The 43,478-nt window shown below is 58.1% G+C and carries 35 protein-coding genes, 2 tRNA genes and 1 pseudogene; 29 read left to right on the plus strand and 9 right to left on the minus strand.

Going from position 1 to position 43,478, the window contains the following annotated elements; all coding sequences use genetic code 11:
• Window positions 1–4: 4 nt before the first annotated feature.
• The 4 genes from H8S59_RS10220 (at window position 5) to H8S59_RS10235 (ending at window position 4,714) form a co-directional block, all read left to right on the plus strand.
• Complete coding sequence (locus H8S59_RS10220; RefSeq protein WP_187521354.1) at window positions 5–1,045, plus strand: esterase-like activity of phytase family protein; 1,041 nt, start codon at window positions 5–7, stop codon at window positions 1,043–1,045.
• A 38-nt stretch (window positions 1,046–1,083) separates the two neighbouring features.
• Window positions 1,084–1,563 carry a retropepsin-like aspartic protease family protein gene (locus H8S59_RS10225; RefSeq protein ID WP_214658275.1) on the plus strand — a complete coding sequence of 160 codons (480 nt, stop codon included), beginning with the start codon at window positions 1,084–1,086 and terminating at the stop codon, window positions 1,561–1,563.
• Between the two features lie 10 nt (window positions 1,564–1,573).
• Entirely contained in the window at window positions 1,574–3,838 is a 2,265-nt protein-coding gene (gene parC / locus H8S59_RS10230; protein ID WP_187521338.1) for a DNA topoisomerase IV subunit A, read from the plus strand.
• 180 nt (window positions 3,839–4,018) lie between these two features.
• Window positions 4,019–4,714: a PqiC family protein gene (locus H8S59_RS10235; protein ID WP_187521339.1), complete on the plus strand. Its 696-nt coding sequence runs from the start codon at window positions 4,019–4,021 to the stop codon at window positions 4,712–4,714.
• 246 nt (window positions 4,715–4,960) lie between these two features.
• Here H8S59_RS10235 and H8S59_RS10240 read toward each other — a convergent pair whose 3' ends face one another.
• Window positions 4,961–6,508, minus strand: coding sequence for an AhpA/YtjB family protein (locus H8S59_RS10240; protein WP_187521340.1), 1,548 nt, complete (start codon window positions 6,506–6,508; stop codon window positions 4,961–4,963).
• A 130-nt stretch (window positions 6,509–6,638) separates the two neighbouring features.
• Between H8S59_RS10240 and serB the strand changes: the two genes are divergently transcribed.
• On the plus strand, window positions 6,639–7,853 hold the full coding sequence (gene serB, locus H8S59_RS10245) for a phosphoserine phosphatase SerB (RefSeq protein ID WP_214658271.1): 1,215 nt from the start codon (window positions 6,639–6,641) through the stop codon (window positions 7,851–7,853).
• Between the two features lie 110 nt (window positions 7,854–7,963).
• Here serB and H8S59_RS10250 read toward each other — a convergent pair whose 3' ends face one another.
• The 4 genes from H8S59_RS10250 to H8S59_RS10260 all read right to left on the minus strand — a co-directional run bounded on the left by H8S59_RS10250 (window position 7,964) and on the right by H8S59_RS10260 (window position 13,306).
• On the minus strand, window positions 7,964–9,748 hold the full coding sequence (locus tag H8S59_RS10250; protein WP_187521342.1) for a molecular chaperone: 1,785 nt from the start codon (window positions 9,746–9,748) through the stop codon (window positions 7,964–7,966).
• Between the two features lie 259 nt (window positions 9,749–10,007).
• Window positions 10,008–10,877, minus strand: coding sequence for an archaetidylserine decarboxylase (asd, locus tag H8S59_RS26785; RefSeq protein WP_176469764.1), 870 nt, complete (start codon window positions 10,875–10,877; stop codon window positions 10,008–10,010).
• A gap of 33 nt (window positions 10,878–10,910) precedes the next feature.
• Window positions 10,911–11,726, minus strand: a complete 816-nt coding sequence (gene rhdA / locus H8S59_RS26790) for a rhodanese-like domain-containing protein (protein ID WP_214658272.1) — start codon at window positions 11,724–11,726, stop codon at window positions 10,911–10,913.
• Window positions 11,727–11,770: 44 nt separating this feature from the next.
• A complete protein-coding gene (locus H8S59_RS10260; protein WP_187521343.1) occupies window positions 11,771–13,306 on the minus strand; it encodes an HDOD domain-containing protein in 1,536 nt (511 codons plus the stop codon).
• A 209-nt stretch (window positions 13,307–13,515) separates the two neighbouring features.
• Between H8S59_RS10260 and motA the strand changes: the two genes are divergently transcribed.
• Window positions 13,516–14,367, plus strand: a complete 852-nt coding sequence (gene motA / locus H8S59_RS10265; protein ID WP_027898819.1) for a flagellar motor stator protein MotA — start codon at window positions 13,516–13,518, stop codon at window positions 14,365–14,367.
• Between the two features lie 3 nt (window positions 14,368–14,370).
• Window positions 14,371–15,393 (plus strand): flagellar motor protein MotB, encoded by a 1,023-nt coding sequence (motB, locus tag H8S59_RS10270; RefSeq protein WP_095092352.1) that lies wholly within the window; start codon window positions 14,371–14,373, stop codon window positions 15,391–15,393.
• A gap of 167 nt (window positions 15,394–15,560) precedes the next feature.
• Here motB and rsgA read toward each other — a convergent pair whose 3' ends face one another.
• On the minus strand, window positions 15,561–16,592 hold the full coding sequence (gene rsgA, locus H8S59_RS10275; protein ID WP_027898821.1) for a small ribosomal subunit biogenesis GTPase RsgA: 1,032 nt from the start codon (window positions 16,590–16,592) through the stop codon (window positions 15,561–15,563).
• Window positions 16,593–16,688: 96 nt separating this feature from the next.
• Here rsgA and orn point away from each other — a divergent pair, with 96 nt between their 5' ends.
• From orn to H8S59_RS26955, 3 genes and pseudogenes are all read left to right on the plus strand, one after another.
• Window positions 16,689–17,225 carry an oligoribonuclease gene (orn, locus tag H8S59_RS10280; RefSeq protein WP_187521344.1) on the plus strand — a complete coding sequence of 179 codons (537 nt, stop codon included), beginning with the start codon at window positions 16,689–16,691 and terminating at the stop codon, window positions 17,223–17,225.
• 175 nt (window positions 17,226–17,400) lie between these two features.
• Entirely contained in the window at window positions 17,401–18,015 is a 615-nt protein-coding gene (locus tag H8S59_RS10285; protein ID WP_095092350.1) for a trimeric intracellular cation channel family protein, read from the plus strand.
• A 285-nt stretch (window positions 18,016–18,300) separates the two neighbouring features.
• Window positions 18,301–18,447 (plus strand): annotated as a pseudogene (locus H8S59_RS26955) (trimeric intracellular cation channel family protein); the annotation flags it as partial.
• Between the two features lie 328 nt (window positions 18,448–18,775).
• Here H8S59_RS26955 and queG read toward each other — a convergent pair.
• Entirely contained in the window at window positions 18,776–19,861 is a 1,086-nt protein-coding gene (gene queG, locus H8S59_RS10290; protein WP_187521345.1) for a tRNA epoxyqueuosine(34) reductase QueG, read from the minus strand.
• Between the two features lie 62 nt (window positions 19,862–19,923).
• Here queG and H8S59_RS10295 point away from each other — a divergent pair, with 62 nt between their 5' ends.
• The 12 genes from H8S59_RS10295 (at window position 19,924) to H8S59_RS10350 (ending at window position 35,074) form a co-directional block, all read left to right on the plus strand.
• The gene (locus tag H8S59_RS10295; RefSeq protein ID WP_187521355.1) at window positions 19,924–21,420 is read left to right on the plus strand and encodes an NAD(P)H-hydrate dehydratase; all 1,497 of its coding nucleotides are present in this window, start codon (window positions 19,924–19,926) and stop codon (window positions 21,418–21,420) included.
• Window positions 21,408–21,878: a tRNA (adenosine(37)-N6)-threonylcarbamoyltransferase complex ATPase subunit type 1 TsaE gene (tsaE, locus tag H8S59_RS10300; RefSeq protein WP_187521346.1), complete on the plus strand. Its 471-nt coding sequence runs from the start codon at window positions 21,408–21,410 to the stop codon at window positions 21,876–21,878. Before H8S59_RS10295 ends, tsaE begins: the two co-directional genes overlap by 13 nt.
• Window positions 21,879–21,880: 2 nt before the next feature.
• Entirely contained in the window at window positions 21,881–23,311 is a 1,431-nt protein-coding gene (locus tag H8S59_RS10305; protein WP_214658273.1) for an N-acetylmuramoyl-L-alanine amidase, read from the plus strand.
• Window positions 23,308–25,263: a DNA mismatch repair endonuclease MutL gene (gene mutL / locus H8S59_RS10310; protein ID WP_246475202.1), complete on the plus strand. Its 1,956-nt coding sequence runs from the start codon at window positions 23,308–23,310 to the stop codon at window positions 25,261–25,263. Before H8S59_RS10305 ends, mutL begins: the two co-directional genes overlap by 4 nt.
• On the plus strand, window positions 25,264–26,235 hold the full coding sequence (gene miaA / locus H8S59_RS10315; RefSeq protein WP_187521348.1) for a tRNA (adenosine(37)-N6)-dimethylallyltransferase MiaA: 972 nt from the start codon (window positions 25,264–25,266) through the stop codon (window positions 26,233–26,235).
• 88 nt (window positions 26,236–26,323) lie between these two features.
• Complete coding sequence (hfq, locus tag H8S59_RS10320; protein WP_027900444.1) at window positions 26,324–26,584, plus strand: RNA chaperone Hfq; 261 nt, start codon at window positions 26,324–26,326, stop codon at window positions 26,582–26,584.
• 12 nt (window positions 26,585–26,596) lie between these two features.
• On the plus strand, window positions 26,597–27,898 hold the full coding sequence (gene hflX / locus H8S59_RS10325; RefSeq protein ID WP_027900443.1) for a ribosome rescue GTPase HflX: 1,302 nt from the start codon (window positions 26,597–26,599) through the stop codon (window positions 27,896–27,898).
• Window positions 27,899–27,994: 96 nt separating this feature from the next.
• On the plus strand, window positions 27,995–29,167 hold the full coding sequence (gene hflK, locus H8S59_RS10330) for an FtsH protease activity modulator HflK (protein WP_095092345.1): 1,173 nt from the start codon (window positions 27,995–27,997) through the stop codon (window positions 29,165–29,167).
• The gene (gene hflC / locus H8S59_RS10335) at window positions 29,167–30,036 is read left to right on the plus strand and encodes a protease modulator HflC (protein WP_027900441.1); all 870 of its coding nucleotides are present in this window, start codon (window positions 29,167–29,169) and stop codon (window positions 30,034–30,036) included. The genes hflK and hflC overlap by 1 nt, the downstream gene beginning before the upstream one ends.
• A 281-nt stretch (window positions 30,037–30,317) precedes the next feature.
• Complete coding sequence (locus H8S59_RS10340) at window positions 30,318–31,505, plus strand: ATP phosphoribosyltransferase regulatory subunit (protein WP_095092344.1); 1,188 nt, start codon at window positions 30,318–30,320, stop codon at window positions 31,503–31,505.
• A gap of 54 nt (window positions 31,506–31,559) precedes the next feature.
• Window positions 31,560–32,852, plus strand: coding sequence for an adenylosuccinate synthase (locus H8S59_RS10345; protein WP_187521349.1), 1,293 nt, complete (start codon window positions 31,560–31,562; stop codon window positions 32,850–32,852).
• A 287-nt stretch (window positions 32,853–33,139) separates the two neighbouring features.
• Window positions 33,140–35,074: a methyl-accepting chemotaxis protein gene (locus tag H8S59_RS10350; RefSeq protein WP_187521350.1), complete on the plus strand. Its 1,935-nt coding sequence runs from the start codon at window positions 33,140–33,142 to the stop codon at window positions 35,072–35,074.
• A gap of 502 nt (window positions 35,075–35,576) precedes the next feature.
• On the opposite strand, the gene H8S59_RS10355 is transcribed toward H8S59_RS10350, so the two are convergent.
• Window positions 35,577–35,663, minus strand: a tRNA-Leu gene (locus tag H8S59_RS10355).
• Window positions 35,664–35,889: 226 nt separating this feature from the next.
• Window positions 35,890–35,976: transfer RNA gene (locus tag H8S59_RS10360), tRNA-Leu, on the minus strand.
• 225 nt (window positions 35,977–36,201) lie between these two features.
• On the opposite strand from H8S59_RS10360, the gene rnr reads away from it, so the two are divergent.
• The 7 genes from rnr to dnaB form a co-directional block, all read left to right on the plus strand.
• A complete protein-coding gene (gene rnr, locus H8S59_RS10365; RefSeq protein ID WP_187521351.1) occupies window positions 36,202–38,832 on the plus strand; it encodes a ribonuclease R in 2,631 nt (876 codons plus the stop codon).
• Complete coding sequence (gene rlmB / locus H8S59_RS10370; protein WP_187521352.1) at window positions 38,829–39,593, plus strand: 23S rRNA (guanosine(2251)-2'-O)-methyltransferase RlmB; 765 nt, start codon at window positions 38,829–38,831, stop codon at window positions 39,591–39,593. The genes rnr and rlmB overlap by 4 nt, the downstream gene beginning before the upstream one ends.
• A 288-nt stretch (window positions 39,594–39,881) precedes the next feature.
• On the plus strand, window positions 39,882–40,307 hold the full coding sequence (rpsF, locus tag H8S59_RS10375; protein WP_027900435.1) for a 30S ribosomal protein S6: 426 nt from the start codon (window positions 39,882–39,884) through the stop codon (window positions 40,305–40,307).
• Window positions 40,308–40,335: 28 nt separating this feature from the next.
• Window positions 40,336–40,566 carry a 30S ribosomal protein S18 gene (gene rpsR / locus H8S59_RS10380; RefSeq protein ID WP_002551829.1) on the plus strand — a complete coding sequence of 77 codons (231 nt, stop codon included), beginning with the start codon at window positions 40,336–40,338 and terminating at the stop codon, window positions 40,564–40,566.
• Between the two features lie 37 nt (window positions 40,567–40,603).
• Window positions 40,604–41,494, plus strand: a complete 891-nt coding sequence (locus H8S59_RS10385; protein WP_187521353.1) for a hypothetical protein — start codon at window positions 40,604–40,606, stop codon at window positions 41,492–41,494.
• A 19-nt stretch (window positions 41,495–41,513) separates the two neighbouring features.
• Window positions 41,514–41,960: a 50S ribosomal protein L9 gene (gene rplI / locus H8S59_RS10390; protein ID WP_020293665.1), complete on the plus strand. Its 447-nt coding sequence runs from the start codon at window positions 41,514–41,516 to the stop codon at window positions 41,958–41,960.
• 126 nt (window positions 41,961–42,086) lie between these two features.
• On the plus strand, window positions 42,087–43,478 hold a 1,392-nt coding region (gene dnaB, locus H8S59_RS10395), incomplete at its 3' end, for a replicative DNA helicase (protein WP_095092340.1).

Genomic DNA, 43,478 nt, shown 5'->3' on the forward strand with positions numbered 1-43,478 from the left:
CCACATGAAACCGAGTCTGCTGCGCGAAAGTGCGGGGCCTAAAGGGCCGGCTCACGTCTACAGGGGGCTTGTGTGGGCTGGGCTGCTTGCAACTCTGCTGGCCACTCCGGCATTCGCAGCCCCTCTGCCAGAGCTGGTGCTGGTTTCAGAGCATCCCGTAGACAGTATGGTCGGCGGCAACCTGTCAGGACTGGCGATGTGCGGCGGTCAACTGTGGGCCATTTCGGATCGAGACGACGACCTGCTCTACCGCATGGACATGACGAAAACCGTCTGGCAGTCCCGGTCGGAGAAGATTGATATACCGCCTGCGCTGGAGAGTGACTTACCGGCCAACTTGCGTTCGCTGGCCAAGCTATCGTCATTAGTACGCGGCGGCAGCCTGGATTTCGAGGGCATCAGTTGCGATGCAGCTGGCAATAAATACGTCGTCAGCGAAGCATATGCCGAGGTGCTCAAGGTACCTGTGGAAGGACCGCCGGCCTGGCTGAAATTGCCCACCGAGCTGGTCGCACAGGCCCGGGCCAAGGGCATGTTGCAACACTTCAACGCTATTTTCGAAGGCTTGGCTGTCAGCCCGCAGGGAGATCGCTTGTGGCTGGCTGCCGAGCGTGAGCAACGCGGTTTACTGGTAGTCAATCGCGAGGCGAATGCCTGGCGCTGCAAAGGCAGTTGCGTATTGCGGACTGAACCCGGCAAGGACGTGTTACCGCCTCAGGTGGGTGGCAAATCGGTATCCCGTGATTTCGCGGATCTGTCACTGTTCAACGGCAAGCTGTTTACGTTGGAGCGTTCGGCTTACCGCATCTGTCGGCGCGAACTGGAAACCGGCAAGACCGAGCAGTGCTGGTCGTTCGCTAAAGAAGCACTGATGCCGCATCGACTTTACGATCAGGCGTTCGGTCTGACTGAAGCACTGGTCGTCGATGAGACGGGAGCCTGGATCGGCGTCGACAACAATTTTGGCAAGCGCGCCGATGGCGAGGAACGCCCGATCGTCTGGCGCTTCGCGGCTCCGGCGGGTGGCTGGAGTGCTGAACCGTGAGTCAGCAGCCTCCCGGCAAACGGGCGGGAAAGGTCCTGATGATCGTCGCCTGGGCGGCGGGGCTGTTTCTGGCGACGCGCTTTTTTGGCGAGTGGGAAGACAAACAGGAAAATCCCAACACCGTGGTCACTTCGCAGCACGGTGATGGTTACGTCGAAGTGCAATTGGTGGGCAATCGTCAGGGGCACTTTGTCAGCACTGGAAAGATCAACGATCATCTCGTGCAGTTTTTGCTGGATACCGGGGCCACTGATGTGGCTGTTCCGGGCGAGGTGGCCGACACCTTGCAGTTGCAGCGCGGTGCGCCGGTTTGGGTCAACACTGCCAATGGTCGCAGCGAAGGCTTTCGGACTTCCATCGAGCGCCTGCAATTGGGCGATATCGTCCTGCACAACGTGCGCGCTCTGGTGGTGCCCGGTCTGGACGGAGAACAAGTGCTGCTGGGTATGAGCGCAATGAAACAACTCGAATTCACTCAGCGCGGCGGCACCATGCTGCTGCGTCAGACCACGAAATAATGAGGCACGCATGAGCGACTCCCTTGACCTCAGCCTGGATGGTGTAGAACGCCGGTCACTGGCTGACTTCACCGAACAGGCCTACCTCAACTACTCCATGTACGTGATCATGGACCGTGCCTTGCCGCATATCGGCGACGGCCTCAAGCCCGTGCAGCGACGCATTGTCTACGCGATGAGCGAGCTGGGCCTTGACGCTGACTCCAAGCACAAGAAGTCGGCGCGTACCGTCGGTGACGTACTCGGCAAGTTTCACCCCCATGGTGATTCGGCCTGTTATGAAGCCATGGTGCTCATGGCCCAGCCGTTCAGCTACCGCTACACGCTGGTAGACGGGCAGGGCAACTGGGGGGCGCCGGATGATCCGAAATCCTTCGCGGCCATGCGTTACACCGAAGCGCGCCTGTCGCGTTACTCCGAAGTACTGCTTAGCGAACTGGGGCAGGGCACCGCGGACTGGGTACCGAACTTCGATGGCACTCTCGACGAACCGGCGGTCTTGCCTGCACGTTTGCCGAATATCCTGCTCAATGGCACCACCGGTATTGCCGTGGGTATGGCCACTGACGTGCCGCCGCACAACCTGCGTGAAGTCGCAACGGCGTGTGTTCGTCTGCTGGATGAGCCGAAAGCCACTGTCGAGCAGTTGGTTGAACACATTCAGGGCCCGGATTACCCCACCGAAGCAGAGATCATCACCCCGCGTGCCGACCTGCTGAAAATGTACGAAACCGGCAAGGGTTCGGTGCGGATGCGAGCTGTGTACCACGTGGAAGATGGCGACATCATTGTCACGTCTTTGCCGCATCAGGTTTCCGGTGCCAAGGTGATGGAGCAGATCGCTGCGCTGATGCAGGCCAAGCCTTCCAAGGCACCGCAGGTTGCCGATCTGCGGGATGAGTCGGACCACGAAAATCCTTGCCGCATCGTGATCATCCCGGTGAACAGCCGGGTCGATCACGAAGCGCTGATGCAGCATTTGTTCGCCAGCACCGATCTGGAGTCCAGCTACCGGGTCAACATCAACATCATCGGTCTGGACGGCAAGCCGCAGTTGAAGAACCTGCGGGCGTTGCTGGTGGAATGGCTGGAGTTCCGTGTCCGCACGGTGCGCCGTCGTTTGCAATTCCGCCTCGACAAGGTTGAGCGTCGTCTGCACCTGTTGGACGGTTTGTTGATCGCCTACCTCAATCTGGATGAAGTGATCCACATCATCCGCACCGAGGAGCACCCACGGGCCAGGCTGATCGAACGCTTCGAGCTGAGCGAAATCCAGGCTGACTACATTCTGGACACCCGCCTGCGGCAGTTGGCGCGTCTCGAAGAGATGAAGCTGCGTAACGAGCAGGATGAGCTGAACAAAGAGCGGACTAAATTACTGGCACTGCTGGGCAGCGAAGCCAAGCTGAAGAAACTGGTCCGCACCGAGCTGCTTAAAGACGCCGAAACCTATGGCGACGACCGCCGCTCGCCTATCGTGGAGCGTGCTGAAGCCAAGGCCATGACCGAGCATGACCTGCTGCCGAATGAGAAAGTGACCGTCGTACTGTCGGAAAAAGGCTGGGTACGCTCTGCCAAAGGCCATGACATTGATGCGACCGGCCTTTCCTACAAGGCGGGGGATGGCTTCCAGACGGCTGCAATGGGCCGCTCCAATCAATACGCGGTGTTTATCGACTCTACGGGGCGCAGCTATTCATTGGCGGCGCACACCTTGCCATCGGCGCGAGGGCAGGGCGAACCGTTGACCGGCAAGCTCCAGCCGCCGCCAGGCGCAACGTTTGAATGTGTGCTGCTGCCTGAAGATGACGCGCTTTATGTGATTGCTTCGGACGCGGGCTATGGCTTTGTGGTCAAGGGCGAGGATCTGCAGGCCAAGAACAAGGCTGGCAAAGCGCTGTTGAGCCTGCCGAAAGGGGCCAAGGTGATGCAGCCGCGACCAGTGGCCGACCGGGAGCAGAACTGGCTCGCTGCTGTTACCACTGAAGGACGTCTGCTGATCTTCAAAATCAGTGACCTTCCGCAGTTGAGCAAAGGCAAGGGCAACAAGATCATCGGAATTCCGGGTGATCGGGTGGCCAGTCGTGAAGAATATGTGACTGATGTCGCCGTCATCCCGCAAGGAGCGACGCTGGTCTTGCAGGCAGGCAAACGCAACCTGTCACTCAAACCTGATGATCTGGAACATTACAAGGGGGAGCGTGGGCGTCGGGGCAATAAGCTGCCGCGGGGCTTTCAGAGGGTTGATGCGCTTTTGGTAGAAAACGCCTCTTAATCCTGTTTTAGAGCTATCGGTCTTCGTTTTGCCACGAAGATCGACGCATAATCGCTGGAGTCATGACGCATATTCACGGATGATATGACGTCTCGAGGCGCAAGCGTGGCTGAATGCCTGCACGATTTCTGTTGAGTTATACACTGTGGCTTGCTTGACGGCGGCCACCTGGATGGGACGATGAATCTTCTACGCCTTCCCTTTGTTTTGTTGATGACCGGTATTTTGGGTCTGGCTGGTTGCAGTGTGAACCAACCGACCTCGCTTTATCAGCTCGACAGCGGTACACCGGGGCAACCTACGCATAATAAGGGCCTGGCTGTTTTACTTGGGCCAGTCTCAGTGGCGGATTACCTGCAGCGCGAGACTCTGTTGCAGCGTCAGCCTGACGGTAGCCTGACCGCTTCGACCGACGGTCGTTGGGCAGGTAGCCTGTCTTCGGATATCGATCAACTGCTGCTGCGCCAATTGGCGTGGAAGCTGGACAGCCAGCGGGTCGTGCTGGCTCCTGCTGCGGCGAACTTCACCCCTGATGTGCAGGTGGTGTTGTCTATCAGCCGTCTGGACTCGGGCGCGAAGCAGCCAGCGATTCTCGATGCCCAATGGCGTCTGGTGGACCGCAAAGGCAATGTTCGTGACAGCCGGATTGTGCACCTTGAAGAACTCCATGCGGGGACTTCTGCCGATCAGGTGCGTGCTCAGGGTTTGCTGCTTCAGCGACTGGCGGATCAGGTGAGTTCTGCGGTCAAGCCGATTTCCTGGCAGCCTGTGGAGGAGCCGAAGAAAGCCCCGGTAGCTCGCGCCAAAGAGCCTGATAAACCAAAGATTCCAATGGCTTCCCCCATACGCACTGATCTGGAAGTGTTCCGCTTCTAGGATTGGCGCAAAAAAAAAGCCCGCAGCGATGCGGGCTTTTTCGTGGGCTGCTATCTGGAATTTCCTGTAGGAGCTGCCGAAGGCTGCGAATGGCGGTATTTCAGCCAAATCGCTTTCGCAGCCTTCGGCAGCTCCTACAGGTTTTACAGTTTTTCAGAACCATCCGTGATTTGGTCAAAGTTGCCCAAGGCCATCAATCGCGGTGCTCTTGCGCGCCTACAGGTCAGGGTAGGAGCGTATACGGGATCACCCCTTGCGTGCCGTCTCATGCATGCGCGCCAGCTGGCGTTCAAGCATCGAAGGGTAGGGCTCCATCAGACGCTCTACGCAGCAAGCGCCTTCAGGGCTTGCAATCGGACGGATGCGCGCGCGTTGGCGGATCAGTGCGTCGTCGTTGATCTTGCGCTCTACCAGCAACAGGTTGCGGCTGTGTTGCGACAAGGCCAAGGCATCCTGTGCGGTTTCAGTCAGCAGCAGGTCGATCTGACTCAGGCCTGCCAGACCTTCACCCAGCGTCAGGCCCAGCTGCAATTGCAGGGTGATGCCGCTGTCTGCGACCTCGATCTGCAATGCATGGCTCAAGGCACGTAACAGCTCGCCGCAACAAATAGCATTGGTGAGGTAATCGTCACCGCTTTCCTGGCTGTGGAACAGCATCAATGTGCTGCCATCGTTCAGGGTGTGCAGCTCGCCTTCGTACAGCGACGAAGCCTGATCCAGACAATCGCGATAACGTTGCAGCAACTCCGTCAGGCGGGCTCTGGGCAAGCGACGCAGTTGATCCTGCGAGCCGAGCTGCACGGCCAGCACGGCGCTGGGTTGCGGGGTGCCTGGAGCCACCGCTCTGCTGACCTGAGGCGCAGCGCTGGAATTGTCGCGCAGGTCGGCAAACGGGTCTTCCTCGTCTTCTTCATCCTCCTCGGCCACCAGACGGCGCTGTACGGGCGGCGCAGGCAAGCGTGGTTTGGGCGCCTCGTCAAAACCTGGCTCACGGGCGGAGCGGCCTTTGGCGGCGGGCTCTACGACGTCGTCTTCAGCATAATGATCGTCCGACTCGTCCTCGACATATTCGGGCTCTGGTTCGGGCTCCGGTTCCGGCATCGGCGGCGCGAAGGACGTGCGCAGCTGGCGGGCCAGATCACCGATTTCATCCTGGCGTTCGACGGCCGGGGTGTACGGATCGATATCACGCAGCCAGATCCGCAATTGCAGCAGCGGCGTGGAAATGTGTCGCCCCAGACGCAGACTCAGTGCCAAAGCGAGCGCCAGCAGGATTCCCGCGAGGATGCCCATGCTTTGCAGGCTGATGGTCATCGGCTGCTGGAATTGGGACATGTCCAGGCTGATACGCAGATGCCCGGCCATTGTGTCCTGGAAGGTGATCTTGATTTCGTAAAGCCCTTCGGCCTCGCCAAGCAGACCGTTTTTCGGGCGCTGACCGGCTTCCGCAAGGATACGATTGTCCACGCTGTAAATCGCGGCATGCGCCACCAGCGGGTTCTTCACCAGATTACCCAGCAGCACGTTGAGGCTGAGGATGTCGTTGGACACCAGCAGCTCCGTGGCGGAGGTCGCAGTTTGCGTGGTGAGTGCCTGCCCCAGTGCGTCGGCCTGCTCATGCATGGCCTGCTTGAACTGCAAACCCATCACGCCGGCGTAGATCATCAGCGCCAGGGAGACGAGGATCACGTTGTGGCTGGCGATGCGCAATGCAATCGGTACACGGCGATGACGCAGTGCACGGAAGATCAGCAGGAAGAAATTATCAGTTTTAACAGGCGTGGGCCGGTTCACAGAGCACGGCTCTTTCGAAGAAGTTGCCGCGCAGTATAACGACCGACCCAGTGGCGGCAAAGCGCTGCCTTCGCCCGATGGTCACTGAATGTGGTTAGAATGCGGTTTTTTTCCACTGCTGGGGTGTCCCTTGCGCGAAATCGTCCTGATTAACATCACCGGTGAAGATCGTCCCGGTCTCACTGCGACCATCACTGGCGTGCTTGCCAAAGGTGGCGTGAGCATCCTTGATATTGGCCAGGCGGTGATTCACGACGTCATGTCGTTCGGCATTCTTGTCGAAATGCCCGACCCTGAACAGGGGGCTTCGGTCCTTGCGGACATTCACTCGGCCGCGCATTCGCTGGATCAGCAGGTGCGCATTACGCCGGTGTCTGAAGCGGACTATCAGAAGTGGGTCAACGATCAGGGCAGCGCACGACATATCGTGACATTGCTGACCCGCAAAATCACTGCCGAGCAATTGCAGCGTGTCAGCGCCATCACGGCGCAACATGGCCTGAACATTGACAAGATTGATCGTTTGTCCAGACGCATGCCGCTGGATGCTCCAACTGACCAGGGCAAGGGTTGCGTAGAGTTTTCCGTGCGTGGTGAGCCCGATGATGCCAAGGCCTTGCAGGCTGAATTCCTGCAGGTTGCTCAAGAATTGAATGTGGACATTGCTTTCCAGCAGGACTCGCTGTTCCGCCGTAACCGCCGTCTGGCGGTGTTCGACATGGACTCGACCCTGATCGAAGCCGAAGTGATCGATGAGTTGGCCAAGGCTCACGGGGTGGGCGATCGGGTTTCGGAAATCACCGAGCGCGCCATGCGTGGCGAACTGGACTTCAGTGCCAGCTTCAAAGAGCGTCTTGCATTGCTCAAAGGTCTGGATGTCAGCGTGCTGGACGAGATTGGTGCTTCGTTGCGATTGACCGAAGGGACTGAAGTTCTTTTTGCCGAACTCAAACGTCTGGGCTACAAAACGGCGATTCTGTCCGGCGGCTTTACTTATTTTGCCAAGCAGTTGCAGGCCAGACTCGGTATCGACTATGTCTTCGCCAATGAGCTGGAAGTCGTTGATGGCAAGTGCACAGGCGTGGCCGTCGAACCTATCGTCAATGCCCAGCGCAAGGCCGATTTGTTGCGTGAGCTGGCGGCGAAGGAAGGTTTGAGCCTTGAGCAGACCATCGCGGTGGGCGACGGCGCCAATGATTTGCCGATGCTGGCCATCGCGGGCCTGGGCGTCGCGTTTCGCGCCAAGCCGCTGGTAAAACAGTCAGCCCGGCAGGCGATTTCGACCCTGGGTCTGGATGGCGTGCTGTATCTGTTGGGGGTAAGGGAGCGAGAAGGTCGCGGCTGAATAAGCGCTTTTCCAAAGCTAACCATGATCCTGTATGGACTGCCGAAGCGCTGCGATAGCGGTGTCTCAGATGACCCTGCCTTCGAAGCCTTCGGCGGCTCTTACAGAAATTACAGCGACGACCACAACGAATCGAATTCCTGCTCTGCTTTCGGCGTGTCACCGCCCGTTTGCCCCGGCAGTTCGAAGGTTTCGTACTCGAACTGGTTGTAGCTGCCGCTGCTGGTGCGTTGATTGCCCAGCAGGCCGCTGTGTTCTTCTCCGGAAATATTGATCATCACGTTATTGCCTTCTTTAAAGGGCAAGCGTGGTGCCAGTATGGTGGCTGGTTGTTCAATCGCGCGAATTTCCGGTAGCAGCAAAGAGCGCATGTAAGGGCTGTTCAGTTCAGGCCGGACGACCTGCAAGCCGCAAGGCTGGGCAAACGGCGCGATCAGCTCGATACCCATTTGTGTGCCGCCGCTGCGCACCTGGCGTACCCAGCGCACGACAGCAACACTCCAGCCCTGACCGGCATCATCCTGAATCCCGACCAACTCTCCGGCCTGCAATTGCTGCGGCACTTCTTTTGGCCATGCGAGGCAATAGCCGCCAGGGCTGTGGTTGACGATGTTCAGGTCAAAGGTCGGGAACGTCTGCTGAGCGTTCGACGCCGCGTCGCCGCCGTCCGCGTCAGGCTGTTCATACTGGATTTCTTCATAAGGCAGCATCAGCGCCGAGGTGTTGCCGCGCTGGGTATCAAAAGCACTGGCCCAAGGGTCGTCAGCTTTGTCGTCTACCATTTGCAGGCTGAACTCGGCGGCTTTGGTGGCCGGGACTTGCAACATGTCACTGAAAGAGCGTTTGCCGCCGAGGTAGAAATGCAGTGCACTCATGCCTATGCACAGGCTCAGGGTGCCTTGGCCGGGCGTGCGCTGAAAGGTTCGCTCAGCGACATCGCCCCAGGCGGCTGCCAGATGCTCCAACAAGTCAGGGGGGAAGCCCTGGGGGACCAACAGTGGTGATTGCGCCCGCTGATCTACAGGGGTTTCCAGGTAGCGGGTGATCATCGCCGCTAACGCCTGAGTGTTAAGGCCCAGCAGAGTAGGGTGCTGGTCTTCCGGAAACAGTGACTTATAGAGAGGCGGTTTGTCCTGTCTGGCTGACAGCGCGTACAGGCTGCTGTCGTCTGTCGGTGACTGCAGCCGGACAAACGGGCTCCAGGCATCCAGCACGTCGGCAAGACGACCGATGTTGAGCTGACGCATCTGGTTGCAGCGCGAGCAGCCCATCAGTAACGCAATGGTGTAAGTCTGCTCCACCGTCAGCGAACGGGCGTGGACAGCCTGTTCATCGGCAACCGGCAGATTCTGCAATTGATGTTCGCAGGCAATTTTATAGATCGTGTGCAGCTCGAGCCACAGGCCTTCCTGCACAGGACAGTACAGTTGATTGGCGCGAATCAGCGGGCCGTTCAGGCACTGGAGCGCCCGTTGCAGTGCAGTGGTCAGTAGCGGGATGCGGTCCCGGCTGAGTCTTGAACTGACTCGCTCGATGATCAGCTTATAGCCAACCGCCAGGTGGTTTTGCAGCGCCTGGCAAAGATTGGCGACTTTGCGCGGACGCTCGTCGAGCACCACGGCCTGATTGAGAAAGTGGCGTTCCAGATGCTTACAGACGAAATGCACTTCGGGGCGCAGCAGTTCAAGCAGTTGCAGGCGATTGTCACTGGGCGTCAGCAGTTGATTGAGTTCAGTCAGGCCCTGATATAGCTGACGAGCCGTTTCACCCAGGTTTGCTTTAGGCAGCGTTGATATCCAACGCTTGAGATCCTTGGGCGTCGCTTCACAGAATGTCAGGCTCGACTGCGTTGGCGCGGGAACACGCAACAACACAGGAAGGCTCAAATTACTCATGTGAAAGGCTAACTCCAACTGCCCGCTCGGGACCGAGCGGCTGCTTTGAATCGATGCAGCGATAACAGTTCCCGGCGGGGGCCGAAATCTACATCAATAAAATGCAAAATTTCCGACAGGGCCGGTGTTGGGACTCTAGCAGCATCAGCCAATAGTCGCAGCACCTCAGACGAATCTATCGGTGTAGGCTCAAGCGAAAACAGCAATGGTACAGCCATCAAAGGATAAATAGTGGCACACGGTGCCACTATTTACTGTTTCAAACCTGTACGGGCAACGCCAGGGCCTGACCCATGCGAACTGGTGAGGTCGCAGTGAGTTGCTCGGCCCACTTCACTTGCTCAGGGCCAAACAGGACTATGGCGGTGGAGCCCAGCTTGAAGCGGCCCATTTCTGCACCTTTCTCCAGATGGATCGGCGCACGTGCTGCTTCGTCGTAGCGGAACGTCCTCAGTTCGCGTTTTGGCGGCGTCACCAATCCGGCCCAGACCGTTTCGACGGAAGCAACGATCATCGCGCCAACCAGTACCAGGGCCATCGGTCCGCGCTCTGTGTCGAAGATGCAGACTACGCGCTCGTTACGGGCGAACAACTCAGGCACGTTTTCGGCTGTGGTCTGATTGACCGAGAAGATTCGGCCAGGCACATACACCATTTCACGCAAGGTACCAGCCAGCGGCATGTGCACGCGATGGTAGTCCTTGGGCGACAGGTAAACAGTCGCGAATTCGCCCCCCATGAACGGCGCCGACAACGCCGGGTCACCGCCCAGCAACTCCAGCACGCTGAAGCTATGGCCCTTGGCCTGGAAGATACGGCCCTGTTCGATGCGGCCCAGTTGGCTGATTGCGCCATCTGCCGGGCTCAGGATTGCACCCGGCGTTTCATCGAGGGGGCGGGCACCGGGTTTCAGAGCACGGGTGAAGAAGGCGTTGAAGTGCTCATAGGCGCTCAAGTCCTCGACCTGCGCTTCGGACATGTTGACCTGATAGCGACGGGCGAACCACGCGGTGAAGGCATTCTTGAACCAGCGCACGCGGCACTCGGCAACACAGCCAGCCAGACGTGACAGCAAATGATGCGGTAACAGGTACTGGCTGAGGATAAACAGACGCTCTTTCATCAAAATTCCTGAATGTAATGCTTTAAAGTGGACAGGGCTTCAGCGTTCGACTGGCGTATCGGGGTGGTTGCCCCATTCGCCCCAGGAGCCGGCATAGCCTTTGACCCGAGGGTAACCCAGTGCCTTGGCCACCAGATACGTGAAGCCCGACCGGTGGTGTGTCTGGCAGTGGGTAATGATTTCTTTATCTGCAGTGATGCCCAGGCTGTCGAGGATTTCTGCGATGTCTTCACGGATGCGCAGATCGCGCGCCTTATCCATGCCAGCAGTCCACTCGAAGTTGATCGCGCCTGGGATGTGTCCACCTTTGGCGGCGACGACTTTTTCGCCGGAATATTCAAGCGGGCCACGAGCGTCCCAGATTGCCAGATCGGCAGCGCCCAGGCGACTTTGCAAATACTCGCGTGTGGCAGTGGGTTCGTCATGCAGCTGCAGGTCAACCGGCCCGCCAGCCGAGGGGGGAACCGCTGTAGACAAGGGCAAGCCATCAGCCTGCCAGGCCAGCAGGCCGCCGTCGATATAGTGGTATTTGCTGTGGCCGATTACATCCAGTAACCAAATAAAGCGTCCGGCCCAGCCGCCGCCTTCGTCGTCGTAGACCACATACACCGCATCGGCGTTGTGACCCAGTTCGCCGAACAGCGCTTGCAGGTCTGCGTGGGCAGGTAGCAAACCCGGTGCTGGAGGCTGGCCCAACTGAGTACGTTTCGGATCGACGAAACGCGCGCCGGGTATGTGTCCGGCGTCATATCGGGCGCTACTGGTCAGATCCACCAGGATCAGTTCCGGAGCATCCAGGCGATCCTTCAGGTCGCTTGGCTCGATAACCAGCGGCAAGCCAGAGAAGACGGACATGTGCAGCCTCCAATTTAAAAAAGAGGCGAATTGTAGCCCAGCTGTCAGGCTTTGCGACTACTAAAGCTTGTCAGCGCCCGCTCGATGCATTGGCAGGTTTTACCGAAAGCCTGCACCGAGGTTTCCGAAAACTGCCCGCCGCCCTGATCTGCCACCACCAGCATCAACACCTTGTTGTTGCTGCTCAGAGACCGGATCAGCCAGTGTTTGCCTGGGAACAAAGCCCGCAGATTACCCGGCAGCAGCGCCGAGAATTGATCGATATTGGCGGGCGTCATGCGGAGCTGGGTGGGCTGAGCCAACAGACGTTGCAATACGGTGCTTTCCTTTATAGAGAGCGCCAGCGACGTCGTTTCAGCTCTCAAACCGGCAATCTGATGGACACGCAGCTGGGTACCGGTCTTGTCTGCCATCAGCAACATCACACGTTCCATGCCGCAGGAAACCAGAGCGTCCCGCGCCGTGGTGGTCAAGTGCATGGCGTTACTGAAGGGGCTCGGGTTGGCGAGCAAGTCGGCGCACAGTTTGCGCCAGCTCTGCAAGGCATCGGGCGAGGGTGGCGGCGCTGCTTGCAGCTTGCTGTGAATCCGGCGGGTTGCCCACGGCCAGATCAGCGCTTCGGCCGGGTGCCACAGGCTTGGGTCATTATGGTTGCGAGCGCTGCTGACTGCGTTCTGATGGGCCTGCTGCTGCACGCTGTCCATGGATTGCTGCAAGTACAGGCTGCTCAGTAACTCCCAGCGCAGGCAGTGCGGGCTGTCCCATGCCTGTTGAGCGGCCAGCGCCAGGCCGTTGCCCAGCAGTACGGTATTGGCGGGTTGATTGAACCAGCGACGCAGGTTCGGATCGGCGTCCATCAATTGCTGCTGTTGCAATGGATCGTCATTAGCCCGCGCAATATGCAGCGCCTTGACCAATTGGCGTCGTTCGCTGATCAGCAGCTTGTAGCCTTGAGTCACCCATAAAGGCAGGCGCCACAAGGTGGCCAATTGCATGCAGAGCTCCAGCAGACTGACGCCAAACAGCTTTTTCTCCACTGCCCGGGAAGACTCACCTTTGTGGATAACCCGCAGTTCCCATTCTTCCAGCAATTTCGGGTGCGCCAGCGCTATTGGCCACAGCGGTGCCAGAAACAACAGGCTGCCCAGGTGGATATCCTGCCAGAGCCGCGCCAGGCGAGCCGCGAACAGTCCGTTGGCCTGCTGCGTAGCGTGCTGACTGATCAGTAGCAACTGGCGGAACGTGGCCGGAATCTTCTCGTTTTCCAGAGCGGGCAGGCGATTGAGCAGCACTTCGGTGCGCCCCAGGCCCAGACGAGTGATCGCCACTTCGAGGCTTTCAGCAGGTTCGGTCAAACCAGTGCTTTGATGATTGGCTTCGCGCATCACGCTCAGGACCAGCGCCGGGCTGTCCTGCATCATGTCGGCGATGTCACGCAGGGAGCGGCGGCTATCATTCAGTGCGCTACGAACCTTATTGTGGCTGGGCAGAGGGACCGGCAATGCAATGCTGTCCAATTGCTTGAGCCACGCATCGAGCGTGTTCGGGACGGGAAGCTGTGGCGACGTTTCTGGAGGCATGCATCATGGCCCGTGCGACTGAAAATGTAGGCAGTGGACACTGCGAAATCAATGGGTAAGACCCTAATTTACGGGCCCCCGTTCACCGGTCAACTGGCTTTTCGATTTTTCTGGCTACAGTCTGGCCCACATATGCCGATAAGTAGAACAAGAGTTTCAAGAACTTCCGCGCATGTCCCTGAACCCGACTCAGTAAGTACTTTCTACCTATGGCTAAAATTATCGGCATCATCGTCGTCTTCGCGAGTGTTCTCGCAGGCTACGTACTTTCTCACGGTAAGATTGGCGCGCTGATCCAGCCTTTCGAGGTGTTGATCATCGGTGGTGCCTGTCTGGGCGCATTTCTGCAAGCCAACCCAGGCTACATGACCATGCACGTCATGAAGAAGTCGCTGAAGATGTTCGGTACGCGCTTCACGCACGCCTTCTATCTTGAAGTGCTGGGTCTGGTGTACGAGATCCTCAACAAGAGCCGCCGTGAAGGCATGATGGCGATTGAAGGGGACATCGAAGACGCTTCGGCGAGCCCGATTTTCGCCAAGTATCCCGGCGTGCTGAAAGACGAGCGCATGACGGCTTATATCTGTGATTACCTGCGTATCATGTCATCCGGCAACATGGCTCCTCACGAGCTGGAAGGCCTGTTTGACATGGAGCTGCAGAGCATCAAGGAAGAGCTGGGTCATCCATCCCACGCCGTAACCGGTATCGCCGACGGCCTGCCCGGTTTCGGTATTGTGGCGGCAGTACTCGGCATCGTGATTACCATGGCTTCCCTGGGTGACGGCGACAAGGCTGCCATTGGTAACCACGTGGGTGCTGCGCTGGTGGGTACCTTCCTGGGTATTATTGCCGCTTACGGTTTCTTCGGTCCTCTGGCGAGCTGCCTTGCCCACGATGCCAAAGAAGAGCTCAATGTCTATGAGGCCATCAAGGCGTCGCTGGTGGCATCGGCCTCCGGTATGCCTCCTTCGCTGGCTGTCGAGTTTGGCCGCAAGGTTCTCTATCCGGCACACCGGCCCAGCTTCAGTGAGCTGGAACAAGCGGTTCGCGGTCGCTGAGTCATGGAAAATAATCAGCCGATAATCATCAAGCGCGTAAAGCGCTATGAAGCCGGTCACCACGGTGGCGCCTGGAAAATCGCCTTCGCGGACTTTGCAACCGCCATGATGGCGTTCTTTCTGGTGCTCTGGCTGCTGTCTGCGGCAACCCCGGAGCAGTTAGTCGCTATCGCCGGTTACTTTAAAGACCCGGTCGGGTTCTCGGACAGTGGTTCGCCCTACGTGATTGATCTGGGTGGATCGCCGGAAATGTCGCCTGATCAGACCTTGAACCCGGAAATCAAGAACACCCCGACACCAGACACTGTGCCAATCGAAGCCGAGACGGCGGAGGCCAAGGCGGAAGAGGTCGAGCAAGAGCGTCTGGAGTTGTTGCTCCAGGAGTTGCAGAACAAGATCGAAGAGAATCCTGAACTGCTGAAATTCAAGGACCAGATCCATTTCGAGATTACTCAGGATGGTCTGCGGATCCAGATTACAGACGCTGATAACCGGCCGATGTTCGACCTGGGCAGTGCGCGCCTCAAGCCCTATTTCGAAGACATTCTGCTGGCCATGGCCGATACCATCAAAGCAGTGCCGAACAAAATCAGCATCAGCGGGCACACAGATGGCAAGCCTTATGTGGGTAACGGCGAGTTCGGTAACTGGGAGCTTTCGGCTAATCGGGCCAACTCGGCACGTCGCGCTCTGGTTGCCGGCACCTACCCGGAAAACCAGGTGGCGCGGGTAGTCGGCTATGCGTCGTCGATGCTGTATGACGGCGAGCATCCGCAAAGCCCGGTCAACCGGCGCATCGATATCATGGTCCTGACCAAGAAGGCCATGCAGCGTATTGAAGGCAGTCAGGTTTACAGGGGCGGCCAGGGCAAAGCCACGGGCACTGAGCCTGCACCGGCTGCGCCAGTCAATCCTAGAATCCAGCCGCCGGATGATCCACAGGCCTACGCCCAGCCGCACGAGATTCGGCAAAAGCTGAACTTGTTCGAAGACGGCACGTTGAAGCTGGATGAGACGAAGAATTAAGGTCTAGCCACGAGCTACAAGCCTCAAGCTGCAAGTAAAAAGCCCGGACTCGTGAGAGTCCGGGCTTTTTTGTCGGCTGCAAATCTGTAGGAGCTGCCGAAGGCTGCGAAGGCATTCTTCCAGACAGTCCGCGATTCGCAGCCTGCGGCAGCTCCTGCAAGGCGCTGTTAGTAGCTGCTTTCCGGCAAGCTGGCGATGATCGAGCGATAGCTGTTCATACGCTGCTGTTGCACGCGGCCTTCTTCCAGCGCGATCAACAATGCACAGCCCGGTTCGCGGTCGTGTTTGCAATCGCGGAAGCGGCAGGTGCCGATCAGGTCGTTGAACTCGATGAAACCGGCTTCGACATCCGCACGGCTGACGTGGCCCAGACCGAATTCACGAATACCCGGGGAGTCGATCAAGTCGCCGCCACGGGGGAAGTGGAACAGGCGGGCAGTCGTCGTGGTGTGTGTACCTTGCCCGGACAACTCGGACAGCGGCCCGACACGGGTTTCGACTTCAGGCAGCAAGCTGTTGACCAGAGATGACTTGCCAACGCCAGACTGCCCGACAAACACGCTGATATGCCCGTCCAGTTGCGCTTGCAGTTGTTGCATGCCGTCGCCGTGGTGCGCGGAGACTTCCAGAACCGGATAACCCAGCGTCCGGTAAACCTCCAGCAACGCGTTGAGCGCCGGGGCGTTCTGCTCGTTGATCAGGTCGAACTTGTTCAACAGCAGCAACGGACGAATGCCCGCATGCTCGGCAGCCACCAGATAACGGTCGATCAGATTGGCATGAGGCTCCGGCATCGGCGCAAACACAATGACGATCAGATCGACGTTGGCGGCAACCGGCTTGAGTTGCCCGCGGCTGTCGGGACGGCACAGCTCAGTGGTGCGGGGCAATTGCGCGACGATAACGCCGATACCCTGATTGCCGGCGCGCCAGACGACGCGATCGCCGGTCACCAGTGCAGGCAGGTTTGCACGCAGGTGGCATCGGAAAACCTGACCCGCCTGGTCGCCTTCCTTCGCTTCTACTTCGACTTGTACGCCGAAGTGAGCGATCACGAGCCCGGTCTGCTCGGGGCCAAGATCGCCGCCCTCAAGTGTTTCCAGAGTTTGTGATTCGCGTTTGGCAGCACGCGCAGCGCGCTCGCCTTGAATTTTTTCGATGCGCCAGTTTTGACGACGATTGAGTTGGCGTTTGGCCATGGGTGTTCCGAGTGATAAAGCAGCTGATAAGTAAACGCGGGGGAGTCTAGCACGGCGGGGTGAGCTAAACTGCGTGCCTACGCTGAGGAGCCCAATATGCAGAACAAGCAGAACCTGATCTGGATCGATCTGGAAATGACCGGCCTGGACCCGGACATCGACGTCATCATTGAAATGGCGACGATCATCACTGACAGCGAACTCAACACCCTGGCTGAAGGCCCGGTCATCGCTGTGCACCAGAGCGATGAAACCCTGGCCGGAATGGACGAGTGGAACACCCGTCAGCACGGCGGTTCGGGCCTGACCCAGCGGGTACGCGAGAGTGTAATCAGCATGGCTGAAGCAGAAGCCCAGACGCTTGAATTCATCAAGCAATGGGTTCCGGAACGCAGTTCGCCGATCTGCGGCAACAGTATTTGCCAGGATCGTCGCTTCCTTTATCGGCACATGCCGACACTGGAGCACTACTTCCACTACCGCAATCTGGACGTTTCCACGCTCAAAGAGCTGGCCGCCCGCTGGTCGCCTGAGCTGAAGTTCCAGAAGGGCAGCACCCACCTGGCACTGGACGACATCCGCGAGTCGATCGCTGAGCTGCGGTTCTATCGCGAGCATTTCATTAAAGGCTAATGCTTACATCATTCCTGTAGGAGCTGCCGAAGGCTGCGATTGCGGCGTGTCAGATGCGACGGTTTCGCAGCCTTCGGCAGCTCCTACAGAAATTGGTTGTGATCGGTAATTTCGCTCTTTGCCCTCTTTTGGTGCTTGCCCTACACTGCGCGGCTTTGTCGCAGGGACCGCCGCCATGTTGTTGATGCTCTATCTGATTGCTATCACCGCTGAAGCCATGACCGGCGCGCTGTCTGCCGGGCGGCGGGGCATGGACTGGTTTGGCGTGGTATTGATCGCCTGCGTCACAGCCCTTGGCGGCGGTTCGGTGCGTGATGTGTTGCTTGGCCATTACCCGTTGACGTGGGTCAAACACCCCGAATACCTGATCCTGACCAGCGTCGCAGCCTTGCTGACCATCTTCATCGCGCCGTTGATGCGTCATCTGCGGTCGCTGTTTCTGGTGCTCGACGCGCTTGGTTTGGTGGCCTTTACTCTGATCGGTACGATGACCGCGCTGGAAGTCGGGACCGGCTTGCTGGTGGCCTCTGTCTGCGGCGTGATCACCGGCGTATTTGGCGGCATCCTGCGGGATATCTTCTGCAACGACATCCCCTTGGTATTCCGTCGCGAGCTGTACGCCAGCGTCTCATTCCTCGCAGCCTGGTGCTTTCTGCTTTGTCAGCACCTGCAATTGCCTGAAGAGCAGAGCATTCTGATTACACTGTTCGGCGGTCTGCTGCTGCGGCTAATGGCTATCCGGTTTAACTGGAACATGCCCAGGTTTGTCTACAAGGGTGATGAGCACTAACCGGTAGGAGCGAACTTGTTCGCGAGGATTTCTGTCAGGCGATACGAATTCATCGGTTGAGATAATTTCTCGCGAACAAGTTCGCTCCTACCCTTAAACCGTGTCGCCTCAAGCGCCTCCTGCACCGCGTAGAACTGGAATATGCCCTGTCTACAGGGGTGAGGAGCACTCACCGGTAGGAGCGAACTTGTTCGCGAGGATTTCTGTCAGGCGATACGAATTCATCGTTTGAAGTAATTTCTCGCGAACAAGTTCGCTCCTACCATTAATCGGTGCTGCCGCAACGCCCACTCCACATTCCTCGCAGCCTGGTGCTTTCTGATGTGTCAGCACCTGCAATTGCCTGAAGAGCAGAGCATTCTGCTGCGGTTAATGGCTATCCGGTTTAACTGGAACATGCCCAGGTTTGTCTACAAGGGTGATGAGCACTAACCGGTAGGAGCGAACTTGTTCGCGAGGATTTCTGTTAGGCGATACAAATTCATCGGTTGAGGTAATTTCTCGCGAACAAGTTCGCTCCTACCATTAATCGGTGCTGCCGCAACGCCCACTCCATATTCCTCGCAGCTTGGCGCTTTCTGCTGTGTCAGCACCTGCAATTGCCTGAAGAACAGAGCATTCTGCTGCGGCTAATGGCTATCCGCTTAACTGGAACATGCCCAGGTTTGTCTACAAGGGTGATGAACACTAACCGGTAGGAGCGAACTTGTTCGCGAGGATTTCTGTTAGGCGATACAAATTCATCGGTTGAGATAATTCATTAACCGCGGTGTCGGTGCTGCCGCAACGCCCACTCCACATGCTCCCTCACCAACTCCGACGGATACTCTCGTCTCGCCTCAAGCGCTTCAAGCACCGGAATCGTCGAAGGCGCATTGCCCAGCCCCACGGCCAGATTGCGCAACCAACGTTCGTAACCGGCGCGGCGTAGCGGTGACCCTTCGGTATTGCTGAGGAATTTATCCTCGTCCCACATGAACAACTCGGCCAGACCCGCGTTATCCAGATTGTGGCGTGGCTGGAAATCACTCTGGTCGGTGGGGCGGGCGAAACGGTTCCAGGGGCAAACGATCTGGCAGTCATCGCAACCGAACACCCGGTTGCCAATGAGCGGGCGTAGCTCCTCGGGGATGGCGGTTTTCAGTTCAATGGTCAGATAAGAAATGCAGCGCCTGGCATCCAGCACATAAGGCCCGACGAAGGCCGCGGTGGGGCAAATGTCCAGGCACGCAGTGCAGCGGCCGCAATGTTCGGTGGTGTGAGGCGGGTCTACGGGCAATGGCAGGTCGACAAACAGCTCACTCAGGAAAAAGAAACTTCCGGCTTTGCGATTGAGCACCAGCGTGTTCTTGCCAATCCAGCCAAGCCCGGCCTTTTCGGCAATGGCTTTTTCCAGCACCGGGGCGCTGTCAACAAAAGCGCGGTAGCCAAACGGGCCTATAGCTTGCTGGATGCGTTCGGCCAGTTGCTGCACACGCTTGCGGATCAACTTGTGATAGTCGCGACCCAGAGCGTAGCGGGATACGTAGGCTTTTTCCGGCTCAGTCAGACGCTGAGTCATCTCGGTGTCGCCGGGCAGGTAATCCATGCGCAACGAGACCACCCGCAAGGTGCCAGGCACCAGCTCTTCAGGGTGCGAACGTTTGCTGCCATGCGCTGCCATATAGTCCATCTCGCCGTGATAGCCCGCCTCTAGCCAGCGCTCAAGGTGTTGCTCATGTTCGGCGAGATCGAGCCCGGCAATCCCGACTTGCTGAAAACCCAGCTCGCGGCCCCACTCCTTGATCGATTGAACAAGGGTGACAAGGTCAACAGTATTGGGCGAATCAACAGTAATAACGGGCATGCGCAAGGAGAAACCGGGTGGAGGTGCGTATAATTCTGCCAGACATCGGAGCCAAGAAACGCATGGTCGACACGAATCCCCAATTACCCGACGCACTGTACAGCGCCGCGCAGGTCCGCGAACTGGACGCACAGCTCATTGCTGCGGGAACATGCGGCAGTGAATTGATGCAACGGGCCGCCCATGCGACGTGGCGCGCGCTGCGTCGACGCTGGCCCGAGGCGCGGGAATTGAGCGTACTGGCCGGGCGCGGCAACAACGCGGGCGACGGTTATCTGATCGCCGCTCTGGCGCGCAAAGCGGGCTGGGATGTTCAGGTGTTCAGCGTGGCCGATCCCGCTGCGCTGGTCGGCGATGCCGCTGACGCTTACAGCGCGGCTGTCGCTGCGGGTCTCAATGTTCAACCGTGGGCCGATCAACCTTTGCGCGGCATTGTGCTGGATGCGCTGCTGGGAACGGGCTTGAACGGTGACGTTCGCCAGCCCTACGCGGCGGCAATCGAATCGATTAATGCCAGTGGCTTGCCGGTCGTGGCGGTGGATATTCCCTCCGGGCTGAGCGCCGATACCGGACGTATTCTGGGTGTCGCGGTGCGAGCCGATCTGACGGTGACCTATATAGGCTTGAAGCTGGGTCTGTTGACCGGTGATGCGCCGGACCTGGTGGGCGAGTTGGTGTTTGACGACTTGCAGGCTGATCCGGCCGTCGTCTCCAGAGGCATTCGCAGCGCGACTCGCCTTGATACCTTTAATCTGCCGCGTCTGGCTGCGCGCCCTCGTACGGCTCATAAAGGCCTGTATGGCCGGGTGCTGGTCATTGGCGGCGATCATGGTTTCGGCGGGGCCTGCCTGCTGAGCGCTGAAAGTGCCTTGCGCAGTGGCGCGGGCATGGTCACGTTGGCGACCCGAGCCGAACACATTCCCGCTGCGTTGACTCGCATGCCCGAAGTGATGAGCGCGGCGATCCGTTCGGCTAACCAGTTGATGGCATTGATTGAGCCCGCCAGTGTTTTGGTGGTCGGCCCTGGCATGGGACAAGCCGCCTGGGGTCGCAGCTTGCTGTCAGCCGCCGCCAACGCTCAACGTCCCCAGGTGTGGGACGCCGATGCCCTTAACCAGTTGGCGCAAGGTTTTGTCTCGCTTCCCGAGGGCAGCGTCATTACCCCGCATCCCGGCGAAGCTGCACGCTTGCTGGGGATAACGACTAAACAAATCCAGGCTGACCGCCCTGCTGCCGCGCGAGCACTGGCCGATAAATACCAGGCGGTCTGCGTGTTGAAAGGCAGCGGTAGCCTGATCGCTGACGTCGACGGTCAGTTAATGCTCTGTGATCGCGGCCATCCGGCCATGGCGACTGCGGGTCTGGGCGACGTGCTCGCCGGGCTGGTCGGTGCGTTGATGGCGCAAAAAATGAAACCGTTCGATGCCGCGTGTCTGGCGGTCTGGTTGCATGCCAGCGCTGGACAGCAGGTCGGCGAAGCGGGCCGTGGGCTGGCGGCCAGTGATTTGATTCCAGCCATTCGTCAGTTATTGGAGGAGCAGCATCCGTGTCTGAGTTAACGCTGCATTTGGTCGGTGAAGAGGCCATGACCCAGTTTGGTGAGCGCATTGCCGAGGTCACTCGAGGGGTGGGCGTGATTTTTCTGGAAGGTGATCTGGGGGCAGGTAAAACCACGCTTTCCCGGGGCATCATCCGTGGCCTCGGGCATGAAGGCGCGGTCAAGAGCCCGACCTTCACCCTGGTCGAACCCTATGAAATTGGCTCGGTTCGCGTATTCCACTTCGACCTTTACCGGTTGGTTGACCCCGAGGAGCTGGAGTACCTCGGTATCCGCGATTACCTGGAAGGCGATGCACTTTGTTTGATCGAGTGGCCCCAGCTCGGTGCAGGCTTTTTGCCAAAGGCTGACCTGACCATTACCATTAGGCCGCATGCGCAAGGTCGAGCACTGACTTTGAGTCCAATTGGCTCGCGTGGCGAAACCTGGTGTGCCGCTTTGGCGTTGGAATTCAAATAGATATGGGGTTAGGTATGCGCATTCGCGCGCTGGTTACTGTAGTGGGTCTGCTTTTGACAGCCCTGGCTGTTGATGCGCTGGCTGCAACACAGGTAAAAAGTGTCCGCCTATGGCGCGCACCGGATAACACACGACTGGTTTTTGACCTCTCCGGACCCGTCCAGCACAGCGTTTTCACCCTGACTTCTCCTGATCGACTGGTTATCGATATCAACGGCGCGACCCTCGGCGGTCCGCTGAATGTGCCCATGGCCAATACGCCCATCACCAGCATGCGTTCCGCCCAGCGCACCGCTACGGATTTGCGCGTGGTCATCGACCTGAAAAAGGCCGTGACGCCCAAGAGCTTTACGCTGGCTCCGAACCAGCAATACGGTAACCGTCTGGTTGTCGACCTGTTCGATGAGCCGGGCGATGCCAATCCGAGCCCGACCATTCCCGATACGGCCGCGAACACAGCGCCTGCCGTGCCGGTCAGCCCGGCCAAGCCCGAAATCAAGCTGACGCCTGTGCCGAACGGCAAGCGCGACATTGTGATCGTGATTGACGCGGGGCACGGCGGCGAAGATCCGGGTGCGTCCGGCAGTAGCGGACAGAAAGAAAAGAACCTGGTACTGGCCATCGCCAAAGAGCTGCAACGTCAGATCAACGCTGAAAAAGGCTACCGCGCCGAGCTGACCCGCACTGGCGACTACTTCATCCCGCTGCGCAAACGTACGGAAATTGCACGAGCAAAAGGCGCGGACCTGTTTGTGTCTATTCACGCCGACGCTGCACCTTCACGCGCGGCATTTGGTGCCTCGGTGTTCGCCTTGTCCGAGCGCGGGGCTACGTCCGAGACTGCACGCTGGCTGGCTGACAGTGAAAACCGTTCCGACTTGATCGGTGGTGCTGGTGCCGTCAGTCTGGATGACAAGGACCGAATGTTGGCGGGGGTATTGCTGGACTTGTCCATGACAGCGTCGTTGTCGTCGAGCCTCAACGTCGGGCAGAAAGTCCTGACCAACATTGGTCGCGTGACGTCACTGCACAAATCTCGTGTTGAGCAAGCCGGCTTCATGGTACTCAAGTCGCCTGATATCCCGTCGATCCTGGTCGAGACGGGCTTTATCTCCAACAATGCCGAAGCGGCCAAGCTCAGCGCTGCCTCGCATCAGCAGGCACTGGCGCGTTCGATCAACTCTGGCGTGAAGCAGTTCTTCCAGCAGAATCCACCGCAAGGTACTTACATCGCCTGGCTGCGGGATAACGGCAAGCTCGCCCAAGGGCCGCGTAATCACGTGGTTCGCTCGGGTGAAACACTGGCCATGCTGGCGGCTCGCTACGACATGAGCCCTGCGGCTCTGCGCAGCGCCAATAACCTGAAAACGGATGAGCTGCGTATTGGGCAGGATCTGAAAATCCCTAGCTCCGAGGTGGCGGCTCAACCATGACCGATCTTCTTCTCGACAGTGTTGAGCCTGAGGTACAGACACCTGCCAGCGCTGCAGCCCTTAATGCTGCCCGGATCGAACTGCTCAGCCCACGGCTGGCCAACCAGATCGCAGCGGGTGAGGTGGTCGAGCGGCCAGCATCGGTCATCAAGGAGTTGCTGGAAAACAGTCTGGATTCCGGTGCCAAACGCATTGATGTCGACGTCGAGCAAGCAGGCATCAAGCTGCTGCGTGTCCGTGATGATGGCAGCGGCATTTCTTCCGATGACCTGCCTTTGGCTTTGGCTCGGCACGCCACCAGCAAGATCCGCGAGCTGGAAGACCTTGAGCGGGTCATGAGTCTTGGTTTTCGCGGCGAGGCGCTGGCGTCGATCAGCTCTGTGGCGCGATTGACCCTCACCTCCCGAACACACGATGCCGATCAAGCCTGGCAAGTGGAAACCGAAGGCCGCGACATGGCTTCCCGGGTTCAGCCTGCGGCGCATCCTGTGGGGACATCCGTTGAAGTCCGCGACCTGTTTTTCAATACCCCGGCGCGGCGCAAGTTTCTCAAGGCGGAAAAAACCGAATTCGATCACTTGCAGGAAGTGATCAAGCGCATGGCACTGGCGCGCTTCGACGTGGCGTTCCACTTGCGGCATAACGGCAAGACGATCCTCAGCCTGCATGAAGCCAACGACGACACGGCACGTGCCAGGCGTGTATCGGCTATTTGCGGCCCAGGTTTCCTGGAGCAGGCGCTGCCCATCGAGATTGAGCGCAATGGCTTGCATCTGTGGGGCTGGGTGGGGTTGCCGACCTTTTCTCGTAGCCAGGCAGACTTGCAGTATTTCTTTGTGAACGGCCGGGCAGTGCGCGACAAGCTGGTAGCGCATGCGGTGCGCCAGGCTTATCGCGACGTATTGTTCAATGGTCGTCATCCGACCTTCGTGTTGTTCTTCGAGGTCGATCCGGCGGTCGTCGACGTCAACGTGCACCCGACTAAACACGAAGTCCGCTTCCGTGACGGGCGCATGGTGCATGACTTCCTGTATGGCACGTTGCACCGGGCGCTGGGCGATGTGCGTCCCGAAGATCAACTGGCAGGCGCCGCGCCAGTGACTGCCGTCGAGCGACCCACTGGCCCGCAAGCCGGTGAGTTCGGGCCGCAGGGTGAAATGCGTCTGGCCAATAATCTGCTGGAGCAGCCTCAGGCTCAGCCTTATGCGCCGCCAGCCGGTTCAGGCGCGGGCGCTGGTTATCAATATCAGTACACGCCGCGCCCCACAGCGACCTTGCCTGCCGCCGAAGCGCAAAGCGCTTATCGTGAGTTTTATGCGCCGTTGCCCGGTACGCCTGCGGTGTCATTGCCAGAGACTCAAGGGGATATTCCTCCGTTGGGCTACGCCTTGGCGCAACTCAAGGGCATTTATATTCTGGCGGAGAACGCTCACGGCCTGGTGCTGGTAGACATGCATGCCGCACACGAGCGGATCATGTACGAGCGGTTGAAGATTGCGATGGCCAGTGAAGGCTTGAGCGGTCAGCCTTTATTAGTGCCCGAGTCCATCGCGGTCAGCCAGCGCGAAGCCGATTGCGCCGAAGAGCACATCGAGACATTTCAGCGTCTGGGCTTCGAGTTGCAGCGACTGGGTCCTGAAAGTCTGGCGATCCGGCAGATTCCGGCCTTGTTGAAACAGGCCGAGGCCAATCGTCTGGTCAGCGACGTGCTGGCCGATCTGATGGAGTACGGCACCAGTGACCGGGTTCAGGCTCACATGAACGAATTGCTGGGCACCATGGCTTGCCACGGTGCGATTCGGGCCAACCGCCGTCTGGCGATCCCGGAAATGAACGGTCTGCTGCGCGACATGGAAAACACCGAGCGCAGCGGTCAATGCAACCATGGCCGACCTACCTGGACCCAAATGGGTCTGGATGATCTGGACAAACTCTTCCTGCGCGGTCGTTGAATGAGCGCTCTACCTCCGGCCATCTTTCTGATGGGGCCGACGGCTTCGGGTAAGACCGATCTGGCCATGGAACTCTGCAAAGTCCTGCCATGCGAGCTGATCAGCGTCGATTCGGCACTGGTCTATCGCGGCATGGACATCGGCACCGCCAAGCCTTCCAAAGCACAACTGGCCGAGTTTCCTCATCGTCTGGTGGACATTCTCGACCCGGCCGAAAGCTATTCTGCCGCCGATTTTCGCAGTGATGCACTGGCTGCGATGGCAGAAATTACCGCTCGCGGCAAAATTCCGCTGCTGGTCGGCGGCACTATGTTGTATTTCAAGGCTCTATTGGACGGGTTGGCAGACATGCCCGCCGCTGATGCAGGGGTTCGAGCGGAACTGGAAGCACAGGCTGCAGCCCACGGCTGGCAGGCTTTGCATGACCAGTTGGCAGCAGTGGATCCGGTGTCTGCGGCGCGAATCCACCCCAATGACCCGCAGCGATTGATACGTGCGCTGGAGGTGTATCGGGTCAGTGGGTTGAGCATGACGGCACATAGAGAACAACAAACTGCGCAAACTACTGATGCTGCGGCTTCTGGTAGACCGCAATTGCCCTATACTGTCGCCAACCTGGCCATTGCTCCGGCAGATCGCAAGGTGTTGCACGGCCGTATCGCATCAAGATTTTCAACAATGCTGGACCAGGGATTCCTGGACGAAGTTCTGGCGTTACGCTCAAGAGGCGACCTGCATACGGGTCTGCCATCGATAAGAGCCGTTGGTTATCGCCAGGTCTGGGATCATCTGGATGGAAAGCTGACATCGGCTGAGATGCAGGAGCGGGGGATCATTGCCACGCGCCAACTGGCCAAACGACAGTTTACCTGGCTACGCAGCTGGGACGATTTACACTGGTTGGACAGCCTGGCCAGCGACAATTTGCCACGCGCCTTGAAATACCTGGGGTCGGTCTCCATATTGAGCTGAGTCCTTGCAATAGCCGTCTATCCTTGGGGGGTGGCGGTTCAAGCCAATTGAATTCGAATTATTATTGATCCTTAAAGGAGTGCGGCACATGTCAAAAGGGCATTCGCTACAAGACCCTTACCTGAACACCCTGCGTAAAGAGAAGGTTGGGGTTTCGATCTATCTCGTCAACGGCATCAAGCTGCAAGGCACCATCGAGTCTTTTGACCAGTTCGTTATTTTGCTGAAGAACACTGTCAGCCAAATGGTCTACAAGCACGCAATCTCTACCGTTGTTCCGGTTCGCCCGATTCGTCTGCCTAGCGCAACCGAAGGTGAGCAGGGCGACGCTGAGCCAGGTAACGCCTGATAGGAGTCTGCTTTGTTCTTTGAGCGCCACAGTGGTGGTGAACGCGCAATACTCGTTCACCTGGATGGTCAGGACCCTGAGGCGCGTGAAGATCCGCAGGAGTTTCGGGAACTGGCCATATCAGCTGGCGCCGATACCGTCGCGTTCGTCAACGTGCCGCGTCATCGGCCATCGGCCAAATATCTGATTGGCAGTGGCAAGGTCGAGGAGCTTCGCGACCAGGTCAAAGCCGAAAAAATCGATATCGTCATCTTCAATCACGTGCTGACACCCAGTCAGGAACGTAACCTCGAGCGCGTGTTCGAGTGTCGCGTACTTGATCGCACGGGGTTGATCCTCGACATCTTCGCGCAACGTGCGCGTACTCATGAAGGCAAATTGCAGGTCGAGCTGGCACAGCTCGAGCACATGAGCACGCGGCTGGTTCGCGGCTGGACTCACCTTGAGCGCCAGGGCGGTGGTATTGGCCTGCGCGGTCCCGGTGAAACCCAGCTGGAAACGGATCGGCGTCTGTTGCGGGTTCGTCTGCGGCAGATCAAAGGCCGTCTTGAAAAGGTTCGCAGCCAGCGTGAGCAGGCCCGTCGCGGGCGTAAGCGCGCCGACATCCCTTCGGTTTCACTGGTGGGCTATACCAACGCCGGCAAATCGACATTGTTCAATGCTGTGACTGATTCCGACGTGTTTGCTGCGGATCAGCTCTTCGCCACACTCGACCCGACCCTGCGCCGTCTGCAACTCGATGACCTGGGGCCTATCGTGCTGGCCGACACCGTGGGCTTCATTCGCCACCTGCCGCACAAACTGGTCGAGGCCTTTCGCGCTACGCTCGAAGAGTCCAGCAACTCCGATCTGCTGCTCCACGTCATCGACTCTCACGAGCCCGATCGCATGGAGCAGATCGAACAGGTCATGGCAGTACTCGGCGAGATCGGTGCCGAGGGCTTGCCGATACTTGAGGTCTATAACAAACTCGACCTGCTAGAAGGGGTAGAGCCGCAGATACAGCGCGATGCCGATGGCAAACCGCAACGTGTCTGGGTCTCCGCCCGTGATGGTCGAGGGCTGGATCTGCTCAAGCAGGCGGTTGCCGAGTTGCTCGGCGACGATCTGTTTGTCGGCACCTTGCACCTGTCTCAGGATTTCGCCCGGTTGCGCGCCCAGTTTTTCGAATTGGGTGCGGTGCAGAGCGAAGAGTATGACGAGCAGGGCAGCAGCTTGTTGGCAGTACGTTTACCGCGCGTTGAGTTCAATCGTCTGGTGAGTCGCGAAGGACTGCAGCCGCTGGAATTCATCGAGCAACACACTTTGCAATAAAAGCGTGGGAAAGCCGTTGTACGGCTCTCTCAGGCATTCTGTAGCATTGGTCGGCGCGCCGCGGGCGCGTCTTTGCTTTATCAGATGGAGAGCGCTATGGCTTGGAATGAGCCGGGTGGCAACTCGAATAATCAGGATCCTTGGGGTGGTAAGCGCAAGGGCGGCGACCGCAAGGGGCCACCGGATCTCGACGAGGCCTTCCGAAAGCTGCAGGAAAGCCTTAATGGTTTGTTCGGTGGTGGCAAGAAACGCAGTGGTGGTGACGGCGGCGGTAACGGCAACCCTGGCAAGGGTGGCGGTTTCGGCTTGCTGGGCATTGGCCTGGTCGTGCTGGTTGCGATCTGGCTGTACAGCGCTATTTACGTCGTGGACGAGCAGGAGCAAGCCGTTGTGCTGCGCTTCGGTCAGTACCACGAAACCGTAGGTTCGGGTCTGAACATCTATTTCCCGCCGTTCGATCGCAAGTACATGGAAAACGTGACTCGCGAACGTGCCTACAGCAAACAGGGCCAGATGCTGACTGAAGACGAAAACATCGTCGAAGTGCCGCTGACCGTGCAGTACAAAATCTCCAACCTGCGTGATTTCGTGCTGAACGTTGATCAACCGGAAGTCAGTCTGCAACACGCCACTGAAAGTGCGCTGCGTCATGTCGTGGGTTCCACGGCCATGGACCAGGTGCTGACTGAAGGTCGTGAGCTGATGGCGAGTGAGATCAAGGAGCGTCTGCAACGTTTCCTCGACACTTATCGCACCGGTATCACGGTGACTCAGGTCAACGTACAGAGCGCTGCTGCACCTCGTGAGGTTCAGGAAGCATTCGATGATGTGATTCGTGCCCGTGAAGACGAGCAACGTTCCCGTAACCAGGCTGAAACCTACGCTAACGGTGTGATCCCGGAAGCACGTGGTCAGGCTCAGCGAATCATCGAAGACGCCAACGGTTATCGCGACGAAGTGATCTCACGCGCCAAGGGTGAAGCTGATCGCTTTACCAAGCTGGTTGCCGAGTATCGCAAGGCTCCGGAAGTCACGCGTGAACGTCTGTACCTGGACACCATGCAAGAGCTGTTCACCAATACGAGCAAGGTCCTCGTGACGGGCGACAAGGGCGGTAACAACCTGCTTTATCTGCCGCTGGACAAGATGATCGAAAATGGCCGTAGCGGTAACAGCGCTGCCCCGACTAACGGTGCAGCCGCAGTCGGCGCTGATGCAGGCGCACGCGCCGCAGAGATTCAGCAGCCGCGTACAAGGGAGACTCGCTGATGAGCAATAAATCGCTGATCGCCCTGATTGTTGCCGTAGTGCTGGCGGTGGTTGCCTGGAACAGCCTGTTTATCGTGTCCCAGACTGAACGTGCCGTAATGCTGCAATTTGGTCGCGTGGTTGAACCTAATATTCAACCGGGTCTGCATGTGAAGATTCCTTACGTCAATCAGGTGCGCAAGTTCGACGGCCGCCTGCTGACACTGGATGCACCGACCCAACGCTTCCTGACGCTGGAAAAGAAAGCGGTCATGGTTGATGCCTACGCCAAGTGGCGTGTGAAGGACGCGGAAGTGTTCTACACCGCAACGTCGGGTCTCAAGCAAATCGCTGATGAGCGTCTGTCCCGTCGTCTTGAATCCGGTCTGCGTGACCAGTTCGGTAAGCGCACACTCCACGAAGCTGTGTCGGGTGAGCGTGACGCGTTGATGGCTGACATCACCGCTTCGCTGAACGCGATGGCAAACAAGGAGCTGGGCATTGAGGTTATCGATGTTCGGGTCAAGGCCATCGATCTGCCGAAGGAAGTGAACCGCAGCGTTTTCGAACGGATGAGTACCGAACGTGAACGTGAAGCGCGTGAGCATCGCGCCAAGGGTAACGAGCTGGCTGAAGGCATTCGTGCCGACGCCGATCGTCAGCGTCGCGTATTGCTGGCTGAAGCCTATCGTGAGTCTGAAGAGGCCCGCGGTGATGGTGATGCCCAAGCTTCCGCGATCTACTCCAAGGCATACGGCCAGGATCAGGAGTTCTACGCGTTCTACCGTAGCCTGCGGGCCTACCGTGAAAGCTTCGCGAACAAGAGTGACGTGATGGTTCTGGATCCGAGCAGCGATTTCTTCCGCTATCTGGAAAAATCCAAGCCGTGATCTGAAAGCCGTAATCTACCCGCCGGGCGGCAAAACCGTCTGGCGGGGTGATCATGCGGTAAAACGTGTGTATGATGCGGCAGCCGGGAAATTCCCGGCTTTTTTGCGTCTGCACGATTGATTGGCCACAGCAGTGGCATGATTTTCGAGGACAGTGGTCTGAAAGAGCCATTCTCGGGCGCTTGCCGTGCCCGCAGGAATGGGCGCAGCACCTGACCACTCTCTGCTTTACTCAAGGCCCGCCTCGGCGCGGGTCGCCCGGATCATAGGGGAAAGGCGTAATGGCAACGGTTGACCGCTGGCTGCTACCAGATGGCATCGAAGAAGTACTGCCGCCTGAAGCGGCGCGCATAGAAGTAGCGCGCCGTCAGGTGTTGGATCTGTTCCAGAGCTGGGGCTATGAATTCGTAGTCACCCCTCATATCGAATACCTTGAATCTTTGCTCACTGGCGCGGGCTCGGACCTGGATCTGCGCACCTTCAAAGTGATCGACCCGCAGTCGGGCCGGCAAATGGGCTTTCGTGCCGACATCACCCCGCAAGTGGCGCGCATCGATGCGCATACCCTGCGTCGTGAAGGGCCGAGCCGTCTGTGCTATGCCGGTAGCGTGCTGCATGCGCAGCCGCGCGCCCTGTCTTCTTCGCGCAGCCCTATCCAGCTGGGCGCCGAGTTGTACGGCGACGCAAGCCCGAGCAGCGACGTTGAAGTCATCAGCCTGATGCTGGCCATGCTACAACTGGCCGATGTGCCGGATGTCCACATGGACCTTGGGCATGTCGGTATCTACCGCGGCCTGGCACGTGCTGCCGGTTTGTCCGGGGAAGTTGAGCAACTGTTGTTTGATGCCCTGCAACGCAAGGCCATCGACGAAGTGATCGAGCTGACAGCCAATTTGCCTGCCGATCTGGCGTCGATGCTGCGTGCATTGGTCGATCTGTGCGGTGGTCGTGAAGTATTGGCGGCTGCGCGTGATCGCTTGGCCAACGCGCCAGCGCCAGTGCTGGCTGCCCTTGATGATCTGCTGACGGTGGCCGAGCGCCTTGCAACTCGTTTCCCTGAGCTGCCGTTGTATTTTGATCTGGGTGAGTTGCGCGGTTATCACTATCACACGGGTGTCGTCTTCGCTGTGTTCGTTCCGGGCGTGGGTCAATCCATTGCTCAGGGCGGTCGTTATGATGACATCGGTGCGGATTTCGGTCGGGCTCGCCCGGCCACCGGTTTTTCCACGGACCTGAAAACCCTGGTGACATTGGGGCGTGCGGAAATCGAATTGCCTACCGGCGGGATCTGGATGCCGGACAGTACGGATGCAGCACTCTGGCAGCAGGTTTGTCAGTTGCGCAGTGAAGGTCAGCGTGTTGTACAGGCTTTGCCTGGGCAGATGGTGACCGCAGCGCGTGAGGCCGATTGCGATCGGCAATTGATTCAGCATGGCGAGCGTTGGCAAGTCGTGCCGCTGGCTTCTTGAGTTTTCCTGTCGGCGGCCGCCGACACCAAGTTTGCGTGAATGAGGACAAGTGTTATGGGTAAGAATGTCGTAGTCCTGGGCACCCAATGGGGTGATGAGGGCAAAGGCAAGATCGTTGATCTGCTGACCGAACATGCTACCGCTGTAGTGCGTTACCAGGGTGGCCACAACGCGGGTCACACTCTGGTGATCGACGGCGAAAAAACCGTATTGCACCTGATTCCGTCCGGTGTACTGCGCGAAGGCGTGCAGTGCCTCATCGGTAACGGTGTGGTTGTTGCGCCGGATGCGCTCATGCGTGAAATCATCAAGCTGGAAGAGAAGGGCATTCCAGTGCGCGAGCGTCTGCGCATCAGCCCGTCCTGCCCGCTGATCCTGTCGTATCACGTTGCGCTGGATCAGGCGCGTGAAAAGGCGCGTGGCGAGTTCAAGATCGGCACCACCGGTCGTGGCATCGGCCCGGCTTACGAAGACAAGGTTGCACGTCGTGGCCTGCGCATCGGCGACCTGTTCCATCGTGAGCGTTTCGCCGCCAAGCTGGGCGAGTTGCTCGACTACCACAACTTTGTGCTGGTCAATTACTACAAAGAACCAGCCATCGACTTCCAGAAGACTCTCGATGAGTGCATGGAATACGCCGAGCTGCTCAAGCCGCTGATGCTCGACGTCACTGCCGCGCTGCATGAAATGCGTCGCGACGGCAAAGACATCATGTTCGAAGGCGCTCAAGGTTCGTTGCTGGACATCGACCACGGTACCTATCCGTACGTCACCAGCTCCAACACCACGGCTGGCGGTATCGCAACGGGTTCGGGTTTTGGTCCGATGTACCTGGATTACATCCTGGGCATCACCAAGGCTTACACCACACGTGTAGGCTCTGGGCCTTTCCCGACAGAGCTGTTTGACGATGTGGGCGCGTTCCTGGCCAAGCGTGGGCACGAATTTGGCGCAACCACTGGCCGTGCTCGTCGCTGCGGCTGGTTCGATGCCGTTATCCTGCGTCGCGCTATCGAAATCAACAGCATCTCCGGCATCTGCCTGACCAAGCTTGACGTGCTGGATGGCCTCGAAACCATCAACATCTGCGTCGGTTACGAGAACGAGCACGGTGCAGTGATCGAAGCACCGACCGACGCTGACAGCTATCTGGGCCTCAAGCCTGTGTACGAGCAAGTGCCTGGCTGGACTGAATCGACTTTGGGTGCCAAGACACTGGAAGAGCTGCCAGCTAACGCTCGCGCTTATATCAAGCGTCTTGAAGAGCTGGTGGGTGCACCAATCGATATTATCTCGACAGGCCCTGATCGCAACGAAACCATCGTGTTGCGTCATCCGTTTGGCTGATAAGTCTTTGAAGTCATAGAAAAAGCCGCGAAAGCGGCTTTTTTTTGCCCAAATGAAAGGCATTAAAGATTAATCCAGTCGCCGTGGGAGCGGCCTTGGTCGGGAAGACTGAATTTCCTGCCGTCAAATATCTGCTGGATGCAGCGGCCCATTCCCGGCTGAAGCCGGTCCCACAGCGCGTAGCGCCTCTAGAATCGGATAGTCCTTGGAACGGCACGGCGATTGCTGTAATAAGCGTCAGAAAAGGTGCCATCATTTTAATGGCGCCGATGGTGGAGGGATTCCCCGTGTCAGCTGTCCTCTCTCTCTTGCGCAGCCGCTTGCTGCGCCCCGTGTTTATTGCACTTGGCATCGCTCTTTTGGTGCAGGTGCTGGTTGCGGTCGCTCTTACCCGGAGCACTGTTACTGCGCTTGAAGCCGATCTTGCGAGTCGCCTGGGTGTAGATTCGCAACACTTGTCCTCCGAGCTGGAGCAGGCAAGTCGCGAAGTCACCTCCAGTCTCGACAATCTTGCCACCAGTACCAGTCAGCGCTTGAGCACAGGCCTTGCCGCCCGTTTGAAGGATGAGCAGGCGCAACTGCGTGCCACCCTGGAAAAAGACCTCAAGGATTCAGCCACCGATATGGCCGAACTGTTGGCTGCCGTGGCACCTCGCGCAATGTGGGATAACGACACGCCGACGCTGTCCGAATTCGCTCGTCGCGCTCAGCGCAATCCCAATGTGTTGTTCGTGATTTATGACGATGCGGCGGGTGAGCACCTGACCCGTTATCTGAATCGCGAAAACCCTCTGATTCAGGCGTTGCTTGCCAAAGGCGAGGGCGAGCGGGCAATGGATAAAGTGCTGAACGCTGCCAAAACCGACAGTTCGGTTTACTACGTCGAGGCGTCCATCAGCCCGAACGGCGTTGAAATCGGCAAAGTACGCATGGGTGTTTCCACTGCCACCGTTGAAGAAAACCTCGTCGCTCTCGACAAGCGTTTCGCGACGCTGATCACCAGCGGCGGGCAATTGGTTTCCGAAAGCCTGGGAGGCGCGTCCAAGGAAAGCTCGGCAGCCCTGCGTTCACGCCTTGATTCGGCGCAAAACGCGGCTTCTGCCATGGCTACCAACACAACGTCAGCGGTAAAGGAAGCGTCTGAAACGCTGCGCTGGCGGATAGGTATGGGCCTTGCCCTGGTGGGGTTGGGCGTCCTGTTGCTATTGGCAGTCGTGTTGGGGCGCAGGGTGGTTAACAAACTGCTACTGTTGATCGCGGCACTGGATGATCTGGCGGCGGGCGAGGGGGATCTGACCAAGCGGGTCAAAATCGACAGTAACGATGAGATCGGCGACATGGCGGCAGCGGTGAATCGTTTTGTCGCCAAGCTTCAGCCCATTGTTCGCGAAGCTGGAGATGTTGCTCAGCGCACGGGTGTTGAAATCAATGCGATGAGTCAGCGCAACGCGGGTGCAGGTGCTGCGGCCGCCATGCAGCGTGATGAAGTGGCTGCCAGTCTGCAAGCGCTTGAGCACATGGCCGACGAAGCTCAGTCCGAGAGCCACGCGATGCAGGCAGCGCTGAGGCAGGTGGTGGATATTCGTCAGGCGACTGATGAAAACACGCGCACGTCGAATCAGGTGGGCGGCTTGATTGAAGCGCTGGCGGAGCAGGTCGAAACCGGTTCAAAAGTTATTGAGCGACTGGCGCAGCAGAGCGAGCAGATCGAAGTGGTTCTGGAGGTTATTCACGGTATTGCCGAGCAGACTAATCTGTTGGCGCTGAACGCAGCCATTGAAGCTGCGCGGGCAGGGGAAACCGGGCGCGGTTTTGCGGTGGTCGCCGATGAGGTTCGTGCGTTGGCGAGCAAGACGCAAAGCTCCACGGGTGATATTCAGGCGCACATCGGTGCGCTGCAATCGGGTGCGAAAGAGGCTGTGGCGGCCATTGGTCTGGCGGGGCGGCAGGCTAATGAAGGCCTGGCGGTGCTGCGCAATAGCGTCAGGTTGCAGCAATCGGTGCAGGAATCCGTTGAGCAGGTGCACACGGCGATTGGTCTGGCGACCAAGGCTGCGGCGCATCAGGCAGAAGGCGCACACGCAGTGCGAGGGCGTGTGGAAGTGATCCACGCCCAGGCCCAGCGTGCCGCGCAAGTCGTTGAAGAGACTACGGCGAGCGGCAAAGTACTGGATGGTCTGGCTGCACAGTTGAAGGCAAGTCTGGGGCAGTTTAGGGCTTAACTGCAGGGATTGGCTGGGGAGATTCCATGTTCGCCTGGAATCCCGTAGGACTGGCTTTAGCCGGGAGCGGTATTTTTGCCGAAGAAAATTTAGCGACTGTCCCGGCCTCTTCCCGGCTGAAGCCGGTCCCACGTCAACAGTGATTCCTGTGGGAGATTCCATGTTCGCCTGGAATCCCGTAGGACTGGCTTTAGCCGGGAGCGGTATTTTTGCCGAAGAAAATTTAGCGACTGTCCCGGCCTCTTCCCGGCTGAAGCCGGTCCCACGTCAACAGTGATTCATTGGGAGATTCCATGTTCGCCTGGAATCCCGTAGGACTGGCTTTAGCCGGGAGCGGTATTTTTGCCAAAGAAAATTTAGCGACTATCCGGACGCCCTCCCGGCTGAAGCCGGTCCTGCGGGGCTGCGCAGGTTCTGTAGGCGGGGGTTTGAATAAAGCCCGTGACTTATTCCAAACCCCAGAAAGCACAAAACCGAGCGCAAGGCTCGGTTTTGTTTGAATTGGTGCCCAGAAGAAGACTCGAACTTCCACGACCTTGCGGTCACCAGCACCTGAAGCTGGCGTGTCTACCAATTTCACCATCTGGGCAGCATCAGCAGCGTTGCACGCCGTTGATGGAGCGCACTATACGGAGCAGGTTTTGATCTGTAAACCCCTGTTTTGGTTTTAATAAATGCTTTTTCTGCTCGGGCATCCAAAAGCAGCAAACAGAGGCATCAAGCAAAAAGCGCTAAACCAAAACCCTGAAATGCAAAAACCCGCTTTCGCGGGTTTTTGGGAGAGTCATCAGATTTTACAATCTGCTGCTCTGAATTGGTGCCCAGAAGAAGACTCGAACTTCCACGACCTTGCGGTCACCAGCACCTGAAGCTGGCGTGTCTACCAATTTCACCATCTGGGCAATATCGACAAGCGTCTACCTCTCGATGGCGCGCACTATACGGAGCGCCTTTTGCACTGTAAACCCCCAGTGGTTAAAATATTTGAAAAAAATCGCAGGCGGTGTATTTAAAGGCTTTTTTGCATCCGGTCACGGGTTTTTCAGGCGTTGTTCGAGTGTGAAATTTCCCGTTTCAAGAGGTGTATGCCAAACTAGCCCCCATATAGACAAGGTGAAAACTATCTAATGGCCGATTGGCAGTCCCTCGATCCCGAGGCCGCTCGTGAAGCGGAAAAATACGAAAACCCTATCCCCAGCCGTGAGTTGATCCTGGCTCACCTCTCCGATCGCGGTTCGCCAGCGAGTCGTGAGCAGTTGGTGGAAGAATTTGGCCTGACAACTGAAGATCAGTTCGAAGCCCTGCGCCGCCGTTTGCGAGCCATGGAGCGCGACGCTCAGTTGATCTATACCCGTCGTGGCACCTATGCCCCGGTGGACAAGCTGGACCTGATCCTGGGGCGCATCTCCGGGCATCGTGATGGTTTCGGCTTCCTGGTTCCTGACGATGGCAGCGATGACCTGTTCATGAGTCCGGCCCAGATGCGTCTGGTGTTCGATGGTGACCGTGCTCTGGCACGCGTTTCCGGCCTGGACCGTCGCGGTCGCCGCGAAGGCGTGATCGTTGAAGTGATTTCCCGTGCCCACGAATCCGTGGTCGGCCGATACTTCGAAGAGAGCGGCATTGGTTTTGTCGTTCCTGACAATCCAAAAATCCAGCAGGAAGTGCTGGTCACTCCGGGTCGCAACAACAACGCGAAGATCGGTCAGTTCGTCGAGGTGAAAATCACCCACTGGCCGACGCCGCGCTTCCAGCCTCAAGGCGATATCGTTGAAGTCGTGGGCAACTACATGGCGCCCGGCATGGAAATCGATGTCGCACTGCGCACCTACGATATTCCTCACGTCTGGCCAGAGGCCGTGCTCAAAGAAGCCGCCAAGCTCAAGCCGGAAGTTGAAGAAAAAGACAAAGAAAATCGCGTCGACCTTCGCCATCTGCCGTTCGTCACTATCGACGGCGAAGATGCTCGCGACTTCGATGACGCGGTTTATTGCGAAGCCAAGCCCGGCAAACTGCGTCTGTTCTCGGGCGGCTGGAAGCTTTACGTCGCCATCGCTGACGTGTCGAGCTACGTGAAGATCGGTTCTGCTCTGGACGCTGAGTCGCAGGTGCGTGGCACCTCGGTTTACTTCCCCGAGCGGGTCGTGCCAATGCTGCCTGAGCAGCTTTCCAATGGCTTGTGCTCGTTGAATCCGCACGTTGATCGCCTGGCCATGGTTTGCGAGATGACCATCTCCAAGTCCGGCGAGATGACTGACTACGTGTTCTACGAAGCAGTGATCCACTCTCATGCGCGTCTGACCTACAACAAGGTCAGCACCATGCTCGAACAGCCGAAGACCAGCGACGCCCGCCAGCTGCGTGGCGAATACCCGGATGTGTTGCCGCACCTCAAGCAGCTTTATGCGCTGTACAAGGTGTTGCTCGGGGCTCGTCATGTGCGTGGCGCTATCGATTTTGAAACGCAGGAAACCCGCATCATCTTCGGTACCGAGCGCAAAATCGCTGAAATCCGGCCGACCACTCGTAACGATGCTCACAAGCTGATTGAAGAGTGCATGCTGGCTGCCAACGTGGCCACGGCTGAATTCCTCAAGAAGCATGAGATTCCTGCGCTTTACCGCGTGCACGATGGTCCGCCACCTGAGCGCCTGGAAAAACTCCGCGCGTTCCTGGGGGAGTTGGGTCTGACTCTGCACAAGGGTAAAGACGGTCCGACGCCGAAGGATTATCAGGCGTTGCTGGAAACCGTACGTGATCGTCCGGACTATCACCTGATTCAGACTGTCATGCTGCGTTCGTTGAGTCAGGCGGTATACAGCTCTGACAATAACGGTCACTTCGGTCTGAATTACGAGGCGTATACCCACTTCACCTCGCCGATTCGCCGCTATCCGGACTTGCTGACTCACCGCGCAATCCGCAGCGTGATTCGCTCGAAGCAGGACACGCCGCACGTGCGCCGAGCAGGCGCTGCCGTAATCCCGAAAGCTCGTATCTATCCGTACGACGATGCCATTCTCGAGCAGTTGGGTGAACAGTGTTCGATGAACGAGCGCCGCGCCGATGAGGCTACGCGTGACGTGGTTAATTGGCTCAAGTGCGAGTTCATGAAAGACCGCGTAGGCGAGTCTTTCCCGGGCGTGATCACAGCTGTGACTGGTTTTGGTCTGTTTGTTGAACTGACTGATATTTATGTCGAAGGTCTGGTGCACGTCACCGCTTTGCCGGGCGATTATTACCATTTCGATCCGCTGCATCACCGCCTGGCGGGCGAGCGCACCGGTCGTAGCTTCCGCCTGGGTGACACCGTTGAAGTGCGCGTCATGCGCGTTGATCTGGATGAGCGCAAGATCGATTTCGAGATGGCCGAGAAAACCATCAGCGCCCCGATTGGCCGCAAGCGTCGCGGTGCCGAGCCGCAGCCTGCTGAAAAAGCCGCTGTGCCAGAGCGTGCGCCGAGCAAGCGTCCGGCCAAAGCTAAAGCCAAGGCCAGTGCAGAACCCGAGGCCTACCGGCCTAGTGATGCAGCCGCGAAAAACGCTGAAGTACGCAAAAGTCGCGAATTGAAACAGGCTCTGCTGGCTGAAGCGAAGGGTGGTAGCAAGGCATCGTCGGGAAAGTCCGGTAAAGCCGGTTCTGCGCCGTCGTCGGACAGACCTGCTAAACCCAGTAAACACCGTAAAGGCCCGCCGAAAGCGGGTTCGGCTCCAGCTGCGAAAAGCGGCGGGGCGCGTAAGCCCAAGGCGAAGTCATGAGTCAGTTGGAAAAAATCTACGGCGTGCACGCTGTAGAAGCGCTGTTGCGTCACCACCCTAAGCGGGTCAAGCAAATCTGGCTGGCCGAGGGGCGTAACGATCCTCGCGTTCAAGTGCTGGTTGGGTTGGCCGGTGAAAATCGCGTTTCGATCGGCCAGGCCGAGCGGCGCGAAATGGATGCCTGGGTTGATGGTGTGCATCAAGGTGTTGTCGCGGAAGTCAGTCCGAGCCAGGTCTGGGGCGAGGCAATGCTCGATGAGCTGCTGGATCGTACTGAAGGCGCGCCGTTGATTCTGGTGCTTGACGGTGTAACCGATCCGCACAACCTCGGCGCGTGCCTGCGCACTGCCGATGCTGCCGGAGCGCTGGCGGTTGTTGTCCCCAAAGACAAGTCCGCAACCCTGACGCCTGCAGTGCGAAAGGTGGCTTGTGGTGCGGCTGAAGTAATTCCGCTGGTAGCCGTGACCAACCTCGCGCGCACCCTGGAGAAGCTCCAGCAGCGTGGCCTTTGGGTTGTCGGTACGGCCGGTGAGGCCGAGCAGGAGTTGTATCAGCAGGACCTGACTGGCCCGACCATCCTGATCATGGGTGCCGAAGGCAAAGGCATGCGTCGCCTGACCCGTGAGCATTGCGATTACCTGGTGCGTCTGCCGATGGCAGGCAGCGTCAGCAGCCTGAACGTCTCGGTTGCGACAGGTGTTTGCCTGTTCGAAGCGTTGCGTCAGCGCAATGTGAAAGCGGCTGGAACCAAGAAAGCCTGAGGCAAAATGATTTATTCGTAGGACCGGCTTTAGCCGGGAGAAGGGCAGGACAGCCAATGCATATTCCTCGTCAGGAATAGCGCCCTCCCGGCTAAAGCCGGTCCTACGAATCTTCGCTGCTCAAATATTCACCAATTGCCTTGCGCCTCTGCATCCCCTTCTCTACAATTGCGCCCCTTGCTGTCACGGCAGGCGCTCATGTGCCTGTCCCTGAGCAAGACTAACAGTGTCATTCACTCCTTGTCTGACCGCTTATTGGCGGCAGGCTACAACCCGTAAGGAGCATTCATGCGTCATTACGAAATCATCTTTTTGGTCCACCCGGATCAAAGCGAGCAAGTCGGCGGCATGGTAGAGCGTTACACCAAGCTGATCGAAGAAGACGGCGGCAAAATCCACCGTCTGGAAGATTGGGGCCGTCGTCAACTGGCTTACGCAATCAACAATGTTCACAAGGCTCACTACGTGATGCTGAACGTTGAGTGCACTGGCAAGGCTCTGGCCGAGCTGGAAGACAACTTCCGCTACAACGATGCAGTGATCCGTAACCTGGTCATCCGTCGTGACGAAGCCGTAACTGGCCAGTCCGAGATGCTCAAGGCTGAAGAAAACCGCAGTGAGCGCCGTGAGCGTCGCGACCGTCCTGAGCACTCCGACAGCGCCGATGGCGTTGATGGTGATGACAGCGACAACAGCGATAACGCTGACGAGTAATCCACGGACCTTTTAAGGAGCCAATCACATGGCACGTTTCTTCCGTCGTCGTAAATTCTGCCGCTTCACCGCTGAAGACGTGAAAGAGATCGATTACAAAGATCTCAACACTCTGAAAGCATACGTATCCGAGACCGGCAAAATCGTTCCAAGCCGTATCACTGGTACCAAAGCACGTTATCAGCGTCAGCTGGCCACCGCTATCAAGCGTGCCCGCTTCCTGGCCCTGCTGGCCTACACCGACAGCCACGGCCGCTGAGACCGGGCAGTCGACAAAGTAGTAAGGGATCTAATGCATGCGCGCCTTGGCTGAATTCATCATGCGGGGACGTTTGCAGGCCATGCTGGTTGTGGCCGGATTTGCGGCATTGCCGCTGTTGTACTGTGTGAGTGCCGCCGCAGCTAGTCTTGTGCTACTGCGGCGCGGTTCGGACGCCATTGGCGTCATTGGTGTGGGAGTGCTTTCAGCGTTGGTTTGCTGGTACTTCCAGAAAGATCCCAGTGCACTGTTAGTGTTGCTTGGGGCTTGTGGTCTGTCGCTGGTTTTACGCGCAGGCCACACCTGGAATCGCGCGCTGCTGGTCAGCGTGGTAGTCGGGTTGTTGTGTGCAGTGAGCCTTGGAACGGTGTTCAGTCCCATGGTTGACAGCTTGAGTCAGGAGTTCGAGAAACTCATGCCTCAAGCTTTCGGTGAGGTCTACGAGAAACTCTCGGCTGACCAGCGAGTTACCTTCGCTTCACTGATTCCACCCCTGATCATCGGTTCGATAGCGGTTACGCTTCAGATTTTCAGTGTGTTGTGCCTGATTCTTGGGCGCTATTGGCAGGCGATGTTGTACAACCCCGGTGGTTTTGGTCGCGAATTTCGTCAGATCAGAATCCCGAAAGAACTGGCTTTATCGTTGCTCGCAGCGATGTTTGTAGGGCCGATGCTCAGCGTACAGATGTTGATTCTGTTGCCGTTGTTGAGCATACCGTTGGCCTTCGCCGGGCTGGCCCTGATTCACGGGCTGGTGGCGCAGAAAAAACTGGCCAGTTTCTGGCTGGTGGGGATGTACGTCACGCTGGTGCCATTCATGCACCTGATAGGTCCGTTGCTCGTGGTTATTGCCATTGTCGACAGCCTGATTGATTTTCGCGGTCGTCTGGGATCGAAAGACTCCGATAGCGCGAACGGTGAAGGTTAAAAGTTAAGAGGATTTTCACATGCAACTGATCCTTCTGGAAAAAGTCGCGAACCTGGGCAACCTGGGCGACAAAGTAAATGTTAAGGCCGGTTACGGTCGTAACTACCTGCTGCCTTACGGCAAAGCTACCGCTGCGACCGCTGCTAACATTGCTGCGTTCGAAGAGCGTCGTGCCGAGCTGGAAAAACTGGCTGCAGACAAAAAAGCTTCTGCCGAAACTCGCGCTGCCCAACTGGCTGAGCTGGAAGTGACTATCACTGCCACCGCTGGTGACGAAGGCAAGCTGTTCGGTTCGATCGGCACCCACGACATCGCTGATGCACTGACCGCCTCTGGCGTTGAAGTTGCAAAAAGCGAAGTTCGTCTGCCGAACGGCACCATCCGTAACGTTGGCGAATTCGACGTCGCCGTGCATCTGCACAGCGACGTAGAAGCAACCGTTCGCGTTGTTGTGGTGGCTGCTTAAGCAGTACGTAATCGTCTGGCGACTTGCTCGCTAGAGGATTAACATCGGGCACGATCCTGTTTACAGGTCGTGCCCTTTGTCTTTCTGTACAGTTGGTTTTTTCACAACCCCTGATTCTGAGTGGTCATGAACGATATCTCCGCCCCTGAGCAATATGATCTGCAAACCGCCGCGCTGAAGGTGCCGCCGCATTCCATCGAGGCCGAACAGGCAGTACTCGGTGGTCTGATGCTGGACAACAACGCTTGGGAGCGTGTGCTCGATCAGGTGTCGGATGGCGATTTCTATCGACATGACCACCGTTTGATTTTTCGCGCCATCGCCCGTCTGGCTGACCAGAACCAGCCCATCGACGTGGTTACACTGGCCGAGCAGCTGGAAAAAGAAGGCCAGACCTCGCAGGTTGGCGGCCTGGGCTATCTCAGCGAATTGGCGAAAAACATCCCGTCCGTTGCCAACATCAAGGCTTATGCGCAAATCGTCCGTGAGCGGGCGACGTTGCGGCAATTGATCGGCATCAGCACCGAAATCGCCGACAGCGCGTTCAACCCGGAAGGGCGCAACGCTGCTGAAATCCTCGACGAAGCCGAGCGGCAGATTTTCCAGATTGCCGAGGCGCGTCCGAAGACCGGCGGTCCAGTGAGCGTTACAGACCTGTTGACCAAGGCCATCGACCGTATCGATACCCTGTTCAATACCGACAACGCGATCACCGGCCTGTCCACCGGTTACACCGACCTGGATGAGAAGACCAGCGGCCTGCAACCGGCCGACTTGATCATCGTCGCCGGTCGTCCTTCCATGGGTAAAACCACGTTTGCCATGAACCTGGTGGAAAACGCCGTGTTGCGCAGCGACAAGGCGGTGCTGGTTTACTCCCTGGAGATGCCAGGTGAATCGCTGATCATGCGTATGTTGTCGTCGTTGGGACGTATCGACCAGACCAAGGTCCGTGCCGGTCGCCTGGAAGACGATGATTGGCCGCGCCTGACTTCTGCGGTCAATCTGCTCAACGAGCGCAAGCTGTTCATCGACGATACGGCCGGTATCAGTCCGTCGGAAATGCGCGCCCGGACACGACGTCTGGTGCGTGAGCACGGCGACATCGCCCTGATCATGATCGACTACCTGCAGCTGATGCAGATCCCCGGTTCCGGTGGTGATAACCGGACCAACGAGATTTCCGAGATTTCCCGCTCGTTGAAAGCCCTCGCCAAGGAATTCAACTGCCCGGTCGTTGCCCTGTCGCAGCTCAACCGCTCCCTGGAGCAGCGTCCGAACAAGCGCCCGATCAACTCCGACTTGCGGGAATCCGGAGCGATCGAGCAGGACGCCGACGTTATCATGTTCGTTTACCGGGACGAGGTGTATCACCCGGAGACCGAGCACAAAGGTATCGCCGAGATCATCATCGGCAAGCAGCGTAACGGTCCAATCGGGACAACGCGGCTCGCGTTCATCGGCAAATACACCCGCTTTGAAAACCTCGCGCCGGGCAGTTACAACTTCGAAGACGAG

This window comes from Pseudomonas folii, assembly GCF_014357575.1.
Taxonomy (GTDB): Bacteria; Pseudomonadota; Gammaproteobacteria; order Pseudomonadales; family Pseudomonadaceae; genus Aquipseudomonas; species Aquipseudomonas folii.

What these genes read in the sequence shown, in the direction of transcription:
- miaA (WP_187521348.1), top strand. Translation starts at nt 25,264, where the DNA reads ATGAGCGCTCTACCTCCGGCCATCTTTCTGATGGGGCCGACGGCTTCG.
- H8S59_RS10295 (WP_187521355.1), top strand. Translation starts at nt 19,924, where the DNA reads ATGGTCGACACGAATCCCCAATTACCCGACGCACTGTACAGCGCCGCG.
- hflK (WP_095092345.1), top strand. Translation starts at nt 27,995, where the DNA reads ATGGCTTGGAATGAGCCGGGTGGCAACTCGAATAATCAGGATCCTTGG.
- H8S59_RS10305 (WP_214658273.1), top strand. Translation starts at nt 21,881, where the DNA reads ATGGGGTTAGGTATGCGCATTCGCGCGCTGGTTACTGTAGTGGGTCTG.
- queG (WP_187521345.1), bottom strand. Translation starts at nt 19,861, where the DNA reads ATGCCCGTTATTACTGTTGATTCGCCCAATACTGTTGACCTTGTCACC.
- H8S59_RS10260 (WP_187521343.1), bottom strand. Translation starts at nt 13,306, where the DNA reads ATGCCTCCAGAAACGTCGCCACAGCTTCCCGTCCCGAACACGCTCGAT.
- rhdA (WP_214658272.1), bottom strand. Translation starts at nt 11,726, where the DNA reads ATGTCCGTCTTCTCTGGCTTGCCGCTGGTTATCGAGCCAAGCGACCTG.
- mutL (WP_246475202.1), top strand. Translation starts at nt 23,308, where the DNA reads ATGACCGATCTTCTTCTCGACAGTGTTGAGCCTGAGGTACAGACACCT.
- H8S59_RS10385 (WP_187521353.1), top strand. Translation starts at nt 40,604, where the DNA reads ATGCGCGCCTTGGCTGAATTCATCATGCGGGGACGTTTGCAGGCCATG.
- H8S59_RS10220 (WP_187521354.1), top strand. Translation starts at nt 5, where the DNA reads ATGAAACCGAGTCTGCTGCGCGAAAGTGCGGGGCCTAAAGGGCCGGCT.
- rlmB (WP_187521352.1), top strand. Translation starts at nt 38,829, where the DNA reads ATGAGTCAGTTGGAAAAAATCTACGGCGTGCACGCTGTAGAAGCGCTG.
- H8S59_RS10340 (WP_095092344.1), top strand. Translation starts at nt 30,318, where the DNA reads ATGGCAACGGTTGACCGCTGGCTGCTACCAGATGGCATCGAAGAAGTA.
- rsgA (WP_027898821.1), bottom strand. Translation starts at nt 16,592, where the DNA reads ATGGCCAAACGCCAACTCAATCGTCGTCAAAACTGGCGCATCGAAAAA.
- rpsF (WP_027900435.1), top strand. Translation starts at nt 39,882, where the DNA reads ATGCGTCATTACGAAATCATCTTTTTGGTCCACCCGGATCAAAGCGAG.
- rplI (WP_020293665.1), top strand. Translation starts at nt 41,514, where the DNA reads ATGCAACTGATCCTTCTGGAAAAAGTCGCGAACCTGGGCAACCTGGGC.
- H8S59_RS10345 (WP_187521349.1), top strand. Translation starts at nt 31,560, where the DNA reads ATGGGTAAGAATGTCGTAGTCCTGGGCACCCAATGGGGTGATGAGGGC.
- rpsR (WP_002551829.1), top strand. Translation starts at nt 40,336, where the DNA reads ATGGCACGTTTCTTCCGTCGTCGTAAATTCTGCCGCTTCACCGCTGAA.
- H8S59_RS10225 (WP_214658275.1), top strand. Translation starts at nt 1,084, where the DNA reads ATGATCGTCGCCTGGGCGGCGGGGCTGTTTCTGGCGACGCGCTTTTTT.
- H8S59_RS10250 (WP_187521342.1), bottom strand. Translation starts at nt 9,748, where the DNA reads ATGAGTAATTTGAGCCTTCCTGTGTTGTTGCGTGTTCCCGCGCCAACG.
- motA (WP_027898819.1), top strand. Translation starts at nt 13,516, where the DNA reads ATGGCTAAAATTATCGGCATCATCGTCGTCTTCGCGAGTGTTCTCGCA.
- rnr (WP_187521351.1), top strand. Translation starts at nt 36,202, where the DNA reads ATGGCCGATTGGCAGTCCCTCGATCCCGAGGCCGCTCGTGAAGCGGAA.
- orn (WP_187521344.1), top strand. Translation starts at nt 16,689, where the DNA reads ATGCAGAACAAGCAGAACCTGATCTGGATCGATCTGGAAATGACCGGC.
- motB (WP_095092352.1), top strand. Translation starts at nt 14,371, where the DNA reads ATGGAAAATAATCAGCCGATAATCATCAAGCGCGTAAAGCGCTATGAA.
- hfq (WP_027900444.1), top strand. Translation starts at nt 26,324, where the DNA reads ATGTCAAAAGGGCATTCGCTACAAGACCCTTACCTGAACACCCTGCGT.
- hflC (WP_027900441.1), top strand. Translation starts at nt 29,167, where the DNA reads ATGAGCAATAAATCGCTGATCGCCCTGATTGTTGCCGTAGTGCTGGCG.
- H8S59_RS10285 (WP_095092350.1), top strand. Translation starts at nt 17,401, where the DNA reads ATGTTGTTGATGCTCTATCTGATTGCTATCACCGCTGAAGCCATGACC.
- parC (WP_187521338.1), top strand. Translation starts at nt 1,574, where the DNA reads ATGAGCGACTCCCTTGACCTCAGCCTGGATGGTGTAGAACGCCGGTCA.
- H8S59_RS10235 (WP_187521339.1), top strand. Translation starts at nt 4,019, where the DNA reads ATGAATCTTCTACGCCTTCCCTTTGTTTTGTTGATGACCGGTATTTTG.